Below are 57279 nucleotides of genomic sequence, written 5' to 3'. Positions count from 1 at the left end.
ATCGTCGTCATCATGATCGGGCGGAAACGCAGCAGGGCGGCCTGGCGGATCGACTGCTCCGGCGGCAGATGCTGGTCGCGCTCGGCGGCGATGGCGAAGTCGACCATCATGATGCCGTTCTTCTTCACGATGCCGATCAGCAGGATCACGCCGATGAGGGCGATGAGGCTGAAATCGTAGCCGAACGCCATCAAGATCGCGAGCGCGCCGACGCCGGCCGAAGGCAGGGTCGAGAGAATCGTGATCGGATGGATGTAGCTCTCGTAGAGAATGCCGAGGATCAGGTAGACCACGACGAGCGCCGCGAGGATCAGGAGCGGCACGGTGGACAGCGACTGCTGGAACGCCTGCGCGGTGCCCTGGAAGCTCGAATTCAACGTCGCCGGCGCGCCCATCTCGACCATCGCGCGCTGGACCGCGTCGGTGGCCTGGCCGAGGGCCGTGCCCTGGGCGAGGTTGAAGCTGATCGTGATCGACGGGAACTGGCCCTGGTGACTGATCGACAGCGGCTTGACCGGCGCGGTGGTCCAGTTGGCGAAGGTCGACAGCGGCACCTGGTCGCCGGTGGTCGGCGACTTCACGTAGAGCTTGTTCAGCGTATCGAGATTGCCCTGCAGCTCGGGCAGGATCTCCAGGATGACGCGGTAGGAGTTGAGCTGGGTGAAGTACTGGGCGACCTGGCGCTGGCCGAAGGCGTCGTACAGCGTGTCGTCGATCAGTTGCGGCGAGATGCCGTAGCGCGAGGCGGTGTCGCGGTTGATCGTGAGCTGCACCGTGGTGCCGTCGGCCTGCTGGTCGGTGGCGACGTCGCGCAGCTCGGGCAGCGAGCGCATCTTCTCCAGGATCTTCGGCGCCCATTCGTTGAGCTCCGCGAGATTCGGGTCCTGCAAGGTGAACTCGAACTGGGTGCGCGAGGGCCGGCCGCCGAGCCGGATGTCTTGCGCCGCCTGCATGTAGAGCCGTGCGCCCTCGACCTTTTCGAGCTGCGGCCGGAGGCGGGCGATGATCTGCTGCGCGGTCGCGTCGCGCTCCTCGCGCGGCTTCAAGGTGATGAACATGTTGCCGTTGTTGCCGGCGCGGCCGGAGCCGCCGATGTTCATCGCGACGCTGGCGACGTCGTGATCGGCGAGCACGATCTTGGCCAGCGCTTCCTGGCGCGACTGCATCGCCTTGAACGAGATGTCCTGAGAGGCTTCCGAGGTCGCCGTGATCAGGCCGACGTCCTGCTGCGGAAAGAAGCCCTTGGGGATCAGGATGAACAGGTAGACCGACAACCCGAGCGTGGCGAAGAACACCATCAGGGTGGCGAAGCGCCAGCGCAGGGCAAGGTCGAGGCCCTTCTCATAGGCGCGCAGCATCGCGTCGAAGGCGGCCTCGCTCCACTGGTAGAACTTGCCGTGCTGGGCGGCGTGCTCGTTGCGCAGGAAGCGCGAGGCCATCATCGGCGTCAGGGTCAGCGATACGAACATCGACACGAAGATGGTCATCGCCAGCACGACCGCGAATTCGCGGAACAGGCGGCCGATGATGCCGCCCATCAGCAAGAGCGGGATCAGCACCGCGACCAGCGAGATCGAGATCGAGACGATGGTGAAGCCGATCTCCTTGGCGCCCTTGTAGGCGGCCGCCATCGGCGTCTCGCCTTCCTCGACATAGCGCGAGATGTTCTCGAGCATGACGATGGCGTCGTCGACCACGAAACCGACGGCGATGGTCAGCGCCATCAGCGACAGATTGTCGAGCGTGTAGCCGACGCCCCACATCATGGCGCAGGCCCCGAGCAGCGCCAGCGGCACCGTGATGGTCGGAATGACCGTGGCCCAGAAGCTGCGCAGGAAGATGAAGATCACCATCACGACCAGGAAGATCGTGAGGATCAGCGTGAACTGCACGTCCTCGACGGCGGCGCGGATGGTGGTGGTGCGGTCGGAGATGACGTCGATCTTGATCGCCGGCGGGATCGCCGCGACGAGCCGCGGCAACAGCCCCTTGATGCGGTCGACGGTCTCGATGACGTTGGCGCCCGGCTGCTTGAAGATCACCAGGAATACGCCGCGCTGGCCATTGGCCCAGGCCGCCTGCTTGGCGTCCTCGGCCGCCGACACCGCCCGCCCGATGTCGCGGATCCGCAGCGGGCCGCCATTGCGGTAGGCGATGATGACGTCGTTCCAGTCCTTGGAATCGGTCAGCTGGTCGTTGGCGTAGATGGTGTAGGCGCGGCGCTCGCCGTCGATATTGCCCTTGGGGGCGTCAACGGTGGTGATGGCGATCTGGCTGCGCACGTCCTCCATCGACAGGCCCTTGGCGACGAGCTTGGCCGGATCGATCTGGATGCGGATGGAGGGCTTCTGCTGGCCGCCGATGATGACCTGGGCCACGCCGGAGATCTGGCTGATCTGCTGGGCGAGGCCGGCGTCAACGGCGTCGCTGACGGTGGTCAGCGGCAAGGTCTCGGAGGTGGCCGACAGCAGCAGGATCGGGGAATCCGCCGGGTTGACCTTGCGGTAGGTCGGCGGCGACGGCAGGTTCTTCGGCAATTGGCCGGAGGCGGCGTTGATCGCGCCCTGGACGTCGTTGGCGGCGCCGTCGATGTTGCGGTTGAGATCGAACTGGATAGTGATCGCCGCGGTGCCCAGGTAGCTGGTCGAGGTCATCTGGGCGATGCCGGGGATCTGGGCGAACTGCCGCTCCAGCGGCTGGGCGACCGAGGTCGCCATCGTCTCAGGACTGCCGCCGGGCAGGTTGGCCGTCACCTGGATGGTCGGGAAGTCGACCTGCGGCAGCGGCGCCACCGGCAGCAGCGGATACGCCACCAGACCGATGAAGAGGATGCCCGCCATCAGCAGCGAGGTGCCGATGGGGTATTTGATGAAGGGTGCCGAGATGCCGCCGCCGTTCATTCCTGCCGGACCTTCGCTGGCGCCGGCTCCGAGCTGGCCACCGCGGTGGTCACGACCGAGCCTGGCTGTACCTTGAACTGACCGCCCGTGATCACCTGCTGCCCGGGGGTCAGACCTTCCTCGATAACCGTGCGGCCATCAATCGAGGCACCGACCTTCACCTTGCGCAGCTCGGCCTTGTTGTCGGGGCTCACCGTGTACGCATAGAGCCCGCTGGTGGAGTGCTGGACGGCATCGTCGGGAACCACCGTGGCGTCCTTCAGGGTCCGGACGAGGAGCCGTGTCGAGACGGACTGTCCCGGCCACAGCGCGTGCTCCTTGTTGTCGAACACCGCCTTCAGCCGGATTGTTCCGCTTGTCGTGTCGACCTGGTTGTTCACCACCGTCAGCTTGCCCTCGGCGAGCTGCTTCTTGCCGTCGGTCGTGAACGCGATCACCTTCAGCGCGGCCGTCTTCTGCGCCTCGTTGATGTAGGGCAGCTGCTCCTCCGGCGCGGTGAAGATCACCGCGATCGGCTCGATCTGCGCGATCGAGACGATGCCGGTCTGGCTCGAGGCGTTGACGATGTTGCCGACGTCGACCTGACGCAGACCGGCGACCCCGGAGATCGGGGCCTTGACCTGGGTGTAGCTGAGCTGGGTTTGCGCGTTGGCGATCGCGGCGTCATCGGCGGCGATCTGTGCGGTCAGTTGCGCGACGGTGGAGCGCTGGGTGTCCTGCTGCTGCCGCGTCGCAAAGTCGCCGAGCTTGGTGGTGCGCTGCAGATCGAGATTGGCGTTATTGAGATTGGCCTCGTCCTGCGCCCGCTTGGCCTTGGCCTGGTCGAGCGCGGCCTGGAACGGCCGCGGATCGATCTCCACCAGGAGATCGCCTTCCTTCACCAGCTGGCCTTCGGTGAACGCGATCTTGTCGATCTGGCCGTCGACACGGGTGCGGACCTGGACGGTATTGAAGCCTTGAACCGTGCCGAGACCGGTCAGAAACACCGGGAAATCCGCTTTCTCAACCGACACGGCCGAGACCCGAACAGCGGGCGGGCGGGCCGATTTCTGCGCAGCGGTCTTCTTCGCGGCATCAGCATCCTGATAACGCTGCCAGCCGTAATAGCCGGCGCCGCCGAGAGCCGCGACCAGCAAGATCCAAGTGATGGTTCGTGATGTCTTCATGCTGGCCCACATGCTGAGACGGACAGGATAACCGGTCTTTAAAGGCATTCCCAGCGGGCCAGATATAGTATGCACGCACTTAATGTGTAAACACACGACGGCTTCATCGAACCTAAACAATTCGCAAGCTTTGCCGTGCGGACGACGACTTCATGGGAGGTCACGGTCATGTCGCTGGACGACAGACGTCAGCTGGTCACGCAGCTTGTCGAAAGCTCGCGCATTCTCCGCAACTATATTGATCATCGTGCCAAGCAGTGCGGCACGACGCGCGCGCAATGGGTGGTGCTGTTTCGACTTCGCGCGCAGGAGGGGATGTCACAGGTCGATCTCGCAGATGTGCTGGAACTGCAGCCGATTTCGCTTGTGCGCCTGCTGGACAGGCTGGTTGAGCAGGGACTGCTCGAGCGCCGCCATGACCTCAGGGATCGCCGGGCGAATCGCCTGCATCTGACTCAGGCCGGTCGCAAGCTCGTCGATGATCTCGACGGGTTGCGCAGTGCGATCGCCGGCGACGTGCTGCACGACATCTCCGACGCGGCCGTGACCGCCAGCCTCGAGACGCTGCGCGCGCTGAAGGAGCGCATCAAGGCCTTGTCCGAGACCAAGGCGGGCGAGCCGGCCAAATAGGGCCGCGACCCACCGCGGACGCCGCTCTCCGATCTTGAGTTGAGTGTTTTCAACTCGACACCTTTGGTGCGAAAATTTTCGGAAAGTTGCGAGCTGTCGGTCTCGACGGCCTTGCGCGGTGACGCCGTCGCGCAACGCGGGCGGCGTGCGCGTGACGTGCCCGGGTCCGCGGCGGCTCCCGGCGGTGCTCGCGCGAAAGGCCCTGATCCGACCTAATGTCGCCGTCTTGTCGCGCCCGATGGGAGCTGATTAGAAGCGGGCGAGCCCGGCGGCGGCATCGTCGCGCGCGGCGTCCGGCAGGATCAAACCTCACGGAGCGGCGTCGTCGTCCATGCGACGCGCGATGCGGCGCCGTCGAGACACGACGACAACGATGTGGAGCTGATGATGGAAGAGTTGAACGGAAAGATGCTCGCGTGCCAGATCCTGGTCACCGGCCTGATCGCGCGCGTGGCCAATGAGCAGCGCGACCCGCTGCGCTTCCTGACGGACTTCCGCGATGAGATCAGGGCCGTCGTCAACGGCGTGCGGATTGCCGGGCTCGACAATTCCGATCGCGTGCGGGCGGTCGCGGTGCAGACCGTCGACGAGCTGTTCTCGCTGATGAAGCCGCCGAGCAGCGATCAGCCCGCCGATGCGCCGAATTGAGGCGCGGTGCGATTCGACAACAGCGCGAGTCAAATCGCGCTGTTTAGAACGATTTCAAGTTCCGAGCTTGTTAGTTGATCCTTTTTAGAATTGTTTTGATCTGGAACTATTCAAGGCCAAATTAGGGCTCCTCAAATTGACCCCCTGAAACACGCCCGATACCAACGACACATCGTCGCACTGCGAATGATCCGCGGAAGCGATGTGCAATGAAAAATCTGGGGCGCGTGAAATTCAAATGGGACAGGTGAGAGCACCGCGTTCGCTGCGGGCAGGCGCAGCGATGAAGTTTTTTGACGGACGAGGAGAGGGGCCTCTCGTCACCAAGGTTTCGGCCGTCGCCGGCCTGATGGCCGTGGCAACGATGTCGTCGGCCGAGGCGCAGCCGGCCTCCGATTTGCCGCCGGTCAACGTCGATGCGCCGATCGCGCGCGCCAAGCCGACCGCCTCCAAGCCGACCGCCGAGCAGGTCCGCGCGCGCAATGCCCTGCGCCGCGCCGCCCGGACGCAGGGTGCCCAGCAGGGAGCGGTGGCCTTCCCGAACGCGGGCGGGCTGGCGGCTCCCGATGCGAACCCCTATGCGGACGCCGCCGAGCCCTACAAGGTCAACCGCGTCCAGGCGTCGGGCAAGTTTCCCGAGCCGCTGCTCAACACGCCGAAGACGATCACGGTGATGAGCAAGGAGGTGCTCCAGGACAAGCACGTCACCGCGCTCAAGGAGATCGGCCGCTCCACGGCCGGCGTCACTCTGGGCTCGGGCGAGGGCGGCAACGCGTTCGGCGACCGCTTCTTCATCCGCGGCTTCGATGCCCGCAATGACGTCTTCATCGACGGCATCCGCGATCCCGCGGTCTCGATCCGCGAGAATTTCTTCACCGAGCAGATCGAGATCCTGCGCGGCCCGGCCTCGTCCTATGCGGGCCGCGGCACCGCCGGCGGCGCCATCAACATCGTCACCAAGCAGGCCGGCGACACCAACTTCAAGCGGATGGACACCGAGTTCGGCACCGACCAGCAGAAGCGGGTGACGCTCGACGTCAACCAGGTGATCTCGCCGACGTTCGCGGTGCGCACCGGCGGCGTGTTCCAGGACTCCAACGTCGCCGGGCGCAACTTCGTCACCGACGACCGCTGGGGCGCGTTCCTGTCGACCAAGTGGACGCCGATCGACGATCTCAAGATCACCACCAACTATGTCCACACCGATCTCTCCGGCTATCCGGATTTCGGCGTGCCCTACTACAAGCAGGGCAACGTGCCGGTGACCTCGGCGGGCATTCCCCGCGAGACCTGGTACGGCTTCCTCAACCGCGACTTCCAGGCGGCGCGGCAGGATTTCGGCACGGCGACGGCCGAGTACAAGGTCAATGAGGCGATCACGCTGACCAGTAAGTTCCGTGGCGAGCATTCCGAGCTGAACTACATCGGTACGCTGCCGCAGAACCCGATCACGACCAACGCGAACCCGCTGCTCTGGACCACCACGGCCAGCACGCAGAGCCGCTACCAGACCGTCGACGTCTGGGCCAACCAGAACGACGCCACCTTCAAGCTCGATACCTGGGGCGTGAAGCACACCGCGGTGGTCGGCACGGAGTTCTCCAACGAGAACATCTCGATCGACCGTTACACCGGCCTGGCGGCGGAGCTGTTCGGTGCCGGCTCGACCAGCACCAGCGCGCAGACCGGCGTCAATCTCTATTCGCCGCAGTATACCTACAGGCAGTACACGACGCTGCCGTCGCTGACGGGCAATCCGACGCGCTACGGTGTCAACACCAACAGTGCCTATGTGATGGACACCGCCAACTGGCGGGACATCATCATCCTGAACGGCGGCGTGCGTTACGACGGCTACAACATGAGCTCGTCGACCAACTCGCCGAAATACCTCAAGATGAACGCCGACCTCGTCAACTACAATGTCGGCCTGGTCTACAAGCCGATGCCGATCGGCAGCATCTATGCGGCCTATGCGACCTCGGCCAATCCGTTCGGCTCCGAGCTCGACGCCACCGGCACCGACTACGGCGGCGTGCCCGCCAACACCGCGGTGCTGCTCGGGCCGGAGCGCAACAAGGCCGCCGAGCTCGGCACCAAATGGGAGCTCGTCGATCGCCACCTGCTGGTCTCGGCTGCGCTGTTCCAGACCACCAAGGACAACGCCCGCGAGACGGTCAACAACGTGCTCACCTCGGGCGCGGCCTACCGTATCCAGGGCATCGACATCGAGGCGGAAGGCAAGCTGACGGATCGCTGGAGCATCTTCGGCGGCCTGGTGCTGATGCAGTCCAAGGTCACGCAGAGCGGGATCACCTCGAACGTCGGGTTGCAGCTCGCCAACATCGCCCACCAGTCCTTCAGCATGCTGTCGAAGTACAAGTTCGACAATGGCTGGGAGATCGGCGGGCAGGCGGTCTACCGCTCCAAGGTCTATGGCGGCACCTTCGCGGCCAACACCGGCAACGAGCTGCCGGCGTACTGGCGCTTCGATGCGTTCGTCGAGAAGAAGATCGACAAGAACTGGACGATGAAGCTGTACGCCCAGAACCTGACCAACAAGCTCTACTACGACACGCTGTATCGGAGCGCGGTGCCATTCGTCTCCGTCGCACCGGGCCGCGCCTTCTACATCGTCACCACTGCGAAGTTCTGATCATGCTGATCTGCATCCCGGACGTACTGTCGAAAGACGAGGTCGCCGACTTCCGCCGCATCATGGATGCGGCGGAGTGGGAGGACGGCCGCTCGACGGCCGGGGCGCAGTCGGCCATGGTCAAGCGCAACGAGCAACTGCCGCCGGGCGGCGAGGCGGCCCGGGTGCTGGGCCAGCGCATCATCACCGCGCTGACCAAGAATCCGCGCTTCCTCTCGGCGGCGATCCCGCTGCAGATCTTTCCGCCGCTGTTCAACCGCTACACCGCCTCGCGCGGCGACCATTTCGGCATCCATGTCGACAATGCCGTGCGCGGTGATCCGCTGACAGGCCTGCGCATCCGCACCGACCTGTCGATGACCTTGTTCCTGGCCGAGCCCGAGACCTATGACGGTGGCGAGCTTGTGATCGAGGACACCTATGGCTCGCACGAAGTCAAGTTGCCAGCTGGGCACGCGGTGCTGTACCCGTCTTCCAGCCTTCACATGGTCACGCCGGTCACGCGGGGCGCCCGGGTCGCCTCTTTTTTCTGGATGCAGAGCATGATACGGGATGCTCACGTCCGGAGCATGATCTTCGATCTGGACACTGCGATTCAGAGTTTGACGGAACGCCTCGGGAGGGACGATCCCGATGCGGTCAAGCTGACCGGCATCTATCACAATCTGATCCGGCAATGGGCCGAGGTTTAGTGGGCCGAGATATGATGACATCGTTCCTTGTTAGGTGTGCAATCGTCCTGTCATGTCTGTCGGTGGCTGCGGGTTGTCTTGCACATGCGCAGCAACAGCCGGCCAATCCGGCGCCGGCCGTCTTGACCGACGTGTCCGTTCAGCCCCCGGCCAAAGCTGACGCCACTGGTGCCGTGACTGGCGCCTCGGCTGCAGCGCCGACGGCGGAAGCCGGTGCGAAGGGCGGCAAGGCGGTCGCCACCGGCCTGGACGAGCTGTCGCCGCTCGGCATGTTCCTCAAGGCGGACATTGTCGTCAAAGCTGTGATGATTGCGTTGGCGCTCGCGTCGGTTGCAAGCTGGACGATCCTGATCGCCAAGAGCATCGAATTCTCGGTCCTGCGCCGCGGCCTGTCCGGGGCGCTGCGCAAGCTCACCGCGGCCAAGTCGCTGGCCGAGGCGCAGCTCGCGCTGGGGAAGGGCAAGAATGTCGGGTCCGTGCTGCTGCAGGCAGCGATTGCTGAAGCCCGGCTGTCGGCCGGGCTCGCCAGCGACGAGGGCATCAAGGAGCGGGCGGCCTCGAGCTTCAGCGAGATCGTACGCGCCGAGGCACGGCGGGTGCGGACCGGCATGGGCCTGCTCGCCACCGTCGGCGCCATCTCGCCCTTCGTCGGACTGTTCGGCACCGTCTGGGGCATCATGAACAGCTTCATCGGCATCTCGAAATCGCAGACGACCAATCTGGCGGTGGTCGCGCCGGGCATCGCCGAGGCGCTGCTGGCGACCGCGATCGGCTTGGCCGCCGCCATTCCCGCCGTCATCATCTACAATCACTTCTCGCGCGTCACGAAGGGCTATCTGGAGCTCGTCAACCGCGCGTCGGGCGCCACCGGGCGGCTGCTGTCGCGCGATCTCGATCGCAGCCATGTCAGCGTCCACGCACGCGCGGCGGAGTAACGGGCGATGGCCGTCTCGCTGTCCGAAGGCGATCTCGACGACGATTTCGACGAGACCCACGACATCAACGTGACGCCGTTCATCGACGTCATCCTGGTGCTTCTGATCATCTTCATGGTGGCCGCGCCGCTGTCGACGGTCGATCTGCCGATCGACCTGCCGTCGTCGAGCGCGACGCCGCAGAAGAAGCCGGACAAGCCGACCTACGTCTCGATCAAGCCAGACCTCACGCTCGCGATCGGGGAGAACCTGGTCAAGCGCGTCGATCTGATCCGCGAGCTCGATGCGATGCCTGACGTGCCAAAGGACCGCGCCATCTTCCTGCGCGCCGACAAGCTGGTGCCGTACGGCGAACTGATGGGCGTGCTGGAGCTGCTGCGCGCCGGCGGCTACACCAAGATCAAGCTGGTGGCGCTCGAAGCGCCGCCTGCCGCTGCCGCCGGTCAGCCGGCCGCGCCGCCACCCGCCCAGCCCTGAGGCGCGAGCCAGCATGAGCGATCTCGACACCGGATATGCCAGCTCGAACCGTCTGTGGCTGCTCGCCACGGTGGCGGCGGTCGTGCTGCATGTCGGCGGCGCGGCGCTGGCGCTGACGAGCTTCAAGGACGACGAGGAGCTGGGCGGTCTCGGCGCCGCCGGCGCCGAGGTCATCGACATCGATATGGCCTCGCCGAAGGTCGACAATGACGAGGTGCCGGTCGGGCAGGATTCCGTCGCCCAGGCCGCAGCGCCGCAGATGCAGGAGCAGAAGGCGGAGGTCGAGCAGACCGACCTGCCGAAGGACGTGCCGACCACGACGGAGGAGGCGGATCGCGAGGTCACGACCTCCGATGTGAAGAAGCCGACCGAGGAGCAGAAGGTCGCGACCGTCCAGACCAATGCGTCGGAGGCGCAGGAAGCCTCGGAAGACAGCGCCCGCAAGGCGCTCGACGAGAAGGCGCCCGAGGCTGAGAAGACCAAGGCGCCCAACGTCGGCATCGGCAAGGATCAGGAAAAGCTCACCGCCAATTGGGGCCGCAAGATCAGCGCCTATTTCGAGCTGCACAAGAAGTATCCGCAGGGCAGAAAGGTGGCTGCCCAGGTCAAGCTGGCGATCATGCTCAACCGGCTCGGCCGCGTGATCTCGGTCGATGTGAAGGAATCGTCCGGCGACGCTGAGTTCGACCAGGCCGCCATCGCCATGGTGCGCCGCTCCGATCCGGTGCCGCGACCGCCGGCAGGACTGACCGACGACGAGTTTGCGTTCACGCTGCCGGTCAAGTTCAATCCGCCCAAATGAGCGGATGCGAAGCGCCTAGGGCCAGTACAGCCTGATTCCGACATAGACCACGCACAGTGCGACGAAGATCAGCGCCGCGGGCATCTTGCGCTGGGCGGCCTGGCCGCTGGTCTGTGCCGCCTTCGGCTTCGGCGGCAGCTTGCGGAAGGCCGTGACGTTGTCGGTGACAGGTTCGGCCTTGACCGGCTTGACCTCCGGCGGAGCGCCGCCGCCGCCCATCTCGGCGTAATAGGCCTTGTACATCTCGCGGATGGTGGCCTCGGTCGCCTCACCCTCGGACATCTCGTTGAGGCGGGTCTTGTAGCTCGCCAGGAATTCCTGAGCCGCCGGGGGCAGGCCGGAGGCGCCGTTCAGCTTGGCGATCATCTTCCAGGTCGCGAAATCGGCACGGGCGCGCGTATCGGCGCGGCGTGCGATCATCATGTCAGCGGCTTTGACCAAGAGTGCCCTCGGAGCTCGTTGTTTACCATCCCCAGCGGGTGAATTTAGGCATTACCCGTCAATAACAGAAGCAGCTGCTTCAGAGAATCGGTCGTGGCGCTGAGCAGCCCTGACACAAAATTAAGATTGAGACCGAACTGGGAACCCGCCAGCGGCAGCAGGATCAGGAATCCGATCAGAATCAGCATGCCATAGGGCTCGAGCCGGGCAAACGGCCGCGCCAGGACCGACGGCAGCAGGCCGACCGCGACCCGGCCGCCGTCGAGCGGCGGTATCGGGAGCATATTGAAGACGGCGAGCAGGATGTTAAACGAAAAGGCATTGTACAGATTGTGGGCAACCCACTGTCCGCTGCCAGGAGGGACGAACGGCATCAGGTGGAAGGCCAGTGCGGCTGCCAAGGCGAGGGCGATGTTGGTGGCCGGCCCCGCCAGCGCGACCATCACCATGCCCGCTCGCAGCGGCTTGAGGTTGCGAAAATCAACCGGGACCGGCTTGGCATAGCCGAACAGGAACGGCGATCCCGACAGCAGCAGCATGCCCGGCAGCAGGATGGTGCCGAACGGATCGATGTGCCGGATCGGATTGAAGCTGACGCGGCCGAGTTTCAGCGCGGTGTCATCGCCGAAGCGCAAGGCCGCGAAGGCATGTGCGGCCTCGTGGAAGGTGATGGCGATGACGATCGGCAGGATCCAGACGGAGATGCCGTAGAGCGAGATGTTCAAGGATTCGGGTTCCGGAAGCGTTGAGCCCTTACATAAGCACGCTGGTTCCGCGATGCTACGCGGGATTTTCCGGAAATTGCGGCAGGCCGTCGTTAAGCTTGATCCAACCGAGTTTCTTCGAAACCCAGATGTGCTCGGTCGGCGCGAAAATGTTGGGGTCGTCGAAGCAGGCCAGGGCGACGCCGACCACCGGGCGGGTGTTGCGCCAGGAGAACAGCCGGACGCCGCAGCGCGGGCAGAACATCCGGTCGAGCGCATCGGAGGAGGGGTAGCGCGCGGTGTCGCCGATGATCGTCAGCGCCTCATGCGCAAACAGCGCGCGGGCGAAGAATGGCGCTCCGGTCGCGCGCTGACAGTTGCGGCAATGACAGATGCGCACGTTGATCGGCTCGCCCGCGCATTGGAAACGCACCGCGCCGCAGAGGCATCCGCCGTGGTGGATCGTCATGCGCGGCTCCTTATGAGATCTTGTAGGTTGGCAAAGGCGCGGGGCAGGATGCCTGTTGTTTGCGAGACTTTCGCGCGCCGTGCCCACCATCCTCACGGGCGCCAGCCGATGGTGGGCACGCTGCCGTCCTTCGGACGGCTGCTTTGACCACCGTACGAAAACGCAACTAATAAGTCGCGCGGCCGCCGGAGATATCAAACACCGCGCCGGTCGAGAACGAGCACTCTTCCGAAGCCAGCCACGACACCAGCGCGGCGAGCTCCTCCACCAGCACGAAGCGGCCCTTCGGGATCTTCGACAGCATGAAATTGATGTGGGCTTCGGTCATCTGGTCGAAGATCGCGGTCTTGGCCGCCGCTGGCGTCACCGCGTTCACCGTGATGTTGTGCTGCGCCAGCTCCTTGCCGAGCGACTTGGTCAGCGCGATCAGGCCCGCCTTCGAGGCGGAGTAGTGCGCCGCGTTCGGATTGCCTTCCTTGCCGGCGATCGAGGCGATGTTGACGATGCGGCCATAGCCCTGCTTCAGCATGACCGGCACGATCGCCTTGGCGCAGATGAAGGGACCGTCGAGATTGATGCGCAGCACCTTGCGCCATTCCTCGAGGTCGGTCTCCCACACCGTCTTGTTGATGCCGGCGATGCCGGCATTGTTGACCAGGATGTCGATGGTGCCGAACGCCGCCAGCGTCGTGTCGCGCGCGCCCTCGACGGCGATGGTGTCGGTGACGTCGACCTGCAGCGCCAGCACCTCCGGGCCGATCTCCTTGGCGGTCTTCTCGGCAAGCGCAATGTCGTGATCCCAGATCGCAACCTTGGCTCCCGACGCCTTGAAGCGCTCGGCGATGGCGCGCCCGAAACCTTGGGCACCGCCGGTCACAACGGCGCAGCGATTGGCGAGGTCGATGTGGTTCATGGTGTTTCCCCGATTTGGCCCGGCTGTTTCCGTGCGAGCGGTGCGCTCCCTCTCCCCGTTCTTCACGGGGAGAGGGCTGGGGTGAGGGGCAGACGCGGTGGTGCGCGTTGTTAGACCTGTACCCCCTCACCCGGATCGCATCTTGCGATGCGATCCGACCTCTCCCCGCAAGCGGGGAGAGGTAAGTGTCACAACGTCCAGCCGCCGTCGATCGTATGCGCGACGCCCGTGGTGAACGCGCTCTCGTCGCTGGCGAGATACACCGCGAGATGCGCGATCTCCTCGGCCGTGCCGAGCCGGCCCATCGGCTGGCGCGAGATGAACATCTCGAGCCCGTTCGGACCCGCGGCCGCCGCGCGTCCCAGCAGCGACGGCGTCTCGATCGTTCCGGGGCAGATGCAGTTGCAGCGGATCTTCCTGGCGACGTAGTCCGCGGCGACCGAGCGCGTCAGCGCCGCCACCGCCGCCTTGGTCGCGGCGTAGACGTAGCGGTTCGGGGCCGCCTTGAACACGCCGGCAGCGGAGGCGATGTTGACGATCGCGCCGCCGTTCTCGGCCAGCATCTTCGGCAGGAAGGCGCGGATCGTGCGGTGCATCGACTTGACGTTCAGATCGAAGGAGAAATCGAAGTCGTCGTCCGAGCAGTCGAGGATGGTGCCGTTGTGCACGAAGCCGGCGGCATTGAGCAGGATCTCGACCTTGCCGACCCGCTCGGCCATCGCGTTCACGGCCGCCGTGTTGCGCACGTCGAGCGTGGCGACCTCGGCAATGCCCTCGGCCTTCAGCGACGCGAGACCCTTCTCGTCGATGTCGGTGGCGAACACGGTGGCGCCTTGCCGCGCGAAAGCGATGGCGCAGGCGCGGCCGATGCCGGCTGAGGCGGCGGTGACAAAGGCGCGCTTGCCCTTGAGGCGGTCGGACATGGGGTCTCCCTGTAGTACAGTTTGCTTTGTCGTCATCGCGAGCGCAGCGAAGCGATCCAGGGCTGCGCGTGCGGCTCTGGATTGCTTTGTCGCTTCGCTCCTCGCAATGACGGTGGCTGGCTTTGTGCCTTGTGTCTAGTGATTATGCCTGGCCACGCCGACGGTGCCGGCGATGTTCTGGTACCGCGTGGCCAACTCCATGCAGGCGCCGGTGGCCTGCTGGCCGACGGTGTTGCGATAGAGCTCCTGCCACGGCGTCTGGTTGGCCGGATGCGGGAAGCCGCCCTTGGCCTTGAGCTCGGCATGGCGCTTTTTGACCTCTTCATCCGAGATCAGGATGTTGGCCGAGCCCTTGTTGAGGTCGATGCGGACCTTGTCGCCGGTCTTCAGGATCGCAAGGCCACCGTCGGCGGCCGCCTCCGGCGAGGCGTTGAGGATCGACGGCGAGCCCGAGGTGCCGGACTGCCGGCCGTCGCCGATGCAGGGCAGGGACAGGATGCCGCGTTTGATCAGCGCCGCCGGCGGCTGCATGTTCACCACCTCGGCACCGCCGGGATAGCCGATCGGGCCGGCACCGCGGATGAACAGCACGCAGTGCTCATCGATCGCCAGTGATTCATCGTCGATGCGGTCGTGATAATCCTCCGGTCCCTCGAATACGATGGCTCGGCCTTCGAAGGCGTTCGGGTCCTTCGGATTGACGAGATAGCGGTCGCGGAATTCCTTGGAGATCACGCTGGTCTTCATGATCGCGGAATCGAACAAATTGCCGCGCAGCACCAGGAAGCCGGCGTCCTTCACCAGCGGCTTGTCGTAGGACCAGATCACGTCATTGTCCGGCTTCGGCGCCGCGCGGCAATTGTCGCCCATGCTGCGGCCGTTGACGGTGATGGCGTCCTCGTGGATGCGCTTGTGGCGCATCAACTCGCCGATGACAGCCGGCACGCCGCCGGCGCGGTGGAATTCCTCGCCGAGATAGAAGCCGGCCGGCTGCATGTTGACCAGCAGCGGCACGTCGTGGCCGACGGTCTGCCAGTCATCGATATTGAGCTCGACGCCGACATGGCGCGCCAGCGCGTTGATGTGGATCGGCGCGTTGGTCGAGCCGCCGATCGCGGAGTTGGCGACGATGCAGTTCTCGAACGCCTTGCGAGTGAGAATGTCCGAGGGCTTCAGGTCTTCCCACACCATGTCGACGATGCGCTTGCCGGTCTCGTAGGCGATCTGGCCGCGCTCGCGATAGGGCGCGGGGATCGCGGCGCAGCCGGGCAGGGACATGCCGAGCGCTTCCGCCAGCGCGTTCATCGTCGAGGCCGTCCCCATGGTGTTGCAATGCCCGACCGACGGCGCCGACGACGCGACGATCTGCATGAACTCCTCGTAGTCGATCTCGCCGGCGGCGAGCCGCTCGCGCGATTTCCACACCACGGTGCCGGAGCCGGTGCGCTGGCCCTCGTGCCAACCGTTGAGCATCGGTCCGCCGGACAGCACGATCGCGGGAATGTTCACGGTCGCCGCCGCCATCAGGCAGGCGGGCGTGGTCTTGTCGCAGCCGGTGGTCAGCACGACGCCGTCGAGCGGGTAGCCGAACAGGATTTCCACGAGGCCGAGATAGGCGAGGTTACGGTCCAATGCCGCGGTCGGGCGCTTGCCGGTTTCCTGGATCGGATGGGTCGGAAACTCCATCGCGATGCCGCCGGCCTCGCGGATGCCCTCGCGCACGCGATGCGCCAGCTCGAGGTGGTGGCGGTTGCACGGCGACAGGTCGTTGCCGGTCTGGGCGATGCCGATGATCGGCTTGCCCGATTGCAACTCGGCGCGGGTCAGGCCGAAGTTGAGATAGCGCTCGAGATACAGCGCCGTCATGCCCGGATTGTGCGGATCGTTGAACCACGCCTGCGAGCGTAGCTTGCGGCTCTTGTCAGCGCCGTTGCCGGCATGTCCGTTGGATTTTGTCATTTCATTCCTCCCGCAGTGCAAACGTGGCGAGCCGGTCTGGTCAGGACGTGCGCGAAACAAGGCGCCTGATGGCAATGGGCCGGTGTTGATGTCGCCTACGTCTTTCGTTCAAGTCATCGTCGTCAGCGTGGTTCTAGATCAGCAATTTTGGTTGCGCTACCATTTTGTTCCTGAGGCGCGGTCGGCCTGCACCGGCTGCTTTGCGGTGGCGTGCTGCAGGGTCGAACTCTGCCGCTCCATCACCTCGAAGCCGAGATCGATGACGCGCTCCGTTACGGGGCGCCCTTCGACCTCGTCCATGATCATCGTCGCCGCGCGCAGGCCCATCTCGTAGCGATTGGTGCGGACGCTGGTCAGCGTCGGAACCGCCGACGCCATGAACTCCATGTCGTTGAAGCCGACGATGGCGATCTGCTCGGGCACGGCGATGTGGCGGCGCTGACATTCGAACAGCACACCGAGCGCGAGGTCGTCATTGGCGCAGAACACGGCATCGATGTCCGGCGCCTTCAGCATCAGATCCGAGAACAGGTTGCCGCCCATGGTCGTCGAGGTCGGCACCGCCGTCGTGACGATCAGTCGCGGGTCGAACAGGCCGGCGGCCTTCGTCGCGTTCTGATAGCCCTGCAGGCGCCTTTGCACCCTTGGGTCCATGCGCGCGCCGAGGAAGCCGATCCGCCGGCAGCCCTGCGCGAGAAGGTGCGAAATCGCTGCATAACAGGCGTCAACATGCGAAAAGCCGATCATCATGTCGATCGGATCGGCGCCGAGCTCCATGATCTGCACGACAGGACATTCCGCCGCCTGCACGATCGCGCGCGCTTCCGCGGTCTGGTCGACGCCGGTGACGATCATCCCAGCCGGCTTCTGCATCAGGAACAGCCGCAGCAGCCGTTCCTCCTGCAGCACGCTGTAGCGTGTATTCGCAAGTTGGATGCTGTAACGGCTGCCTTCGAAAGCATCATAGATGCCGCGCAGCACGTCGGAGAACACGTTGTTGGTGAGGGACGGTATCAGCACGCCGATCACTTCGGTGCGCTGCGATGCGAGCGCGCGCGCGGCGAGGTTGGGCACGTAGCCGAGATCCTTGGCGGCGCTTTCGATGCGCAGCCGGCGGCCGGCCGAGACCGTGTCGGGATTGCGGAAGAAGCGTGACACCGTGATCGGGCTGACACCGGCCAAGGCCGCAACCTCGGTCAGCCGCACCTTGCCCGGCGTGATACGTTTCCGTCCCATCCGTCGCTCATAGCATAGGCGGTCTGGTACACAAGCGATATTGACAGCGCTATCACGCGGTTGCTAAGCGAAGCATTGCGAAAGAGAACCAAACTGCCGACAATGCGTGCTGAGCTGGCGCCACTTCAGCGCCGCCTGAACGATCAGAAGACTACATAACGACAAGCGGCCCGATCAAACGGCCGCGCACAATGGGTGAGAATGCCGCCGGTCTGCAGCCAATGCAGCCGGTCTTTGAGGAGGAAGTTGATGTCGTCGGTGCAAATTCGCGACGTGCGCAAATCTTTCGGCGGATTCGAGGTGCTGCACGGCGTGACCATCCCGATCGAGGATGGCGAGTTCGTCGTGCTGGTCGGTCCGTCCGGCTGCGGCAAGTCGACGCTGCTGCGCATGCTCGCAGGTCTCGAGAACATCACCTCCGGAACCATTTCGATCGGCGAGCGCGTCGTCAACAATGTGCAGCCGAAAGAGCGCGACATCGCAATGGTGTTCCAGAACTACGCGCTCTATCCGCACATGACCGTCGCCGACAACATGGGCTTCTCGCTGAAGCTGCGCGGCGCGCGGCCCGAGGACATCAAGAAGGGCGTGGCGCGCGCCGCCGAGATCCTGGCGCTGACGCCGCTGCTCGACCGCTACCCGCGCCAGCTCTCCGGCGGCCAGCGCCAGCGCGTCGCGATGGGCCGCGCCATCGTGCGCGATCCCCAGGTGTTCCTGTTCGACGAGCCGCTGTCGAACCTCGACGCCAAGCTGCGTGTCGCGATGCGCACCGAGATCAAGGAGCTGCACCAGCGGCTCAAGACCACCACGGTCTACGTCACCCACGACCAGATCGAGGCCATGACCATGGCCGACAAGATCGTCGTCATGCATGACGGCATTGTCGAGCAGATGGGCTCGCCGCTCGATCTCTACGACAAGCCGGACAATCAGTTCGTCGCCGGCTTCATCGGCTCGCCCGCGATGAACTTCCTCAACGGCCACCTGAAGTCCAATGGCTCGGTCTATGTCGAGACCGACAACGGCGCCAAGCTGCCGCTGCTGACGGCGCCGGCCGCGTCCGACGGCCGCCCCGTGGTGTACGGCGTGCGGCCGGAGCATCTCGAACTCGCCGATGACGGCATCGAGGCCGAGGTGATCGTGGTCGAGCCGACCGGCTCCGAGACCCAGATCGTCGCCCGCATCGGTACCCAGGACATCATCGCGGTGTTCCGCGATCGCCACGAGGTCAATCCCGGCGAGAAGATCCATCTGCGTCCGCGCGCGTCGGCGGCGCATCTGTTCGACAAGGATACCGGCCGGAGACTTTGATCCGGCCGTGCGGCGCTGGACGACTTGGAACTAAAACGACCGAAAAATCGGCAACAAACAAAACAAGCAATATTCAATGGGAGAGAACTTCAGATGACGAAATTCCTCACGGATCGACGGTCTCTGCTCAAGGGTGGCGCGACCTTGATGGCCGCTGCGGCGACGATGTCGGCCGACGAGCTGCTCGGCTATGCCAAGGCCTGGGCGCAGACCTCGCCCTGGAAGCCGGAGCCCGGCGCCAAGGTCAACATGATGCGCTGGAAGCGCTTCGTCGAGGCCGAGGACGTGGCCTTCATGAAGATCGTCGACGCCTTCCAGAAGGCCAACAACGTCACGATCAACATTTCCAACGAATCCTATGACGACGTCCAGCCCAAGGCCTCGGTCGCGGCCAACACCGGGCAGGGGCTCGACATGGTCTGGGGCCTCTACACGCTGCCCTTCCTGTTCTCCAACAAATGCGTCGACATGACCGACGTTGCCGACTACCTCGGCAAGAAGTGCGGCGGCTGGACCGACTCGGGCAAGGCCTACGGCATGCTCGACGGCAAGTGGATCGGCATTCCCGTGGCGGCCACCGGCGGCCTGATCAACTACCGCGTCTCGGCGGCCGAGAAGGCCGGCTTCAAGGAATTCCCGAAGGACCTGGCCGGCATGTCCGAGTTCTTCAAGGCCATGAACAAGAACGGCACGCCGGGCGGCATGGCGCTCGGCCACGCCTCCGGCGACGCCAATGGCTGGGTGCACTGGGCGCTGTGGGCGCATGGCGGCAACCTGATCGACAAGGACAACAAGGTCGTCATCAACTCGGCGGAGACCGCCAAGGCGCTTGAATACGTCAAGGGCCTGTACGACAATTTCGTCCCGGGCACCGCGTCGTGGAACGACTCGTCGAACAACAAGGCGTTCCTGGCCGGCCAGCTCTACACCACCGTCAACGGCATCTCGATCTACGTCACCGCCAAGAAGGAAGCGCCGCAGATCGCCGAGGACATGAACCACGCGCATCTGCCGCCGGGCCTGGACGGCAAGACCCGCGAGATGCATCTCGGCTTCCCGATCCTGGTGTTCAACTTCTCCAAGTACCCGCAGACCTGCAAGGCGTTCACCGCCTTCATGCTTGAGCCGGAGCAGTTCAATCCGTGGATCGAGGCGGCGCAGGGCTATCTCTCGCACTTCCTCAAGGGTTACGACGCCAATCCGATCTGGACGGCCGATCCGAAGAACACGCCGTATCGCGACGTCGCCGCGACTGCGACCACGCCGGCCGGCCTCGGCAAGCTCGGCGAGGCTGCCGCGGCCGCGATCGCCGACTTCGTCCTGGTCGACATGTTCGCGAACTACTGCACCGGCCGCGAGGATGTGAAGACCGCCATGGCGAGCGCCGAGCGCTCCGCCAAGCGCATCTTCCGCTGAGGCGGGGTTGACAGCGTAGGGTGGGCAAAGGCGCGCCGCGCCATGCCCACCGTCATTGCGAGCGAAGCGAAGCAATCCAGGGCGGCGCGCCTGACTCTGGATTGCTTCGTCACTTCGCTCCTCGCAATGACGGTGCCTTGAACTATCGGTCCCGAACGTGGTGGGCGGGCTGTGCCTTGTCCATCTTTCGTCGCGAAGGGAGCTGCTCGATCAGATGAGTACCATTCAGACCTCGATGCCCCCGGGCGCTGCCATCGGCGAGCCATCGGCCTGGACACGGTTGAAGACCAACCGCAACGTCATCGCGCTGTGGTTCATGCTGCCCGCGGCGGCGTTCCTGATCCTGTTCCTGGCCTATCCGCTCGGGCTCGGCGTCTGGATGAGCTTCACCGACGAGAAGATCGGCCGCAGCGGCGTCTTCGTCGGCATCGAGAACTACGAATGGCTGTGGGACGATTCGATCTTCTGGCTGTCGGTGTTCAACACGCTGCTCTACACGATCGTGGCATCCGCCATCAAATTTGCGATCGGGCTTTATCTCGCACTGCTGCTGAACCGGCACATGCCGTTCAAGGCGATGATCCGCGCCATCGTGCTGATCCCCTTCATCGTGCCGACGGTGCTGTCGGCGATCGCGTTCTGGTGGATCTATGACGCGCAGTTCTCGATCATCTCCTGGTCGCTGATCAAGCTCGGCGTCATCACCCAGAACATCAACTTCCTCGGCGACACCGCCTGGGCGCGCGCCTCCGTGATCATTGCCAATATCTGGCGCGGCGTGCCGTTCGTCGCCATCACCTTGCTGGCCGGCCTGCAGACCGTGTCGCCCTCGCTCTACGAGGCGGCCACGCTCGACGGCGCCACCAGCTGGCAGCGCTTCCGCTACATCACCTATCCACTGCTGACGCCGATCATCGCGGTCGTGATGACCTTTTCGGTGCTGTTCACCTTCACCGACTTCCAGCTGATATGGGCTCTGACCCGCGGCGGCCCGGTCAACGCCACGCATCTGATGGCGACGCTCAGCTATCAGCGCGGCATCATCTCCGGCCGTCTCGGTGAGGGCGCCGCGATCGCCACCGCCATGATCCCGTTCCTGATGGCGGCGATCGCGATCTCCTGGTTCGGCATGCAACGGCGCAAATGGCAGCAAGGATCCGACCAATGACAGACACCACGCTGCCGCCGAAGGCGCAATCCAACGCGACCAAGACCGCCGCGGCGCTCGCCGCCGGCGACGACAGCGAGGGCATGAGCTACCTGGAGTCGCTGCCGCGCCGGCTGATCACGCTGTATCTGCCGCTCGGCATCATTCTCCTGGTGCTGCTGTTCCCGTTCTACTGGATGGGCCTGACGTCGATCAAACCCGACGAGCAGCTCATCGACATGGAGAAGTACAACCCGTTCTGGGTGGTGCATCCGACCTTCAAGCACATCTCGAAATTGCTGTTCGAGACGCAATATCCGCGCTGGCTGTGGAACACGATGTATGTCGCGGTCGGCGCCACCACGCTGTCGATCTTCGCCTCGGTGCTCGCGGCCTATGCGATCGTCCGGCTGCGCTTCAAGGGCGCCGACACCGTCGGCGTTCTGATCTTCTTCGCCTATCTGGTGCCGCCGTCGATCCTGTTCATCCCGCTGGCCTCGGTGATCCAGGCCTACGGCCTGTTCGACTCGCCGCTGTCGCTGATCCTGGTCTATCCGACCTTGCTCATCCCGTTCTCGACCTGGCTCCTGATGGGCTACTTCAAGACCATCCCCTTCGAGCTCGAGGAATGCGCCCTGATCGACGGCGCCAGCCGCTGGCAGATCCTGGTCAAGATCGTGGTGCCGCTCGCCGTGCCCGGGCTGATCTCGGCCTTCATTTTCTCGTTCACGCTATGCTGGAACGAGTTCATCTACGCGCTGACCTTCCTGCAGTCGACGCCGAACAAGACCGTGCCGGTGGCCATCGTCAACGAATTCGTCGACGGCGACATCTACAAATGGGGATCACTGATGGCCGGCGCCCTGGTCGGCTCGCTGCCCCTCGTGATCCTTTACGCTTTCTTCGTCGAGCATTATGTGTCGGCCATGACCGGCGCGGTGAAGGAGTAGGGCGGGTTTGACCGCGGGCCCGAACAACGCGTCGCTTCCCGCTTGCGCGGATCCTAAACACACGTCATTGCGAGGAGCGAAGCGACGAAGCAATCCAGAGTCTCACGCGCGACTCTGGATTGCTTCGCTTCGCTCGCAATGACGGTCGAAAGACCGCGCCTATTTCTGCATTCGAAGGAGCATCCCCTTGCATATTCTCGTTCTCGGCGCCGCCGGCATGGTCGGGCGCAAGCTGGTGGAGCGGCTGGTCCGCGACGGCCGCCTTGGCGAGGCCGCCATCACCCGCCTGACGCTGCAGGACATCGTCGCGCCAGCGAAGCCCGACACGAGCATTCCGGTCGAGACCATCGCCGGCGACTTCGCCGTCCCCGGCTTCGCCGAGAAGCTGGTCGCTCCGCGTCCCGACGTCATCTTCCATCTCGCCGCGATCGTCTCCGGCGAGGCCGAGCTCGATTTCGACAAGGGCTATCGCATCAATCTCGACGGCACGCGGATGCTGTTCGACGCTGTCCGGTTGATCGGCGAAGGCTACAAGCCGCGCCTCGTCTTCACCTCCTCGATCGCGGTGTTCGGCGCGCCGTTCCCCGCGGCCATCGGCGACGAGTTCGTCAATGCGCCGCTGCTCAGCTACGGCACTCAGAAGGCGATCGGCGAGCTCTTGCTGGCCGACTACAGCCGGCGTGGCTTCTTCGACGGCGTCGGCATCCGCCTGCCGACCATCTGCATCCGCCCCGGCGCGCCGAACAAGGCGGCGTCCGGCTTCTTCTCCAACATCCTGCGCGAGCCGCTGGCAGGCAAGGAGGCCGTGCTGCCGGTGTCCGAGGACGTCCAGCATTGGCACGCCACGCCGCGCTCGGCGGTCGGCTTCCTGCTGCATGCCGCGACCATGGATACCGCCAAGATCGGCCCGCGCCGGAACCTGACCATGCCCGGCCTGACGGCCACCGTCGGCGAGCAGATCGCCGCGCTCCGCCGCGTCGCCGGCGACAACGTCGCCAACCGCATCAAGCGGGAGCCCGACCCCTTCATCGTCGGCATCGTCGCCGGCTGGCCGCGGACGTTCGAAGCCAAGCGCGCCCGCGAGCTCGGCTTTACCACCGAGGAAAAGACCTTCGACGACATCATCCGCATCCACATCGAGGATGAGCTGGGCGGCAAGTTCGTGGCCTGAGACCGCCACCAGCCTCTGGACTCGCATGGCGCAAAGCGCCATGTGAGGGCAGGGAGACATTCGGGAGAGACAGCATGACCGCCAGCATCGTCGGATGGGCGCATACGCCGTTCGGAAAGTTCGACGCCGAGACCGTCGAGAGCCTCGTCGTCAAGGTCGCCAATGAGGCGCTGGCGGATGCCGGCATCTCCGCCGGCGACGTTGACGAGATCGTGCTCGGTCATTTCAACGCCGGCTTCTCGCCCCAGGACTTCACCGCCTCGCTGGTGCTGCAGGCCGATCCGGCGCTGCGCTTCAAGCCGGCGACCAGGGTCGAGAACGCCTGCGCGACAGGCTCCGCCGCCGTCCACCAGGGCATCCGCGCCATTGCGGCGGGCGCCGCCAAGATCGTCCTCGTGGTCGGCGTCGAGCAGATGACGCGCACGCCGGGCCCGGAGATCGGCAAGAACCTGCTCAAGGCCTCGTACCTGCCGGAAGACGGCGACACCGTCGGCGGCTTCGCCGGCGTGTTCGGCAAGATCGCGCAGGGCTATTTCCAGAAATATGGCGACCAGTCGGATGCGCTGGCGCTGATCGCGGCCAAGAACCACAAGAACGGCGTCGCCAATCCGTTCGCGCAGATGCGCAAGGATTTCGGCTTCGAGTTCTGTCGCTCGGAGAGCGAGAAGAACCCGTATGTCGCCGGCCCTCTGAAGCGCACCGACTGCTCGCTCGTCTCCGACGGCGCCGCGGCCCTGGTGCTGACCGACAGCGAGACGGCCAAGTCGTTCGCCAAGGCCGTCAACGTTCGCGCCACTGCGCATGCGCAGGACTTCCTGCCGATGTCCAAGCGCGACATCCTCGCCTTCGAGGGCTGCACGGTGGCCTGGCAGCGCGCGCTGGAGAAGGCCGGCGTCACCCTGTCCGATCTCTCCTTCGTCGAGACCCATGACTGCTTCACCGTCGCCGAGCTGATCGAGTACGAAGCGATGGGCCTGACTCCCAGGGGGCAGGGCGCTCGTGCTATCAAGGAAGGCTGGACGCTCAAGGACGGCAAGCTGCCGGTCAACCCGTCCGGCGGACTCAAGGCCAAGGGCCACCCGATCGGCGCCACCGGCGTCTCCATGCACGTGATGACCGCCATGCAGCTCACCGGCTCCGCGCCGGAGGGCATGCAGCTTCCCAACGCCAAGCTCGGCGGCATCTTCAACATGGGCGGCGCCGCGGTGGCGAACTACGTGTCGATTTTGGAGCCGGTGAAGTAGGCCCGGCTCCATCCTCCGTCATTGCGAGCGAAGCGACGCAATCCAGGGCCACATGTGCCGCCCTGGATTGCTTCGTCGCTTCGCTCCTCGCAATGACGGTGCCCCAAGCGAACTCTCCAAGGCGGGGGCAATCTAGTCATCAGCCGCCCCATTGACCGCTCATGATCATTCAAACCGAACGCCTCACTCTGCGGGAATGGCGTGACGACGACCGCGCGCCGTTCGCGGCGATGTCGGCCGATCCGGCGGTGATGCGGTATCTGCGCGCGCTGCCGACGCGGCAAGCCTGCGATCAGTGGATCGATTTCCAGATCAAGCACCATGCCGAGCACGGCTTTGGCTTTTGGGTGGTCGAAGAACGAGCCAGCGGCGCCTTCCTCGGCGCGACCGGCTTGTTCCGCGTGTTCTTCGACGCCCCGTTCACGCCGGCGGTCGAGATCGGCTGGCGACTCTCGCGGGCGGCCTGGGGGCAGGGAATTGCGACGGAAGCCGCGCGCGCGGCGCTGGCCTTCGGCTTCGACAAGCTCGGCCTCGATGAAGTCATCGCTTATGCCGCGCCGGCCAACGAGGCCTCACAGAACGTGATGCGCAAGCTCGGCATGGTCAGGGACGAAGCGTCTGACTTCGATCATCCGCGCGTCGAGGCCGACAGCCCGCTGCGCCGGCAGGTGATGTACCGGCTCCCACGCGAGGTGTGGGCCATCGCTTCGCGCTGATTTCTCCTTCTTGTCATTCCGGGCTCGCGCTTCGCGCGCCCCGGAATGACGAGGAAAGACGTTCTTACCTCAGCTCCGCCACACCTTCTCCTCGCTGAACCCCAGCTCGCCAAAATCCTTTGCCCGCAAGCCGGCATCGTCGGCCGGAAAGAACTCGTCCAGCTGCGGCGGCTTCACGGCCGTCGCTGACAGCATCGCATGCGCCTGGCCGCGGTGGTGAATGTCGTGCTGGAAAAGATGCAGCAGCAGGCGGTCGCAGCGTTCGTTCTGGACGCGGGTCTCGCGGTTGATGCGGACGTTCTCGTCGAGCCGTGGCGGTGTCAGCGCCTCGCAGAAGCCGATCAGCCGGCGGTCCATCGCGCTCTGCGCTTTCACCAGATCGGCGAGGCGCGGGAACGGCACCTCGTTCTGCCACGCCATCGGGCCGAGCCAGCCGCCCTCCAGGGCATCAATGTAGAACAGATCGATGATGTAGATGTGGTTGAGCGTCTTCTGCAGGCTCGGGAAGAAGCCGGTGCGCTCGGCGGCAAAATCGTCGGCGCTGAGCTGGCCGCAGGCGGTCAGCAGCCGGTGATTGGCCCACGCATTGTTGTAGGCGAAGGCACGAAAGGTCTGGACGAGATCGGCGGGCATTGCGTCTGATCACCCCGTGATGGCTCGTCGCCGATCATACGGAACGGATCGCGCGCTTCACCACCGATTTCCGCGCGCGTCCGCGCATCATCCCCACCCGCGTGACGGAACTCTGCCACAATTGGTCGCGGTGCATCATTTGGCCTCCTGTGCAATAAGTTCAGATGCCGCACGACACACCCCTCATTGCGACCATTGTCGCCGGCCTTGGATTGGCCTTCGTCTTCGGAGCTCTCGCGCAGCGCTTCCGGTTCCCGCCGCTGGTCGGCTATCTCCTCGCAGGCGTTGCCGTCGGCCCGTTCACGCCGGGCTTCGTCGCCGACCAGGCGCTGGCGACCGAGCTCGCCGAGCTCGGCATCATCCTCCTGATGTTCGGCGTCGGCCTGCATTTCTCGCTCAAGGACCTGATGTCGGTGCGCGCCATCGCCGTGCCGGGCGCTGTGGTGCAGATCACCGTCGCGACCCTGATGGGCATGGCGCTGAGCTGGGCGATGGGCTGGTCGATCGGCGGCGGGCTCGTGTTCGGCCTCGCGCTCTCCGTTGCCAGCACCGTGGTGCTGCTGCGCGCGCTGCAGGAGCGGCGGCTGATGGACACCGAGCGCGGCCGCATCGCGGTCGGCTGGCTGATCGTCGAGGACCTCGCGATGGTGCTGGCGCTGGTGCTGATCCCGGCCTTCGCCAGCCTGCAGAGCGGCAATGGCGACGTCGCCGCCGCCGATCCGCTCGCCGCCCGCTTCGGCCTGGGTCTGACCGGCGTGCTGCTGCTGACCTTCGCCAAGATCGGCGTGTTCATGGCGGTGATGCTGCTGGTCGGCCGCCGCCTGATCCCGTGGATCCTGCACTATGTCGCCCACACCGGCTCGCGCGAGCTGTTCCGCCTCGCGGTGCTGGCGATCGCGCTCGGCGTCGCCTTCGGCTCGACGAAACTGTTCGGCGTGTCGCTGGCGCTCGGCGCGTTCTTCGCCGGCATGATGCTCGGCGAGTCGCCGCTGAGCCAGCGCGCCGCGCAGGAATCGCTGCCCCTGCGCGATGCCTTCGCGGTGCTGTTCTTCGTCTCCGCCGGCATGCTGTTCGATCCGGCCAGCATCATCCGCGAACCCTGGCCGCTGCTCGCGACCTTGTTCATCATCCTGTTCGGCAAGTCGATCGCGGCGTTTCTGATCGTGGTCGCGTTCCGCCATCCGGCCTCTACCGCGCTGACCATTTCCGCAAGCCTCGCGCAGATCGGCGAGTTCTCCTTCATCCTGGCCGAGATCGGCGGTGCCACCAATCTGCTGCCGAAAGCCGGCCGCGATCTGATCCTGGCCGGCGCGATCATCTCGATCATGCTCAATCCGCTGATGTTCGCCGCGCTCGACTGGCTGCTGCCGCGGCTGGAGCGCCGCCGCGCGGACGTCGCCGCGACGCCGGCACCGAAGCCTGCCGAGATCCCGGTCACGCAATTGACGGAGCACACCATCGTCGTCGGCTATGGCCGCGTCGGCCGGCTCGTCGGCGAGGCGCTGCAGCAGCGCGGCCATGCCTTCCTTGCCGTGGAGACATCGGAAGACACTCTCAAGCAGCTCAACGACGCCGGCATCGAAACCATCACCGGCAACGCCGCCCGCAGCAACGTGCTGCGCGCGACCAATCCGGCGGCTGCGCATGCGCTCGTCATCGCCATCCCCGAGGCGTTCGAGGCCGGCCAGATCGTCGAGCAGGCCCGTGCCGCCAATCCGGCGCTGCACATCGTGGCGCGCGCGCATTCCGACGCCGAGGTCGAGCATCTGAAATCGCTCGGCGCGGACATGGTCATCATGGGCGAACGCGAGATCGCGCGCGGCATGATCGAAGAGCTGGATACAAGGCCGCCGGATCCAGCGCCGGAGCTGGCCCCGCAGCGCGAGGCGGAGAATGTGCAGGTCCAGGCCTAGCCGGCTGCGGGCTCGTCATTCCGGGGCAATCGTCAATGCGCTCGCGCGTTGACGATTGAACCCGGAATCTCGAGATTGTTCGGGTGAGATGCAAGCCAAGCTCGAGATTCCGGGTTCAAGGCCTGCGGCCTTGCCCCGGAATGACGGCGGGTGGGGCTACATCATACTCACTCCGGCATCATCTCGCCGGAGCCGCCGAACTCGGCCGGAAAGTCCTTCAGCTTCGGCAGGCCGTCCTTGATCGGCAACACGCTCTCCGCGTAGTTGACGTGGACGCCGGGCGTGAACTTCAGCGTCGGAATCGTCGCGGCATAGACGTCGATCATGCCGAGCGGCGGATGGTCGGTCATCAGGTGACCGCCGCATTTGGTGCAGTATTTGCGGTGGCTCATATCGGTCTTGTGATAGGTGCCGATCGCCTCCGCGCCCTTGGTGACGCGCACATTGGTCGGCTTCCACAAGGTGAAGGCGTTGACCGGACCCGCCGACCACGACCGGCAGGACGAGCAGTGGCAATAGCCCATCGCCTCCGGCTCGCCATCGGCTTCCAGCTCGACCGTGCCGCAGAAGCATTTGCCCTGATACAGCGTCATGACAGCGTTCTCCCTGACTGTTTTTTGGATGTTGGAAGGACATGCTGACACAGCTGTAGGGCCGAAGGGAATCGCAGAATGCTGGTGTCGGCGTGGAACATCTGGTGCGATGCAACGGCGCGCATCGTGATCCGCGGGGCGGAATGTTACGGCGGCGCAGTCTCGCGCATGGCCCCATACGCGCGTGACCGCTTGCCCCGGAACCGGCTGTGCCTTTAGCTCTGTCGACAACAACGAACGAGGGAGCCAACGCCGCGATGGGACCGCTTGCGGGCATCAAGGTCATCGATATGACCACCGTGCTGATGGGGCCGTATGCCGCCCAGACGCTCGGCGACTACGGCGCCGACGTCATCAAGGTGGAATCGCCGGAGGGCGACGTCACCCGCAAGATCGGCCCGTGGCGCCATCCCGGCATGGGACCGGTCACCCTCAACACCAACCGCAGCAAGCGGGTGATCTGCCTCGACCTGAAGAAGCCGGCCGGCCGCGAAGCCGTGCTGCGCATGGTCAAGACTGCCGATGTCCTGCTCTACAACATCCGCCCCCAGGCGATGGCCCGGCTGAACCTCGGCTATGAATTGATCTCCGCGCTCAATCCGCGGCTGGTCTATGCTGGCGTGTTCGGCTTCGGCCAGGATGGCCCCTATGCGGCGAAGCCCGCTTATGACGATTTGATCCAGGGCGGGGCGGCGCTGGCGCATCTGATGGCGGTCGCTGGTGATGGCACGCCGCGCTATGTGCCGAATGCGCTGGTCGACCGCATCGTCGGCCTAACCGCCGTCGGCGCGATCTGCGCCAGCCTAGTGCATCGCGACCGTACCGGCCGCGGCCAGCGCCTGGACGTGCCGATGTTCGAGACCATGTCGGCGTTCATCATGGGCGATCACATGGGCGGGCTCACCTACGAGCCGCCGCTCGACAAAGGCGGCTATGCGCGGCACCTGTCGCAGGACCGCCGGCCCTACAAGACCGCCGACGGCCACATCTGCGTCATCGTCTACAACGACAAGCAATGGGACGCGTTCTTCGAGGCGTCCGGCCGTACCGACCTGCGCGCCGACGACCGCTTCAACACGTTCGCTCGGCGTGCTGCCAACATCGATGTCGTCTATGCCGAGCTGGCGCGCATCTTCCAGACCCGCACGACGGCCGAATGGACCGCGCTGCTGGACAAGGCCGACATCCCGGTCATGCCGATGCACGATCTCGAAAGCCTTCTGCATGATCCGCATCTCGTCGCGACCGATTTCTTTCCCGTTGTCGAGCACCCGACCGAAGGCCCCATCCGCAGTACGCGCGTGTCGGCAAATTGGTCCGAAACCAGGGCCGAGCCGCAGCATCTGGCGGGGCGACCGAACGAGCATGGTCACGAGATCCTGCGCGAGCTTGGCTTCTCGAACGACGACATCACTGCGATGATCCGCGACGGCGCGACGATGCCGTCACCCGCCAAGGAGTGAGCGCATGGATTTCGCACTCTCGGCAAATCAGGAATCGATCCGCGACGCGGTCGCGAAGATCTGCGCCCAGTTCGATGACGCCTATTGGCTGAAGAAGGACAAGGAGGGCGGTTTCCCGGCCGACTTCCACAAGGCGCTGGCCGAGGCCGGCTGGCTCGGCATCTGCATCCCCGAGGAATACGGCGGCTCCGGCCTCGGCATTCTCGATGCCGCGATCATGATGCGCACGATCGCGGAGTCCGGCGCGGGCATGAGCGGCGCGTCCGCAATCCACATGAACGTGTTCGGGCTCAATCCGGTCGTTGTTTTCGGAACCAAGGAGCAGTGCGCGCGGATGCTGCCGGGCATCGTCGACGGCAGCGAGAAGGCGTGCTTCGCCGTGACCGAGCCGAACACCGGACTCAACACGACGCAACTCAAGACCCGTGCGGTACGCAAGGGCGACCGCTACGTCGTCAACGGCCAGAAGGTGTGGATCTCGACCGCGCAGGTCGCGGAAAAAATCCTGCTGCTGGCGCGCACCACGCCGCTGGAGGAGGTGAAGCGGCCGACCCACGGGTTGAGCCTGTTCTACACGGATTTCGATCGCAGCCGCATTAAGGTGCACGAGATCGACAAGATGGGCCGCAAGCCGGTCGACTCCAACGAGCTGTTCTTCGAGGACTTCGAGATCCCGGTCGAGGATCGCCTCGGCGAGGAGGGGCGGGGCTTCGACTACATCCTGCACGGCATGAACCCCGAGCGCATCCTGATCGCGGCGGAAGCCGTCGGGCTCGGCCATCTCGCGCTGTCGCGTGCGTCAGCCTATGCGCGGACGCGCAACGTGTTCAATCGTCCGATCGGTCAAAATCAGGGCATCCAGCATCCGCTGGCCAAGAACTGGATGGAGCTGGAGGCCGCGTGGCTGATGGTGTTGCAGGCCGGCTGGCAATACGACCAGGGCATGGCCTGCGGCCCGGCGGCGAACGCCGCGAAATATCTCGCGGCCGAGGCGGGCTTCCACGCCTGCGAGCAGGCGGTGATGACGCATGGCGGCTTCGGCTATGCGCGCGAGTATCACGTCGAGCGTTACCTCCGCGAATCCCTGATCCCCCGCATCGCGCCGATCAGCCCGCAACTGATTCTGTCCTTCATCGCCGAGAAGGTGCTCGGCATGCCGAAGTCGTATTGAAACGTTGTACAGAGACGATCCCGTATTGAGATGATCAACTATTCAGCCATCAGGGACGCACGCTGCCAGCATTCCCTCCCGCCTTGTGGGGGAGGGGCAGGGAGGGGGGTACTCCGCGAAGATTCGTCGTGTGGCCACCCCCACCCCCGACCCCTCCCCGCAAGGGGGAGGGGAGCGCAGCGGGGCTCGCGGTCTCGTCACCGCTCCACACGAGCGCGTTTAGATTCTGCCTTGTCATTCCGGGGCGCGACGCAGGCGCGAAGCCGGACTCTCGAGATTGTCTGGCACTGTCGCTCCACACTTCGAGATTTCGGGTTCATCGCTGCGCGATGCCCCGGAATGACGGCGGAGTTGGCTCCATGACCTACATCACCGGCACCGGCCTGACCTCGTTCGGCCGCCACGACGGCCGCTCGTCGCTCGATCTGATGAGCATGGCGGCGCAGCTCGCGCTCGATGATGCCGAACTGACCCGCCGTGACATCGACGGCATCCTGTGCGGCTACTCCACCGTGTCGCCGCACATCATGCTGGCCACCGTGTTCGCCGAGCATTTCGGCATCACGCCATCCTACGCCCACGCGGTGCAGGTCGGCGGCGCCACCGGGCTCGCGATGGTCATGCTCGCGCATCACCTCGTCGATGCGGGAGTGGTCAGAAACATGCTCGTCGTCGCCGGCGAAAACCGTCTCACGGGCCAGAGCCGCGACGCCTCGATCCAGGCGCTGGCGCAGGTCGGCCATCCCGACTACGAGCTGCCGCTGGGGCCGACGATTCCTGCCTATTACGGCCTCGTCGCCTCGCGCTACATGCACGAGTACGGCGTCACCGAGGAAGATCTCGCCGAATTCGCCGTGCTGATGCGCAGGCACGCCGTCGATCATCCCGGCGCGCAATTTCGCGAGGCGATCACGGTCGCCGATGTCATGGCCTCGAAGCCCGTGGCGAAGCCGCTGAAGCTTTTGGACTGCTGCCCCGTGTCGGACGGCGGTGCCGCCGTCATCGTCAGCCGCGAGCCGACCTGCACCACCGCTGTGCGCGTCCGCGGTTGCGCCCAGGCGCACACCCATCAGCATGTCACCGCAGCGCCTGCGTTGAGCGAACTCGGGGCGGAGATCGCGATCAAGCAGGCCAAGGCAGCGGCGGGTGTCGAGATCGCCGATGTCGACTATGCCGCCGTCTATGACAGCTTCACGATCACGCTGTGCATGCTGCTGGAGGATCTCGGCCTGGCGGGCCGCGGCGAGGCGGCGGCGCGAATCAGGTCAGGACATTTCAGTCGCGACGGCGCCGTGCCGCTCAATACCCATGGCGGCCTGCTGAGCTACGGTCATTGCGGGGTCGGCGGTGCCATGGCGCATCTCAACGAGGCGCATCTGCAGATGACGGGAAGGGCCGGCGGCCGCCAGGTGCGCAATGCCGCGCTCACATTGCTGCACGGCGATGGCGGCGTGCTGTCGTCGCATGTCAGCATGTTCTGGGAGCGTGAGCGATGATGAAAGGCGATGATTGGACCATGGGGGCGGCTGCGATTCGCTATCAGCGCTGCGCGTGCTGTGCCCATGTGCAATATTTTCGCCGTGACTTCTGCGCGGCTTGCGGCTCGCCGGCGCTCACCGACCATGCGGCTGATGGCGAGGGCACCGTCTACGCCACCTCATTGGTCTGCCGCGCCGCGACTCCGGAGACGCGCGCGCATGTGCCGTACAACATCGTGCTGGTGGATATGCGCGAGGGCTTTCGCATGATGGCCCATGGCGACCACGATCTCGCGATCGGGGACGCAGTCAGCGCGCGATTCGTCGGCTTTGCCGGCGGGATGGTGCCTCACTTCGGAAAGTCTAAATGATGAGGAGCAACCGAGCCACGGCACAATAGGCCGACCGCGGGCGGCCGAGGCGGGACGATACGCTTGAACACATTCGTCCCGACCCGGATCGCCGCGCGATTGACGCAATACTCTACGCTACGCTTACTAACTCAAACGCAACTCAACTCGGTCTTTCGCGTGAGCAATCGAGCCCACATTCCCACCTACGGGCGATGAAGCAACTGCGACGCAGAACCTCCAGACAGCCCTTCATCGCCCGTAGAACAGGACGCTGGCGATGACGATCATGGATGTGACCGCCAGCATGTGTGCGAGTGCTTCCGATGTTGCCCTCTTAGTGGCTTCCTTCATGCCGTTTCCTCCCTGGACTGGACACGACTCTCCGTTGCGCGAATACGCACGCGACGGACGGCTGGAATTTCACTCGGAACACCCCACGTCGATGTCTGCTCCGCAAAGTCCCCACTCGGCGTTCATCGACGGTTCAGAAGATCGTCGGGTAATGCGGCGCGAATTGGGCTCGCTTATGGTTGTCCTGCGACCGACTCTCGGTAACGTTTGGGCGATCCCGTACAATTACGAGTGATGAGAAGCCTCGGACGCGTGCCATTCGCAGCCACGGTTTTCGGGCCGCAGCTGCGGCCGAGCGGCTTGGCTGTGAAGGTTCGATGACTGACTCAGTTTTCCAGGGTCAGTCCGCCGCGAGCAGATTGAGCCGCGCATTGGCGATCGTCAGGCGCTCGGCGAGCAGAAGGGCGAGGTTGCGCATGATGCGTTCGCCGGCCTTCGGATGCCGCACACGGAAGCGCTCGAAATCGGCCAGCGTGATCTCGAACGCGGTGGCCGAGAAGTCGGCAGTCACGTCCGCCGAACGCGTCGGTTCGAGCAATGCCATCTCGCCAAAACACTGCCCGGCCGTGAGCGTTGCCAGGCGGATGCCGTCGGGCAGGGTGACGTGAACGACGCCGGAGCGCAGGAAAAACAGCGAGGTCGCGGCCTCGCCGGCGGCGATGATGCGCTCGCTCTGCTGATAGTGCCTGATCGTAGCGAGCGCGGCGAGCTCGTGACGTTCCTCGTCGCTGAGGCCGGCGAGCAGCGGCTGCTCGGCAAGCTCGGTGGTCTCGAGGAAATCGATCGCGCCGCCATAGCGGTAGACGATCTGGTCCTCGGCCCATTCGATCGCGGTGTCCAGCAGGTAGAAGTCGCGCACGTTGCGGATGTCGCCGGTGCGCGCGCTGATCTCCTGCCACTCCGGCGACGTCCGGCGGATGCCGGAGAGCACGACGGTGACGTGGAAATCGGCCAGCTCGTGAAACAGCTCGGCGAGCAGGCGCAGGCCCGCCGGCGTCATCGCGGTGACGCGGTGCAGATCGAAGATCACGAATTGCGGCCGCTCGCCGGCCGCAAGCTGGCGGGAGACGTAGTCGACATTCGACAGCGACAGCGTGCCGACGAGTTCGAGCACGCGCACCGCATCAGGATGGGCCGCGAGGATATCGCGTTCCTGGGCTCTTCGGCTGCGGCGCGACGGATTGGCGCCGATGTCGTAGTCGGCGATGATCGTGGTGCGGGCATCATCGGAACGGTTCAGCATGTGCAGGCCGTAATGAGCCGACAGCGCCTCGCACACCTTGATGCCGCGCACGCTGTTGCCGTGACCGTCGAGCCGCGGCGAGTAGCTGCCGAGCCCGAGCCGCGCCGGCAGGCTCGCCAGGATGCCGCCGCCGACACCGCTCTTGGCGGGAATGCCGACGCGGTAGATCCATTCGCCGGCGAAATCATACATGCCCGAGGAGGTCATCACCGACAGCGTGCGCGACACCGCATAGGGCGTCACCACCTGCTCGCCGGTGACCGGATTGACGCCGCGATTGGCCAGCGTCGCCGCCATGATCGCGCAGTCGCGCGCGGTGACGAGCACGGCGCATTGCCGGAAGTACACCGCGAGCACGTCGTCGACGGGCTCGCTGATGACGTTCGATGTCCGCAGGAGATAGGCGATGGCGCGGTTGCGGTCGCCGGTCGCAGCCTCCGAGGCGAACACGGCGTCATCGACGTCGAGCTTTCGGCCGGCGAAGCGGCCGAGCGCGTCGCGGATGGTCTCGAAGGCGTCGGCGTGCCGGGCCTTGCGCACCAGGCCGCTGCAGGCGATCGCGCCGGCATTGACCATCGCATTGAAGGGATGGTTCTCGGCATTGAGGCGGATCGAGTTGAAGGGATCGCCGGACGGCTCGACGCCGATGACCCGTTCCACCTCGTCGGAGCCGAGAATATCGAGCGCGAGCGCGAACACGAACGGCTTCGACATCGACTGGATCGTGAACGGCACGCGGCTGTCGCCGACCTCGTAGACATGCCCGTCGAGCGTGGCGAGGCTGATGCCGAAATGCGCAGGATCCGCCTTGCCGAGCTCGGGGATGTAGTTCGCGACCGCGCCGTCATGATCGGGCCAGAAATCGGCATGGCAGGCCGAGAGGAAGCGCTGCAACGGCGGCATCGCGGCGGACGCCCAATGCTGCGGATTGCGGGCAGGCCGCGGATGTTCGGTGGTCATGACGAGCTCGGCGGGGACACGGGTGGCGCGCCGGTTATGTCGCAGCCGTGCCGGAGCGGCCAGCCCACAGTTGGGGCAGCGCTGGTCAAATGTTGCCGTTGCCCAGGGATTGAGCGGCGTGGAGCGACGCCGCGCCCGGCTCTCCGGGATGGCTGTCACCCGCCGCCGCGGCTTCATGCGGTGCTGCAACACCGTCCCCGAGCACGGCGTCTGGCATGCCATTCCGAATTGCGCTGACAGGTCGAGTCTTGTGCCAACACGCTGAAGAACGGTCGGTTTTAGAAACGCTCTTGTGTTGTGGGGGCAAAACGCCTGCGCTAGCTTGTTCTGTAAGCGGAATTTAATTCCGCATCATGGAATTGAGTGGAACGCGCATGGGACGACGGTCTGAGCGATTGAGCAGGGTGGGCATGCTGCCCGGGGATCTCGCGGGCGAGGGCGAGGTCATTCAGGTGGTGTCGCGAGCGTTCGACGTGCTTCGTTGTTTCGAGGGGCACGATTCGCGGCTCGGCAATCTCGAAATTTCCAACCGCTGCGGCCTGCCGCGGTCGACGGTATCGCGACTGACGCACACGCTGACGCGGATGGGCCAGCTGGTCTATCTGCCGCGCGATCAGAAGTATCGGATCGGCCCGAGTGCGGTCGCGATGAGCACCTCGATGACCCGCGGCTTGCAGCTGCGCAACCTGATCCGTCAGCGCCTGCAGGATGTCGCCGAGCAATTGCCGGGCACGGTCGGTTTCGTCATCCCCGATCAGTTTCATCTGGTCTATCTGGAGTTCGGCCGCGCGGCGAATGCGCTCGGCCTGCACGAGACCACCGGCAGCCGCATCTCGATGGCCTCGACGGCCGCGGGGCACGCCTATGTCGCCGCGCTCGAGCCGGAGGTCGGAGACGCGCTGCTCGCCGAGATGGAGCGCGAGATGCCGGATGCGGCGAATCTCTTGCGGCCGCGCCTCGAGCACAACAGGCAGTTCCTGAAGGAGCATGGCTACGTCGTCGCTTGCGGGCTGTGGAGTCCTCATATCAACGGCCTTGCGCTGCCGGTGTGGTCGCCGCAGTACCAGACCAATGTCGTGCTCACCATCGGGCTGCTGTCGGCGATGTATGACGAGCAGCGCCTGCACGACGAGGTGGCGCAGCCGATGCGCGAGCTCGGCCGCAACATCGCGGCCCTGCTGCAGGGTGCCGAAGCCGACGTCTTCAACAGCCGGATGGAGAGGAAGCCGCTGCAGGTGACGACGAAGACCAATCATAAGAAGACCATCACCGGGGCAGGGGGAACGAATGAGTTGGCAGCCGGAGCTCGAGGAATTGGCCCGGCGCGAAGCCTTCGCGCGGGAGATGGGCGGGCCTGACAAGGTCAAGCGTCAGCACGACCAGGGCCGTCTCACCGTTCGCGAGCGCATCGACGGCGTCGTCGATCCCGGCAGCTTCCACGAGATCGGCGCCGTCGCCGGTCTCGGCGAATATGACGAGCAGGGCGAGCTCACCCATGTGACGCCCGCGAACTGCGTGTTCGGCCGCGCGCGTGTCGACGGCCGCACTGTCGTCGTGGTCGGCGATGATTTCACCGTGCGCGGCGGCTCGGCCGATGCCTCGATCGCGGCCAAGCCGCTGATGGCGGAGGAGATGGCGCACGACTTCCGTCTGCCGATCATCCGCATCATCGAAGGCTCCGGCGGCGGCGGCTCGGTCAAGACGATCGAAACCAAGGGCGCGGCCAATCTGCCGGGCGGTATCGGCGGCAATCGCTGGTACCGCTACACGACAGAGAACATGTCACTGGTGCCGGTGGTCGGGCTGGGGCTCGGCTCGGTGGCAGGCCTCGGCGCCGCGCGGCTGGCGGCGAGCCACTATTCGGTGATGACCCGGCAGTCGGCGATGTTTGTCGCCGGCCCACCTGTGGTGAAGCGGCTCGGGCAGGACCTCGGCAAGATGGAGCTCGGCGGCGCCGACATCCAGACCAAGGCCGGTGGCGTCGATCATGCCGTCGACACCGAGGCGGAAGCCTTCGCCTGCGCGCGGCGCTTCCTGTCCTATCTGCCGTCCTCGGTCTACGAGCTGCCGCCGACCTTGCCCTGCACCGACGATCCGCAGCGCAGCGATGAGCAACTCATCAGCGCCGTGCCGCGGGATCGCCGCCGCGTCTACAAGATGCGGCCGATCATCGAGTCCGTCGTCGACAGCGGCTCGTTCTTCGAGGTCGCGCAGAACTACGGCCGTCCGCTGATCGTCGGGCTCGCGCGCCTCGAAGGCCGCGCGGTGATGGTGCTGGCGAGCGATCCCTATCACTTCGGTGGCTCGTGGACCGCCGATGCCTGCCAGAAGGTGATCCGCTGGGTCGACTTCGCCGAGACCTTCCACCTGCCGATCGTCTACCTGATGGACTGTCCCGGCTTCATGGTCGGCCTCGATGCCGAGAAGGCGGCGACCATTCGCCATGGCGTGCGCGCGATGGCGGCAGTCAACCAGTCGACGGTGCCGTGGTGCACGGTGATCGTGCGCAACTCGTTCGGTGTCGCCGGCGTCGTGCATCAGCCGGCCGACCGATTCTCGATCCGCTATGCCTGGCCGTCGGCCTATTGGGGCTCGCTGCCGCTCGAAGGCGGCATCGAGGCGGCGTACCGCGCCGAGATCGACGCCGCGCCCGATCCGAAGGCCAAGCTGAAGGAGATCGAGGAACGGCTCAACAAGCTGCGCTCGCCGTTCCGCTCGGCCGAGAAGTTCTGGGTCGAGGAGATCATCGATCCCCGCAAGACGCGCGCGCTGCTGTGCGAGTTCGCGCGCCTTGCCGAGCCGCTGCGGACGCCGGGCCCGCCGACGGCGATGACGACGAGGCCGTGAGCCTCACGCCGCGGCAGGTTTGGCCTGCCGCGCGATGGCGAGCGCGAGCAGCGCGGCGATGATGCAGAGCGCGCCGGCTATGAAGAACGCCGGCAGATAGCTCTGCAGCAGGGTGCGCGACAGGCCGGCTCCGAACGCCGCAGTCCCGGCGCCGAGCTGATGGCCGGCGAACACCCAGCCGAACACCAGATTGGCGCGCTCCGGCCCGAAGCGCTGTGCCGTCAGCCGCACCGTCGGCGGCACGGTGGCGATCCAGTCGAGGCCGTAGAACATCGCGAACAGCGATAGCCCATAGAACGAGAAGTCGGTGAAGGGGAGAAACAGCAGCGAGAGGCCGCGCAGGCCGTAGTACCAGAACAGCAGCCAGCGATTGTCGTAGCGGTCTGATAGCCAGCCCGACACGATCGTGCCGACGAAGTCGAACATGCCCATCGCTGCGAGCAGGCTCGCGGCCTGGACCTGCGGGATGCCGAAGTCGAGGCACATCGGGATCAGGTGCACCTGCACGAGCCCGTTGGTCGAGGCGCCGCAGATGAAGAAGGTCGCGAACAGCATCCAGAACACCGGCACTCGCACAGCGTCGCGCAAGGTGCCGAGCGCGGCAGTGAGGATCGATGTGGTCACGGGGGCGGGCGCGGCGATCGGCTCGGTGCCGGTATCGCCGAACGGGCGCAGTCCGAGATCGCTCGGGCGATCGCGCATCAGGAGCAGCACGGCGGTGGCCGAGACGGCGAGGGCGCAGCAAACCAGCGCGAGCGCCGTGCGCCAGCCGAGCCGCTCGGTGAGGCTCGCCAGCAGCGGCAGGAACACCAGCTGTCCGGTGGCGACGCTGGCGGTGAGGATGCCGACGACGAGGCCGCGCCGCGCCACGAACCAGCGGGTGGCGATGGTCGCGCCGAGCACCAGCGCGGTCATGCCGGTGCCGAGGCCGATCACCACGCCCCACAGCAACACGAGGTGCCAGACCTGAGTCATCGCGAGCGAGGCGAGCAGCGCCGACACCACGATCAACTGCGCCAGCAGGGTGATATTGCGCAGGCCGTAGCGGTTCAAAAGGGCAGCCGCGAACGGCGCCATCAGCCCGAACAGCACGAAGCGGATCGACAGCGCCGAGGAGATCTCGGCGGTGCTCCAGCCGAACTCCTGCTGTAACGGCACGATGAACACGCCGGGCGCGCCCACCGTGCCGGCGGACACGAGCGCCGTGAAGAAGGTCACGGCAACCATGACCCAGCCGTAGTGGATATTGCGCCGTCCGAGGGCTGCGGCGAGCTGATTGGAGATCATGCGGGTCTCGTGAGGCTGGGAAACGGCGCCAGTCTGGCAGACGGCGCGGGTGACATAAACGGCAAAGTTCCCTCGTTTCAGGACATCACGGCCGCTCGACCGCAATCGCGGTCGCCTCACCACCGCCGATGCACAGCGCGGCTACGCCGCGCTTCAAACCGCGCGCCTGCATCGCATGCAGCAAGGTCACGATCAGCCGCGCGCCCGTCGCGCCGATGGGATGGCCGAGCGCACAGGCGCCGCCCTTGACGTTCAGCCGGTCACGGGGAATGCCGAGGTCGCGCTGCGCGGCCATGGCGACCACCGCGAAGGCCTCGTTGATCTCGAACAAATCGACGTCTTCGACGCGCCAGCCGACCTTGTCGAGCAGCTTGCGGATCGCCGGAATTGGCGCCGTCGTGAACCACTGCGGCTCCTGGCTATGGGTCGCGTGGCCCTTGATCTCGGCAAGCACGGGAAGGCCGTCGCGCTCGGCGCGTGATCGCTGGGCGAGGACGAGCGCTGCCGCGCCGTCGGCATTGGCGGAGGAGGCCGCTGGCGTGATGGTGCCGTCCTTGCGGAACGCAGGCTTCAGCGCCGGGATCTTCGCCGGATCGACCTTGAGCGGATGCTCGTCATTGCCGACCAGCCGTGGCCCGGACTTCTCGGTCAGCGTGATCGGCGCGATTTCGGCCGCGAACGCGCCGCTCTCGACCGCCTTGCGGGCGCGCGTCAGCGTTTCCACCGCGTAGGCGTCCTGGTCGGCACGGGTGAACTGATAGGCTTCCGCCGTGGCCTCGCCAAAGTCGCCCATCGAGCGGCCGGTGTCGTAGGCGTCTTCCAGGCCGTCCAGCATCATGTGATCGAGAATGCGGTCGTGGCCGGCGCGATAGCCGCCGCGTGCCTTGGCCAGCAGATAGGGCGCATTGCTCATGCTCTCCATTCCGCCGGAGACGACGATCTCGGCAGAGCCGGCGCGGATGATGTCGTGCGCCAGCATCGTCGCCTTCATTCCGGAGCCGCAGACCTTGTTGATGGTGGTGGCGCCGGTCGCATCGGGCAGGCCAGCGCCCCGCGCGGCTTGGCGAGCCGGGGCCTGGCCCTGACCGGCCGGCAGCACATTGCCCATGAACACTTCGCCCTCCGCATCCGCGGGGACACCCGCGCGTTCGATCGCCGATTTTATCACGTGAGCCCCGAGCTCGTGCGCGCGCAGCGGCGACAATTCGCCCATGAAACGGCCGAGCGGCGTGCGCGCGGCGGACAGGATCACGACGGGATCGGACGAGGCCATGACAAGGCTCCCTGAATAAAGATGATGATCATCATATAATGGGGGCCAGGAAAAGCAAACCATCGTTCTCGCGCACTTTGTGGTGAGGGTGCGAGCGAGACTGGGGGAAGCTGAGGTCGAAAACTTGGAGAAACTTGCGGCTCTACCGCTTGCGATCGATGAAATGCTGCATCAACCGCGTGGGCTCGTCGGTCAGGAAGGAGCGCCCGAAGGCGCCGATCGACACCTCGACCGATTCCTTCAGCGGCAGATCTTCCCATTGCCGCAACAAGGCCTTCTGCAGCCGGAGCGCTTCCGGGCCGCAGGCGAGGAGGGAATCGATGGCGCGCTCCACCGCGGCATCGAGTTCGCCTTCCGTGGCCACCGAATCGACCAGGCCCCAGGCGAGCGCGGTCGGCGCGTCGATCGTCTCGGCCGTCATCAGGAGCCAGCGCGTGCGGCCCCAGCCGATCAGCCGCGGCAACAGCGCGGCATGAATGACCGAGGGGATGCCGACGCGCACCTCGGGCATGCCGAACTTGGCGTCATGCGCTGCAATGCGGAGATCGCAGGCCGCCGCGACTTCCAGGCCGCCGCCGAGACACCAGCCCGGCATCCGCGCGATCACCGGGGCGGGAAAATTCCGCACGGCTTCGCACAGTCCGGCAAGCCGCGAGATGAACGCTTCCGCGGACGCCTGGTCGAGCGTCGCCATTTCCTTGATATCGGCCCCGCCGATCATGCTGCGCTCGCTCTCGCCGGCAAGCACCACGGCGCGAATACCGGTGTCTGATGCGAGCGAGTGCAGGCCGTTCTGAACGTCCAGGATGGCGGCAGAACCGAGAATATTGAGCTTGCCGGCGTTGCAGATCGTCAGCCGCACGACGCCGCGAGAATCGCGTTCGATGCCGCAGTGGGCATTGAGCATATCCATGGTCGCTTCCTCCTCGTGAGCACGGCTGAGTTCCGGCTTTCGGGAATGGTGTCACGGTCTTGATTTAGATCAACTCGAATTCATCAAATAGCTGCAGCGAGCAGGGCGCAGAGCTGCTATTGTATGACCTCGGACATTCAATGGGACGGCAATGCGCTACTCTCCGGAACACAAGGCGGAAACCCACGCGCGAATCGTGCGCAAGGCGTCGGTGCGGCTGCGGGAAAAGGGCGCTCACGGGGTCGGCGTGGCCGACCTCATGAAGGAGGCCGGCCTCACCCATGGCGGCTTCTATGCGCATTTCGAATCGCGCGAGGCGCTGGTCGTCGAAGCCTTCGGCTATGCGATCGATCGGTCCATGGAGCGTTGGCGCAAGCTCCTGGATGAGATGCCGCCGCAGAAGCGGCTCGCTGCGATCGTCGACGGATATCTGTCTTCGGAGCATCGCGACGATGCCGGCCACGGTTGCGCCGTCCCTGCGCTGGGGGCCGAGATCGCGCGGGAGAGTGCGAAGACCCGCAAGGCCTTTGCCGCCAAGCTGGCGGAGCTGATCGATCTCTTCGCCGACTATATCGTCGACGTGCCGCGCAAGACTGCGCGCAAGCGTGCCTCGGCCATGCTGGCGACCCTGATGGGGACGATCGTCATGGCGCGCATTACCGGCAGCGGGGAATTGTCGGACGAGATTTTGAGCTCAGGACGGGAGGTGGCCCTGGCGGTCGCCCATGGTGGCGGGCCTGCGGGGAAGACCCCGGCGCGGGCGCCCGCAAAACGTCCGGCGAATAAGGTGGCCGCCGCCAAGCGCTGAGCTTCGGACGAGAGGCGCGACGCACGGCGTGCCGCGAGCGCGAAGGGGCGGCAATTTCGCAGCGCGGCTCAGCGCTTAAACTCTTCCCAAACGCCGCAAAGACTGCAAGATGCCGGCCAATTCGGCACTGCTTACCCCCTGCGGAGGATACCCATGCGTTCGATCGGTCATTTCATTGGCGGCAAAGAGGTCAAAGGTACGTCCGGACGGACCGCCGACGTCTTCGAGCCGATGACCGGTGACGTGCAGGCCAAGGTCGCTCTCGCCTCCCGCGCCGAGCTGCGGGCCGCCGTCGAGAACGCCAAGGCCGCGCAGCCGGCCTGGGCCGCGACCAACCCGCAGCGCCGCGCGCGCGTGATGATGAAGTTTCTGGAACTCGCGCAGCGCGACTACGATCAGCTCGCCGAGCTGCTGGCGCGCGAGCACGGCAAGACCATTCCGGACGCCAAGGGCGACATCCAGCGCGGCCTCGAGGTCGTCGAATTCGCCTGCGGCATTCCGCATCTGATGAAGGGCGAGTACACCGAAGGTGCCGGCCCCGGCATCGACATCTACTCGATGCGCCAGCCTCTCGGCGTCGTTGCCGGCATCACGCCGTTCAATTTCCCGGCGATGATTCCGATGTGGAAGTTCGCGCCCGCCATCGCCTGCGGCAACGCCTTCATCCTCAAGCCCTCAGAGCGCGATCCGGGCGTGCCGATGAAGCTCGCCGAGCTGATGATCGAGGCCGGCCTGCCGGCGGGCATCCTCAACGTCGTCAACGGCGACAAGGAAGCGGTCGACGCCATCCTCGAGGATCCGGACATCATGGCGGTGGGCTTTGTCGGCTCGTCGCCGATCGCGCAGTACATCTATGAGCGCGCCGCCGCGCACGGCAAGCGTTGCCAATGCTTCGGCGGCGCCAAGAACCACGCCATCATCATGCCCGACGCCGATCTCGACCAGGCCGTCGACGCGCTGATCGGCGCGGGCTATGGCTCGGCCGGCGAGCGCTGCATGGCGGTCTCCGTCGCGGTGCCCGTCGGCAAGACCACCGCGGACCGGCTGATGGACAAGCTGATCCCGCGCGTCGAGAGCCTGAAGATCGGCACCTCGGTCGATCCGTCGGCTGATTTCGGTCCGCTGGTGACCCGCGAGGCGGTCGAGCGCGTCAAGAACTACGTCGATATCGGCGTCAAGGAAGGCGCGACGCTTGCCGTCGACGGCCGCGGCTTCAAGATGCAGGGCTACGAGAACGGCTTCTACATGGGCGGCTGTCTGTTCGACAACGTCACCAAGGACATGCGGATCTACAAGGAAGAGATTTTTGGTCCGGTGCTGTCGGTCGTCCGCGCCAAGGATTACGCCGAGGCGCTGGCGCTGCCGTCGGATCATGACTACGGCAACGGCGTCGCGATCTTCACCCGCGACGGCGACGCCGCGCGCGACTTCGCGGCCAAGGTGAATGTCGGCATGGTCGGCATCAACGTGCCGATCCCGGTGCCGATCGCGTACTACACCTTTGGCGGCTGGAAGAAGTCTGGCTTCGGCGACCTGAACCAGCACGGTCCGGATTCGATCCGCTTCTACACCAAGACCAAGACGGTCACCTCGCGCTGGCCGTCCGGCGTCAAGGAAGGTGCGGAATTCTCGATTCCGCTGATGAAGTGACGACAAGTGGGAGCCCACAAGGGCTCCCACTTGCGTCATTGCGAGGAGCAAAGCGACGAAGCAATCCAGACTGCCTCCGCGGAAAGATTCTGGATTGCTTCGCTTCGCTCGCAATGACGGAGTATGAAACAGCGGCACGGCCTACAAAACAAGTTCAGGGAAACGCGGAGAACGAATGCAGTTCGCTCTCGATGAGGATCAGGTCGCGGTGCGCGAGATGGCGCGCGCGTTTGCGGCCGAGAAGATCGCCCCGCATGCGTTGCGCTGGGACGAGGAAAAGCATTTTCCTGTCGACGTGATGCGCGAAGCCGCAAGCCTCGGCATGGGCGGCATCTACATCCGCGACGATGTCGGCGGCTCCGGCCTGTCCCGTCTCGATGCCGCGCTGATCTTCGAGGCGCTGGCGACGGGCTGCCCGACGGTGTCCGCCTTCATCTCCATCCACAACATGGCGTCGTGGATGATCGACACCTTCGGCACCGAAGCGCAGCGCCAGGAATATCTGCCGAAGCTCTGCCCGATGGACCTCATCGCGAGCTACTGCCTGACCGAGCCCGGCGCCGGCTCCGATGCCGCCGCGCTGCGGACCCGCGCGGTGCGCGATGGCGACCACTACGTGCTCAACGGCCAGAAGCAGTTCATCTCCGGCGCCGGCGCGACGGACATCCTCGTCGCGATGGTTCGCACGGGCGCCGACGGTTCCGGCGGCATCTCGACGCTCGTGATCGACGCCAAGACCCCCGGCGTGTCGTTCGGCGCCAATGAGCGCAAGATGGGCTGGAATGCGCAGCCGACCCGCGCCGTTGTTTTCGAGAACGCGCGCGTGCCGGTGGCCAACCGCCTGGGCGAGGAGGGCATCGGCTTCAAGATCGCGATGGCCGGGCTCGACGGCGGCCGTCTCAACATCGCGGCGTGTTCGCTCGGCGGCGCGCAGGCCGCGCTCGACAAGACGTTGGCCTATACCAAGGAGCGCAAAGCGTTCGGCAAGCGGCTCGACGAATTCCAGGCGCTGCAATTCCGGATCGCCGACATGGCGATCGAGCTGGAGGCCGCGCGCACCTTCGTGTGGCGCGCCGCCGCGGCGCTCGACCGCAAGGATGCGGATGCGACGATGCTGTGCGCGATGGCCAAGCGTTTTGGCACCGATGTCGGCTTTGAGGTTGCCAACCAGGCGCTGCAGCTGCACGGCGGCTACGGCTACCTCAGCGAATACGGCATCGAGAAGATCGTGCGCGACCTGCGCGTGCACCAGATCCTCGAAGGCACCAACGAGATCATGCGCCTGATCGTGTCGCGCAAGCTGATCGAGGGCGCGCGATGAGCGACGTCATCGAAGGCGATCTGATCGTCCGGCGAGAAGGCTCGGCGGGCATCATCCGGCTCAACCGGCCCAAGGCGATCAATGCGATGACCCTGGAGATGTCGATGGGCATCGACGCGGCGCTCGATCAGTTCGAGGCTGATTCCGCCGTCGCCGTTGTGCTGCTCGAAGGCGCGGGCGAGCGCGGGCTGTGCGCCGGTGGCGACATTCGCGGGCTCTATGAAAGCTCGAAGGTGAATGGCGATCTTGGCAAGGTGTTCTGGCGCCAGGAATACATCATGAACGCGCGCATCGCCGCGTTCGGCAAGCCCTATGTCGCCTACATGGACGGGCTTGTGATGGGGGGCGGCGTCGGCCTGTCGGGGCATGGCCGCCACCGTATCGTGACCGAGAAGACCAAGCTCGCGATGCCCGAAGTCGGCCTCGGCTTCTTTCCCGACGTCGGCGGCACCTGGCTGCTGTCGCGCGCGCCGGGACAGCTTGGCGCCTATTTTGGCTTGACTGGGCAGACCATGAACGGGCCCGACGCGATCCATGCCCGGTTTGCGGATGCGGTCGTGCCAACCGAGAAGTGGCCGGCGTTGCGCGAGGTCCTGACCAGGGTCCGGCCAGGGACATTGTCGGCCGAGATCGACCGGCTGATCGCAGGTTTTGCCACCGGCGAGACCGCCGGGCCGGTCGCGGCGCAACAGGCCAAGATCGATGGGTGGTTCGCCCATGACAGCATGCACGACATCTTTGCGGCCCTGGAAGCCGATGACTCCGAGCTCGCGCGCGCGACCTTGAAGACGCTGAAAGAGAAGTCGCCGCGCGGCATGGTCGTGACGCTGAAGCTGCTGCGGCTGGCGCGCGGAGCGACATCGTTGCAGGAGTGCCTCGTGCGCGAATATCGTGCGGCGTTGGAAGTCTTCCGTAGCGACGATTTCCGCGAGGGCGTGCGGGCCGCAATCATCGACAAAGACCGCAGTCCGAAGTGGTCGCCGCCCGACGTCGATCAGGTGACGCCGGAAATGCTGGCGCCGTATCTCGCCGAGATCGGTGCCGATGAGCTGACATTTCCGCAAACGAGATAACAATCAGGTCGAGGGAGAGAACGAACCATGGCAACGATCGCATTCATCGGTCTCGGCAACATGGGCGGCCCGATGGCCGCCAACCTCGTCAAGGCTGGCCACAAGGTGGTGGCGTTCGACCTGGTCGAGGCTTCGCGAGCGCAGGCCAAGGCGGATGGCGCCGCGATTGCGGACAGCGCCGTGGCGGCGGTGAAGGGCGCTGACGCCGTCGTCACCATGCTGCCGGCCGGCAAGCATGTGCTGGCCGTCTGGAACGAGGTCGTGCCCGCGATGAGCAAGGGCGCGCTCATCATCGACTCCTCCACCATCGACGTCGAGAGCGCGCGAGCTGCGCATGCACTGGCCGCCAAGCATGGCATCGCGTCCGTCGATGCTCCCGTGTCCGGCGGCACCGGCGGCGCCAAGGCGGCGACGCTGACCTTCATGTGCGGCGGCGAGGAGGGGGCGTTCGCCGCGGCCAAGCCGATCCTGGAAAAGATGGGCAAGAAGATCGTCCATTGCGGTGGTGCCGGCGCGGGGCAGGCGGCCAAGATCTGCAACAACATGATCCTCGGTATCTCGATGATCGCGGTCGGCGAGGCGTTTGCACTGGGCGAAAAGCTCGGCCTGTCACACCAGGCGCTGTTCGACGTCGCCTCGACCTCGTCGGGGCAGTGCTGGTCGCTGACGTCCTATTGCCCGGTGCCGGGCCCGGTGCCGGCCTCGCCCGCCAACAACGACTACAAGCCGGGCTTTGCCACCGCGCTGATGCTCAAGGATCTCACGCTGTCGCAGGACGCGGCCAAGGCGGCCGGTGCTGCGACGCCGCTCGGTCAGCACGCGCAGGAGATCTACAAGGCGTTCGAGGCCGCCGGCCATGGCGGCGTCGATTTCTCAGGCATCATTCAGCACGTCCGCAAGCTCGCCGGGACCACCTGATGACGACATTCAAGGACGCACGCGCGTTTCTGCTGGCGCATCGCACCGACTACGATGCCGCCGTGAAACGCTTTCGCTGGCCCGATCCCGTCCCGTTCAACTGGGCGCTCGACTGGTTCGATGCCGAACTCGCATCCGATCCGGAGAGCCGCGAGCGCACCGCGTTGTGGATCTTCGACGCCGCGCAGGATCGCCAGACGAAACTGTCCTTTGCGGCACTGTCGCGGCGCTCCAACCAGGTCGCCAATTTCCTGCGCGCGCAGGGGCTGAAGCGCGGCGATCATCTGCTGCTGCTGCTCGGCAACGTCGTGCCGCTATGGGAGACGATGCTGGCGGCGATGAAGCTCGGCGTCGTCGTGATTCCCGCGACGACCTTGCTGACCACCGATGAGTTGCGCGATCGCCTGGAGCGCGGCCGCGCGAAGGCTGTCGTCGCCGCGCAGGACCAGGTCGCGAAGTTCGCCGATCTCGGCGCGGATGATTTGGTTCGGATCGTCGTGGGGACGACGACATCGGCCGGCTGGCTGCCGTTCGCGCAGGCCGCCGACGCCGCCGAGGCGTTCACGCCGGATGGTCCAACGCAGCCTGATGATCCGATGCTGCTGTATTTCACGTCCGGCACCACGGCCAAGCCGAAGCTGGTGCGGCACAGCCATCGCAGCTATCCGGTCGGCCATCTCTCGACGATGTACTGGCTCGGGCTGCAGCCCGGCGACGTGCATCTCAACATCTCCTCGCCGGGCTGGGCCAAGCATGCTTGGAGCTGCTTCTTCTCGCCGTGGAATGCCGGCGCCACCGTGTTCGTCGTCAACCAGCCGCGCTTCGATGCCAAGGGGTTGCTCGCGATCATCAAACGCTGCGGCGTCACCACTCTGTGCGCGCCGCCGACGGTGTGGCGGCTGTTCATCCAGGAGCATCTCGCCGACTTCAAGGTGTCCTTGCGCGAAGCCTGCGGCGCCGGCGAGCCGCTCAACCCGGAAGTGATCGACCAGGTCCGCGCTGCTTGGGGTCTCACGATTCGAGACGGCTACGGCCAGACCGAGACCGCCGCGATCTGCGGCAATTCGCCGGGTCAGAAGCTGAAGATCGGCTCGATGGGCCGGCCGCTGCCGGGCTATCGCGTCGAGGTCGCCGATATCGACGGCAATCTGGCGAGCGAGGGCGAGATCACCTTGGCGCTCACGGGCGAGCGTCCGGCCGGCCTGATGCAAGGCTATCAGGGCGACGACGGCAAGCTCACAGGCGCGGACGGCACGCGCTATCGCACCGGCGACGTCGTGTTTCAGGACGAGGAGGGTTATCTCACCTTCGTCGGCCGCTCCGACGACGTGTTCAAATCTTCCGACTACCGCATTTCGCCGTTCGAGCTGGAGAGCGTGCTGCTGGAGCACGAGGCGGTCGCCGAGGCGGCCGTCGTGCCGAGCCCGGATCCGATCCGGCTGGCGATCCCCAAGGCCTATGTGCTGCTGACATCAGGCGCGGAGCGCTCGCGCGCGACCGCGCTGTCGATCTTCGAGCATCTGCAGGCGCGGCTGGCGCCGTTCAAGCGCATCCGCCGGCTCGAGCTGGTCAGCGAGCTGCCGAAGACGATCTCCGGAAAGATCCGCCGCGTGCAGCTGCGCCGGCTGGAGCATGAGGACAACCGCACCGATCAGTTGCGTGGCATGGAATTCAAGGAAGAGGATTTCCCGGAGCTGAAGACGCGACCGTCCGGGCACGAGGTGTAAGAAACGCATGAACAAGATCTGGAAGAAGCCGCCGATATCGCTTGAAGCCTATCAGGCCATGGTCGGCCAGGAGATCGGCGTGTCGTCGTGGCACGTGCTCGATCAGCAGCGCATCGATACCTATGCCGATGTGATCGAGGATCACCAGTTCATCCATGTCGATCCGGAAGCGGCGAAGGCGACGCCGTTTGGCACCACCATCGCACACGGCTTCCTGACGATGTCGCTGCTGTCGGTGATGTCCTACGAGGTCATGCCGGCGATCGAGGGCACGGCCATGGGCGTGAACTACGGCTTCGACAAGCTGCGCTTCATTTCGCCGGTGAAATCCGGAAAACGCGTGCGCGGCCGTTTCGTGCTGTCTGAAGCCACTCTGCGCAAACCGAAAGAATTGCAGTCGCGCACCAACGTCACGGTCGAGATCGAAGGTGAGGACAAGCCCGCGCTTGTCGCCGACTGGATCGGTCTCATTTATCTGAGCTAACTCTCGTCGTCATAACCAATTCTCGTCATCGCCGGGCTTGACCCGGCGATCCATCTACTTCCGAAGAAGGGATGGATGCCCGGGTCAAGCCCGGGCATGACGAACTGAAAAACCGTAGGACACAGCATCATGGCAATCAGATTCGACGGACGTGTCGCCATCGTCACCGGCGCAGGCAATGGGCTCGGGCGCGCGCATGCGCTGGGGCTGGCGAGCCGCGGCGCCAAGGTCGTGGTGAATGATTTCGGCGGCGCACGCGACGGCACCGGTGGCTCCATGACCGCGGCCGAGACCGTGGTCGAGGAGATCCGCAAGGCCGGCGGCACCGCGATGGCGGACGGCGCCGACGTCTCGAATTTCGAGCAGGTCACCGCGATGGTCGAGCGCGCCACCAAGGAATGGGGCAGCGTCGACATCATGTGCGCCAACGCCGGCATTTTGCGCGACAAGTCGTTCGGCAAGATGGAGGTGGCGGATTTCGCGAAGGTTCTCGACGTGCATCTCGTCGGCAGCTTCTACTGCTGCAAGGCGGTCTGGAACGGGATGCGCGAGCGTAACTACGGCCGCATCGTCCTGACGACGTCGTCCTCCGGCCTGTTCGGCAATTTCGGCCAGGCCAATTACGGCGCGGCCAAAACCGGGATGGTCGGCCTGATGAACGTGCTGGCGGAGGAGGGCCGCAAGACCAACATCCGCGTCAACATCATCTCGCCGACGGCGGCCACCCGCATGACCGAGGAGCTGCTGCCGCCGCAGGCGCTGCAGCTGATGAAGCCGGAATCGATCACGCCGGCGGTGGAGTATCTGCTGAGCGAGGACGCGCCGACCCGCACCATCATGGGCGCCGGCGCCGGCTCGTTCGCGGTGATCAAGATCCTGGAGAGCGAGGGCATCAATCTGCCGCCGGAAGAATGGACGCCGGACGCGGTGGCCGCGCATTTTGCCGAAATCAGCGACATGTCGAAGGCGCGCGCGCTGCAGGGCGCGTTCGAGCAGACGCAGAAGTACGTCGGTCAGGCCGCGGCCCGGCTGGGGATCAAGTTGTAGTTCTCACTGTCATTCCGGGGCGCGCGTCAGCGCGAGCCCGGAATCCATAACCACGATCGGGAGTATGGATTCCGGGCCTGCGCCAAGAGGCGCATCCCGGAATGACGACCTCTGTTGCGGACCCTCCGTCCAACCCAACCCGTTTGCGCGATGTTCCCGACAAGACCAAACATCGCTATCATCGGAGCCGGCCCGGCCGGGCTGATGGCCGCCGAGGTGCTGGCTGAGGGCGGAGTCAGCGTCACCGTCTACGATGCGATGCCATCGGTGGCGCGCAAGTTCCTGATGGCGGGGCGAGGCGGACTCAACCTCACGCATAGCGAAGAGCTGTCGGCATTCTTGCAGCGCTATCGCGACGCCGCGCCGTGGCTTGCGCCGGCCATTCAAGCGTTTTCGCCGCAACAACTACGCGACTGGTGCGAGGCTTTGGGCCAGCCGACCTTCGTCGGGTCCTCGGGCCGTGTATTTCCGGTCGCGATGAAAGCCTCGCCGCTGCTCCGCGCCTGGCTGCGCCGGCTCGATGCCCAGGGCGTGCGCATCGAGCTGCGCTATCGCTGGACCGGCTGGGACGATCAGGGACGTCTCATCTTCGACACGCCAAACGGCCCGCGCGCCATCGCAGCCGATGCCACCGTGCTCGCGCTCGGCGGCGCGAGCTGGCCGCGGCTCGGCTCCGATGGCGGCTGGGTGCCGATCCTCGCCGCGAAGGGAATCGCGATCACGCCGCTGCGGCCTGCAAATTGCGGCTTCACCGTCTGCTGGTCGGACCTGTTCCGCGACCGCTTCGAGGGCCAGCCGCTGAAGGGCATCGCGCTGTCGTTCGGCGGGCGCAGCGTACGCGGTGAAGCGGTCGTCACGCGGGACGGCATCGAGGGCGGCGCGGTCTATGCGCTGTCGGCCGAATTGCGCGAGGCCATCGCGCTGAATGGCGAGGCGGTCCTGCATGTCGCGTTGCGGCCTGACCTCGAGACGCCCGATCTGATCAGGCGGTTATCGGCACCGCGCGGAAAACAGTCGTTCTCGAACGTCCTGCGCAAGGCGCTACAACTCTCTCCGGTTGCGATCGGGCTCTTGCAGGAGGTCGCAAAGACGCTGGGGCAGTCGTTGTCTTCGCTGCCGCCCGATCGTCTCGCGGCGCTCATCAACGCCGTCCCGATCAAGTCAACGGGCACGGCCGGCCTCGCCCGCGCCATCTCCAGCGCTGGCGGCATCGCGCGCGACGAGCTCGATGCCGACTACATGCTGCGGCGACTGCCGGGCGTGTTCGCCGCCGGCGAGATGCTGGACTGGGAAGCGCCGACCGGCGGCTATCTGCTGCAGGCGTCGTTCGCGACCGGCGTGGCGGCAGGGAAGGGGGCGCTGAGTTGGCTACGAGGAGATAGACAGTTATGATCATACCCCTCCCTGAGCCCTGGTTTGTGCTCACCGAAGATCATGTGCGGACGGCACTGGAGACCGAGCTCGCGCGTGAAATTGCTCCCGACCATGCATTGGCAAATCTGCCCCTCAACATCATCGCAAAGCGTGACGATTGCGATGATGTCCTCGTCACATTGCGTGACGGCCGGGTAGCCGTGGTTCACCTCACGTGGTCTGGCGGTCGTGAAGCCGACCCTCGGCGGCCGACAACCGTGCTCTACGACTCGCTCGACGATTGGCGTGTCTCTCTCGACTGATCGTGATTTTGTAAGGAGCGAACTTTCGATGCAGCCGTCATTGCGAGCGAAGCGAAGCAATCCAGGGCGGCTCGTGCGGCTCTGGATTGCTTCGTCGCTTCGCTCCTCGCAATGACGGGCTGAGAGAGTTGCGCGCCTACCGCAGCTTCCCCCGCGCCGCGACCGGCAGCGTGCCTAAAATCTCCTCGCCGCGCACCATCACGACCTCGTCCATCATGTTGACGACGACGCAGACGTGGTTGGGGACGATGCGGACGACGTCGCCGACATTGGGGCGGGTGTTGCTGCGGGAGAGATCGAGGAAGCCGTGCTCCTCGGCGAAGCGGGCGATCTTGGCTTCCGGGTGCTCCAGGATCAGGCCGTGGCCGTCGAGGCCGCCGGTGTCGGTCGTGAGCGTCTTTGAGCCGGCATCGAGGATGCCACGCTCGGGCGCGGCGCGGCTGACGACGGTGGAGTAGATGTGCAGCGCGCAGTCGTCCCAGGTCGCGACGCCGGCGGCGACCTGCATGCGGTCGTTGTAGATGTAGGTCCCGGGACGATGCTCGGTGGCGCCCTTGAGCTTGCCGAGATTCTTGAGGTTGGGCGAGCCGCCGGTCGAGACGATGCTGGCTTCCAGCCCTTCGGCACGGACACCCGCCAGCGCCTCGTCGTAGAAGCGCTGCGCGTCGTCCCAGCCGCTCTCGGTCGGATACAGCATGAAGCCGGCGAAGCGCAGGCCTTCGCTCGCCTTGATCTGGCGCGCGAGCTGGATCGCCTCGGCCGGCGTCTCGACGCCGGCGCGCTTGCGACCCGTGTCGCATTCGACGACGACCGAGAGCGTGCGGCCGGATTGCTTCGCGGCCTGCGGCAGGCCGGCGATCACGGTCGCGTTGTCGGCGGCCACCGTCATGTCGGCCTTGGCCTGCAACGCGGCGAGACGCGCCATCTTCTCCTCGCCGATCAGATTGTAGCTGATCAGGATGTTGCTGATGCCGGCGTCAGCCATGATCTCGGCCTCGCCGATCTTCTGGCAGGTGATGCCTTGCGCGCCGGCCTCGATCTGCAGCTTCGCCAGCGCCGGGCTCTTGTGCGTCTTGATGTGCGGCCGGTTGGCGACACCAGCCGCGTCGCATTGAGCCTGGATGCGCGCGATGTTGCGCTCGACCTTGTCCATGTCGATGACGGCGCAGGGCGTGCCGTACTCTCGGGCGATCTTGGCGGCGAGCGGGGTGGTCATGTCATTTTGCTCCATGTTGCCGTCATTGCGAGGAGCGAAGCGACGAAGCAATCCAGAGTCCCGACTGCAGCCCTGGATTGCTTCGCTTCGCTCGCAATGACGGAGATCATTTGATGAACCTTACGCGCCCTCGATCTCCTCGCGCAGGACTTCGAGCTCCAGCCAGCGGTCTTCGGCGGCGGTGAGCTCGGCTTGCGCGGTGGCGATGGCGAGGGAGGCGGCGTCGAACTTCTTGCGGTCTTTCGAGTACAGCGCGGGATCGGCGAGCACGGCCTGCTGCTTGGCAATTTCGGCCTGCAACTTGGCGATTGTTTTCGGCAAGGTCTCCAGCGCGTGCTTCTCATTGAATGAGAGCTTGCGCTTTGGCGCGCTCGTGGGTGCGGCGGAGGCCGGCTTCGTCTCTTTCTTCTCCTCAACCGCCTTCGCATGCTCGCGCTTCAGGTCCGCGCCGCGCTGGACCAGCATGTCGCTATAGCCGCCGGCATATTCCTGCCACTTGCCGTTGCCCTCGGGCACGATCACCGAGGTGACGACGCGATCGAGGAAGTCGCGGTCGTGGCTGATCAGGATGACGGTGCCCTCGTAGTCGCCGAGCATGTCCTCGAGCACGTCCAGCGTCTCCAGATCGAGATCGTTGGTTGGCTCGTCCAGCACCAAGAGGTTCGACGGTTTTGCCAGCGCGCGTGCCAGCATCAAACGACCGCGCTCGCCGCCGGAGAGCACCTCGAGCGGCGTGCGCATCTGCTCGCGCGAAAACAGGAAGTCCTCCATGTAGCCGACGACGTGCTTCGGCTTGCCGGCCACCATGACGTGGTCGCCGCGGCCACCGGTCAGCGCTTCGGCGAGCGTCGTGCGCGGATCTAGGCTTTCGCGGTGCTGGTCGAGCGTCGCCATCTCCAGATTGACGCCGAGCCGGACGCTGCCGCTGTCCGGCTCGCTGCCGCCGGTGAGCAGATTGACCAGCGTGGTCTTGCCGGCGCCGTTGGGGCCGACGATGCCGATGCGATCGCCGCGCTGGATGCGGATCGAGAAATTGTCGACGATCTTGCGATCGCCATAGCTCTTCGTCGCGCCCTTCGCCTCGATCACCAGCTTGCCGGATTTGTCGGCCTCGGCGGCGGCGAGGTTGGCACTGCCCGCCGTGCCGCGATAGTCGCGGCGCTGCTGGCGCAGCGCGTGGAGGTTGGCGAGCCGCTTGACGTTGCGCTTGCGCCGGCCGGAGACGCCGTAGCGCAGCCAGTGCTCCTCGTTGACGATCTTGCGGTCGAGCTTGTGCTGCTCGCGCTCTTCCTCCGCCAGCACCTCGTCGCGCCACGCCTCGAAGGCGGCAAAGCCGCGATCGATCTGCTTGATCTGGCCGCGATCGAGCCAGGCGGTGGCGCGCGACAGATTGGTGAGGAAGCGGCGGTCGTGGCTGATCAGCACCAGCGCGCAGCGGCGGCCGTCGAGCTCGTTCTCCAGCCACTCGATGGTGGTGAGATCGAGATGGTTGGTCGGCTCGTCCAAGAGCAGGATGTCGGGATTTGGCGCGAGCACGCGCGCCAGCGCCGCGCGGCGGGCCTCGCCGCCGGAGACATGCGCGGGATCCTCTTCGCCGGTCAGTCCGAGCTGCTCGACGAGGTAGCGCGCCTGATAGTGATCGTCACCCGGCCCGAGCCCGGCTTCGACATAGGACAGCGTCGTCGCATGGCCCGAGAAATCCGGTTCCTGCGGCAGATAGCGCACGGTGGCGCCGGGCTGCACGAAGCGCGTGCCGCTGTCGCAATCGACCAGACCCGCGGCGATCTTCAGCAGCGTCGACTTTCCTGAGCCGTTGCGGCCGATCAGGCAGACGCGCTCGCCGGGCGAAACCGACAGTTCAACGCCCTGCAGCAGGGCGGTGCCGCCGAAGGTCAGGCGGATGTCTTTGAGTTGAATGAGTGGCGGCGCCATGTCGCTTAGCTCTGTTGCTGGACCCGCGCGGCGCGTTGGCGCTGCACGCGGCGGATCGTGGTGTCGAGGGTGGAGAGGAAGGTCGAGCGGTCGCGCGGCGTGAACGCGCGCGGGCCGCCGGTGACCTCGCCGGACGAGCGCAGATCGGTCATCAGATTGCGCACCGCCAAGGTCATGCCGATCGACTCCTCGGTGAACGGCTTGCCGTTCGGTGCGATCACGGCGCTGCCCGCCTTGACGCAGCGGCTCGCCAGCGGAATGTCCGCGGTGATGACGATGTCGTCGGCGGTGGTGCGCTCGGCGATCCAGTCGTCGGCGGCATCCATGCCGCTGCCGGCGGCGATGCGCGTGATCAGGGGATCGTCGGGCACGCGGATGAAGCCGCCGGCGACGACGATCACCGGCAGGCCGTGCCGGATCGCGACGCGATAGATCTCGTCCTTCACCGGGCAGGCGTCGGCATCGACATAGATGGTGATCGGGGCGGTTCGGAGCGTCATCGGGCCTTCATTCGGGATGGCCGGTTGGTACTCCATCGCGCCGGGAATTGCGAGCCAAAGGCTGAGCTTGCCAGGGGCTTTCGGGCCGTTACCATCGCCCAAAAGGGTCAAAGGGAGGCAAGCATGTCCGGCGAAATCGCGCCATACGCGGTCGAGGCGTTCAACACGGCCAAGCAGTCCGAAAACAAGATGCACGACGACAGCGTGGCCCGCCGCTTCGGCTTCGCCGGCGGTCTCGTGCCGGGTGTCGAGGTGCTGGCCTATATGCTGCACCAGCCGGTTGCGCGCTGGGGGCGGGAATTCCTGGAACGGGGGCTGATCGAGGCGCGGTTCGTCAAGCCGGTCTATGATGGCGAGATGGCCGAAGTCACGGCGAGCGGGGTGGCCGATGGCCTCGCGCTCGAGGTGACGAGCCAGGGCCAGCTCTGCGCCACCGGTTCCGCGTCGCTGCCCGCGTCAGCGCCGCAGGTCGTCTTGGCTGAGTATCGCGACGTTCCGCCAGCGGCCGTGCGGCCTCCCGTCAGTGCGGAGTCCTTCGCGGTCGGCAGCTGGCTGGGAACAGCGCCGCGCGCCTGGCCGGGACCGGCGGCCACGATGTATCTCGACGAAATCCGCGAGCGCGATCCGATCTATGCCAGCGAGCGGCTCGGCCATCCCGGCATGCTGCAGCGGGTGATGAACCGGCTGCTGGTCGACAATGTCGTGCTCGGCCCGTGGATTCACGTCGGCAGCCGGATGCAGCTGTTGTCGGTGATCGCCGAAACTGACGAGATCACGGCGCGGGGAAGGGTGGTTGCCAACTACGAGAAGAAGGGCCACCGCTTCGTCGAGATCGACGCGCTGGTGGTCGCGAACGGCACGCGGCCGCTGGCGCATTGCCACCATGTCGCGATCTATCAGCCGCGGGCGGAGGCGGCGGCGTAGCGGATGGAGAGAATGGGCA

49 protein-coding genes and 1 pseudogene (1 of these 50 only partly in view) are annotated in these 57279 nt (G+C 65.5%); 32 read left to right on the top strand and 18 right to left on the bottom strand.

The features are described from left to right. Both ACQR0Z_RS31430 and ACQR0Z_RS31425 read right to left on the bottom strand, forming a co-directional pair. Window positions 1–2900: the 5' portion of an efflux RND transporter permease subunit gene (locus ACQR0Z_RS31430; protein WP_434921220.1), read on the bottom strand. Its footprint begins 247 nt before the window's first position; the window shows 2900 of its 3147 coding nt (coding positions 1–2900); its start codon is at window positions 2898–2900; its stop codon lies beyond the left edge, outside the window. Then, the gene (locus ACQR0Z_RS31425; protein ID WP_434857543.1) at window positions 2897–4066 is read right to left on the bottom strand and encodes an efflux RND transporter periplasmic adaptor subunit; all 1170 of its coding nucleotides are present in this window, start codon (window positions 4064–4066) and stop codon (window positions 2897–2899) included. The genes ACQR0Z_RS31430 and ACQR0Z_RS31425 overlap by 4 nt, the downstream gene beginning before the upstream one ends. Before the next feature lie 168 nt (window positions 4067–4234). On the opposite strand from ACQR0Z_RS31425, the gene ACQR0Z_RS31420 reads away from it, so the two are divergent. From ACQR0Z_RS31420 to ACQR0Z_RS31390, 7 genes are all read left to right on the top strand, one after another. Continuing rightward, entirely contained in the window at window positions 4235–4696 is a 462-nt protein-coding gene (locus ACQR0Z_RS31420; protein WP_434921219.1) for a MarR family winged helix-turn-helix transcriptional regulator, read from the top strand. A 387-nt stretch (window positions 4697–5083) separates the two neighbouring features. After that, a complete protein-coding gene (locus ACQR0Z_RS31415) occupies window positions 5084–5344 on the top strand; it encodes a hypothetical protein (RefSeq protein ID WP_434857541.1) in 261 nt (86 codons plus the stop codon). A 238-nt stretch (window positions 5345–5582) separates the two neighbouring features. Next, the gene (locus ACQR0Z_RS31410; RefSeq protein WP_434921218.1) at window positions 5583–8000 is read left to right on the top strand and encodes a TonB-dependent receptor; all 2418 of its coding nucleotides are present in this window, start codon (window positions 5583–5585) and stop codon (window positions 7998–8000) included. A 2-nt stretch (window positions 8001–8002) separates the two neighbouring features. Next, the gene (locus tag ACQR0Z_RS31405; RefSeq protein ID WP_434876808.1) at window positions 8003–8692 is read left to right on the top strand and encodes a Fe2+-dependent dioxygenase; all 690 of its coding nucleotides are present in this window, start codon (window positions 8003–8005) and stop codon (window positions 8690–8692) included. Window positions 8693–8703: 11 nt separating this feature from the next. Beyond that, window positions 8704–9627, top strand: coding sequence for a tonB-system energizer ExbB (gene exbB / locus ACQR0Z_RS31400; RefSeq protein ID WP_434921217.1), 924 nt, complete (start codon window positions 8704–8706; stop codon window positions 9625–9627). A gap of 6 nt (window positions 9628–9633) precedes the next feature. Beyond that, entirely contained in the window at window positions 9634–10104 is a 471-nt protein-coding gene (exbD, locus tag ACQR0Z_RS31395) for a TonB system transport protein ExbD (RefSeq protein WP_434921216.1), read from the top strand. Window positions 10105–10117: 13 nt separating this feature from the next. After that, entirely contained in the window at window positions 10118–10906 is a 789-nt protein-coding gene (locus ACQR0Z_RS31390) for a TonB family protein (protein ID WP_434857536.1), read from the top strand. A 15-nt stretch (window positions 10907–10921) separates the two neighbouring features. On the opposite strand, the gene ACQR0Z_RS31385 is transcribed toward ACQR0Z_RS31390, so the two are convergent. The 7 genes from ACQR0Z_RS31385 to ACQR0Z_RS31355 form a co-directional block, all read right to left on the bottom strand. Beyond that, window positions 10922–11329, bottom strand: coding sequence for a hypothetical protein (locus ACQR0Z_RS31385; protein ID WP_434921243.1), 408 nt, complete (start codon window positions 11327–11329; stop codon window positions 10922–10924). A gap of 62 nt (window positions 11330–11391) precedes the next feature. Continuing rightward, a complete protein-coding gene (locus ACQR0Z_RS31380; protein ID WP_434921215.1) occupies window positions 11392–12072 on the bottom strand; it encodes a site-2 protease family protein in 681 nt (226 codons plus the stop codon). Between the two features lie 55 nt (window positions 12073–12127). Continuing rightward, a complete protein-coding gene (locus tag ACQR0Z_RS31375) occupies window positions 12128–12520 on the bottom strand; it encodes a GFA family protein (RefSeq protein ID WP_434921214.1) in 393 nt (130 codons plus the stop codon). A gap of 166 nt (window positions 12521–12686) precedes the next feature. Next, entirely contained in the window at window positions 12687–13433 is a 747-nt protein-coding gene (locus ACQR0Z_RS31370) for an SDR family NAD(P)-dependent oxidoreductase (protein WP_434921213.1), read from the bottom strand. Between the two features lie 188 nt (window positions 13434–13621). After that, window positions 13622–14356 (bottom strand): SDR family oxidoreductase, encoded by a 735-nt coding sequence (locus ACQR0Z_RS31365; protein WP_434857532.1) that lies wholly within the window; start codon window positions 14354–14356, stop codon window positions 13622–13624. Window positions 14357–14491: 135 nt separating this feature from the next. Next, complete coding sequence (locus tag ACQR0Z_RS31360) at window positions 14492–16315, bottom strand: IlvD/Edd family dehydratase (protein ID WP_434921212.1); 1824 nt, start codon at window positions 16313–16315, stop codon at window positions 14492–14494. Window positions 16316–16471: 156 nt separating this feature from the next. Beyond that, window positions 16472–17551: a LacI family DNA-binding transcriptional regulator gene (locus ACQR0Z_RS31355; protein WP_434921211.1), complete on the bottom strand. Its 1080-nt coding sequence runs from the start codon at window positions 17549–17551 to the stop codon at window positions 16472–16474. Between the two features lie 249 nt (window positions 17552–17800). Between ACQR0Z_RS31355 and ACQR0Z_RS31350 the strand changes: the two genes are divergently transcribed. The 7 genes from ACQR0Z_RS31350 (at window position 17801) to ACQR0Z_RS31320 (ending at window position 25506) form a co-directional block, all read left to right on the top strand. Beyond that, on the top strand, window positions 17801–18862 hold the full coding sequence (locus ACQR0Z_RS31350; RefSeq protein WP_035645530.1) for an ABC transporter ATP-binding protein: 1062 nt from the start codon (window positions 17801–17803) through the stop codon (window positions 18860–18862). A gap of 93 nt (window positions 18863–18955) precedes the next feature. Beyond that, window positions 18956–20278 (top strand): ABC transporter substrate-binding protein, encoded by a 1323-nt coding sequence (locus tag ACQR0Z_RS31345; RefSeq protein WP_434921210.1) that lies wholly within the window; start codon window positions 18956–18958, stop codon window positions 20276–20278. 214 nt (window positions 20279–20492) lie between these two features. Further along, complete coding sequence (locus ACQR0Z_RS31340) at window positions 20493–21446, top strand: carbohydrate ABC transporter permease (RefSeq protein WP_434921209.1); 954 nt, start codon at window positions 20493–20495, stop codon at window positions 21444–21446. Continuing rightward, window positions 21443–22375 carry a carbohydrate ABC transporter permease gene (locus tag ACQR0Z_RS31335; RefSeq protein ID WP_434857527.1) on the top strand — a complete coding sequence of 311 codons (933 nt, stop codon included), beginning with the start codon at window positions 21443–21445 and terminating at the stop codon, window positions 22373–22375. Before ACQR0Z_RS31340 ends, ACQR0Z_RS31335 begins: the two co-directional genes overlap by 4 nt. Window positions 22376–22562: 187 nt before the next feature. Then, window positions 22563–23546: a D-erythronate dehydrogenase gene (denD, locus tag ACQR0Z_RS31330; protein WP_434921208.1), complete on the top strand. Its 984-nt coding sequence runs from the start codon at window positions 22563–22565 to the stop codon at window positions 23544–23546. Between the two features lie 74 nt (window positions 23547–23620). Continuing rightward, window positions 23621–24790 carry an acetyl-CoA acetyltransferase gene (locus ACQR0Z_RS31325; protein ID WP_315785019.1) on the top strand — a complete coding sequence of 390 codons (1170 nt, stop codon included), beginning with the start codon at window positions 23621–23623 and terminating at the stop codon, window positions 24788–24790. 161 nt (window positions 24791–24951) lie between these two features. Further along, window positions 24952–25506, top strand: coding sequence for a GNAT family N-acetyltransferase (locus ACQR0Z_RS31320; protein ID WP_434921207.1), 555 nt, complete (start codon window positions 24952–24954; stop codon window positions 25504–25506). Between the two features lie 69 nt (window positions 25507–25575). On the opposite strand, the gene ACQR0Z_RS31315 is transcribed toward ACQR0Z_RS31320, so the two are convergent. Beyond that, window positions 25576–26139: a DinB family protein gene (locus ACQR0Z_RS31315; protein ID WP_434921206.1), complete on the bottom strand. Its 564-nt coding sequence runs from the start codon at window positions 26137–26139 to the stop codon at window positions 25576–25578. Between the two features lie 164 nt (window positions 26140–26303). Here ACQR0Z_RS31315 and ybaL point away from each other — a divergent pair, with 164 nt between their 5' ends. Continuing rightward, window positions 26304–28052 carry a YbaL family putative K(+) efflux transporter gene (ybaL, locus tag ACQR0Z_RS31310; protein WP_434921205.1) on the top strand — a complete coding sequence of 583 codons (1749 nt, stop codon included), beginning with the start codon at window positions 26304–26306 and terminating at the stop codon, window positions 28050–28052. 167 nt (window positions 28053–28219) lie between these two features. Here ybaL and ACQR0Z_RS31305 read toward each other — a convergent pair whose 3' ends face one another. Continuing rightward, complete coding sequence (locus ACQR0Z_RS31305; RefSeq protein ID WP_006610848.1) at window positions 28220–28645, bottom strand: GFA family protein; 426 nt, start codon at window positions 28643–28645, stop codon at window positions 28220–28222. A gap of 257 nt (window positions 28646–28902) precedes the next feature. On the opposite strand from ACQR0Z_RS31305, the gene ACQR0Z_RS31300 reads away from it, so the two are divergent. The 4 genes from ACQR0Z_RS31300 (at window position 28903) to ACQR0Z_RS31285 (ending at window position 33128) form a co-directional block, all read left to right on the top strand. Continuing rightward, complete coding sequence (locus tag ACQR0Z_RS31300) at window positions 28903–30108, top strand: CaiB/BaiF CoA transferase family protein (RefSeq protein WP_434921204.1); 1206 nt, start codon at window positions 28903–28905, stop codon at window positions 30106–30108. Between the two features lie 4 nt (window positions 30109–30112). Beyond that, on the top strand, window positions 30113–31279 hold the full coding sequence (locus ACQR0Z_RS31295; RefSeq protein ID WP_434921203.1) for an acyl-CoA dehydrogenase family protein: 1167 nt from the start codon (window positions 30113–30115) through the stop codon (window positions 31277–31279). Between the two features lie 359 nt (window positions 31280–31638). Continuing rightward, the gene (locus tag ACQR0Z_RS31290) at window positions 31639–32775 is read left to right on the top strand and encodes a thiolase family protein (protein ID WP_434921202.1); all 1137 of its coding nucleotides are present in this window, start codon (window positions 31639–31641) and stop codon (window positions 32773–32775) included. Continuing rightward, window positions 32772–33128 (top strand): Zn-ribbon domain-containing OB-fold protein, encoded by a 357-nt coding sequence (locus ACQR0Z_RS31285; RefSeq protein WP_434921201.1) that lies wholly within the window; start codon window positions 32772–32774, stop codon window positions 33126–33128. The genes ACQR0Z_RS31290 and ACQR0Z_RS31285 overlap by 4 nt, the downstream gene beginning before the upstream one ends. A 673-nt stretch (window positions 33129–33801) precedes the next feature. On the opposite strand, the gene glsA is transcribed toward ACQR0Z_RS31285, so the two are convergent. Continuing rightward, window positions 33802–35664 carry a glutaminase A gene (glsA, locus tag ACQR0Z_RS31280; RefSeq protein WP_434921200.1) on the bottom strand — a complete coding sequence of 621 codons (1863 nt, stop codon included), beginning with the start codon at window positions 35662–35664 and terminating at the stop codon, window positions 33802–33804. Window positions 35665–36038: 374 nt separating this feature from the next. Here glsA and ACQR0Z_RS31275 point away from each other — a divergent pair, with 374 nt between their 5' ends. After that, window positions 36039–37022, top strand: a complete 984-nt coding sequence (locus ACQR0Z_RS31275; RefSeq protein WP_006610855.1) for an IclR family transcriptional regulator — start codon at window positions 36039–36041, stop codon at window positions 37020–37022. Next, a complete protein-coding gene (locus ACQR0Z_RS31270; protein ID WP_434857515.1) occupies window positions 36952–38511 on the top strand; it encodes an acyl-CoA carboxylase subunit beta in 1560 nt (519 codons plus the stop codon). The genes ACQR0Z_RS31275 and ACQR0Z_RS31270 overlap by 71 nt, the downstream gene beginning before the upstream one ends. Before the next feature lie 3 nt (window positions 38512–38514). Here ACQR0Z_RS31270 and ACQR0Z_RS31265 read toward each other — a convergent pair whose 3' ends face one another. The 3 genes from ACQR0Z_RS31265 to ACQR0Z_RS31255 form a co-directional block, all read right to left on the bottom strand. Further along, window positions 38515–39798 carry an MFS transporter gene (locus ACQR0Z_RS31265; RefSeq protein WP_434857514.1) on the bottom strand — a complete coding sequence of 428 codons (1284 nt, stop codon included), beginning with the start codon at window positions 39796–39798 and terminating at the stop codon, window positions 38515–38517. An 85-nt stretch (window positions 39799–39883) separates the two neighbouring features. Then, window positions 39884–41071 carry a thiolase family protein gene (locus tag ACQR0Z_RS31260; RefSeq protein WP_434921199.1) on the bottom strand — a complete coding sequence of 396 codons (1188 nt, stop codon included), beginning with the start codon at window positions 41069–41071 and terminating at the stop codon, window positions 39884–39886. 142 nt (window positions 41072–41213) lie between these two features. After that, window positions 41214–41984, bottom strand: a complete 771-nt coding sequence (locus ACQR0Z_RS31255; RefSeq protein WP_434921198.1) for an enoyl-CoA hydratase — start codon at window positions 41982–41984, stop codon at window positions 41214–41216. Window positions 41985–42135: 151 nt separating this feature from the next. On the opposite strand from ACQR0Z_RS31255, the gene ACQR0Z_RS31250 reads away from it, so the two are divergent. From ACQR0Z_RS31250 to ACQR0Z_RS31205, 10 genes and pseudogenes are all read left to right on the top strand, one after another. Next, window positions 42136–42792, top strand: a complete 657-nt coding sequence (locus tag ACQR0Z_RS31250; protein WP_434921197.1) for a TetR/AcrR family transcriptional regulator — start codon at window positions 42136–42138, stop codon at window positions 42790–42792. Between the two features lie 153 nt (window positions 42793–42945). Continuing rightward, a complete protein-coding gene (locus tag ACQR0Z_RS31245; protein ID WP_434857510.1) occupies window positions 42946–44442 on the top strand; it encodes a CoA-acylating methylmalonate-semialdehyde dehydrogenase in 1497 nt (498 codons plus the stop codon). Between the two features lie 175 nt (window positions 44443–44617). Beyond that, complete coding sequence (locus tag ACQR0Z_RS31240; protein ID WP_434921196.1) at window positions 44618–45763, top strand: isobutyryl-CoA dehydrogenase; 1146 nt, start codon at window positions 44618–44620, stop codon at window positions 45761–45763. Then, window positions 45760–46836 (top strand): enoyl-CoA hydratase/isomerase family protein, encoded by a 1077-nt coding sequence (locus tag ACQR0Z_RS31235; RefSeq protein ID WP_434921195.1) that lies wholly within the window; start codon window positions 45760–45762, stop codon window positions 46834–46836. Before ACQR0Z_RS31240 ends, ACQR0Z_RS31235 begins: the two co-directional genes overlap by 4 nt. A 21-nt stretch (window positions 46837–46857) precedes the next feature. Then, window positions 46858–47754: pseudogene (gene mmsB, locus ACQR0Z_RS31230) on the top strand (3-hydroxyisobutyrate dehydrogenase); the annotation flags it as partial. Beyond that, on the top strand, window positions 47754–49481 hold the full coding sequence (locus ACQR0Z_RS31225; RefSeq protein WP_434921194.1) for an AMP-binding protein: 1728 nt from the start codon (window positions 47754–47756) through the stop codon (window positions 49479–49481). The pseudogene mmsB and the gene ACQR0Z_RS31225, both read left to right, overlap by 1 nt. A gap of 7 nt (window positions 49482–49488) precedes the next feature. Further along, window positions 49489–49965, top strand: coding sequence for a MaoC family dehydratase (locus tag ACQR0Z_RS31220; RefSeq protein ID WP_434921193.1), 477 nt, complete (start codon window positions 49489–49491; stop codon window positions 49963–49965). Between the two features lie 129 nt (window positions 49966–50094). Continuing rightward, complete coding sequence (locus tag ACQR0Z_RS31215; RefSeq protein ID WP_434921192.1) at window positions 50095–51012, top strand: SDR family NAD(P)-dependent oxidoreductase; 918 nt, start codon at window positions 50095–50097, stop codon at window positions 51010–51012. A 150-nt stretch (window positions 51013–51162) separates the two neighbouring features. Then, complete coding sequence (locus tag ACQR0Z_RS31210; RefSeq protein WP_434921191.1) at window positions 51163–52404, top strand: NAD(P)/FAD-dependent oxidoreductase; 1242 nt, start codon at window positions 51163–51165, stop codon at window positions 52402–52404. Then, complete coding sequence (locus ACQR0Z_RS31205; protein ID WP_434921190.1) at window positions 52401–52688, top strand: hypothetical protein; 288 nt, start codon at window positions 52401–52403, stop codon at window positions 52686–52688. The genes ACQR0Z_RS31210 and ACQR0Z_RS31205 overlap by 4 nt, the downstream gene beginning before the upstream one ends. 136 nt (window positions 52689–52824) lie before the next feature. Here ACQR0Z_RS31205 and ACQR0Z_RS31200 read toward each other — a convergent pair whose 3' ends face one another. From ACQR0Z_RS31200 to ACQR0Z_RS31190, 3 genes are all read right to left on the bottom strand, one after another. After that, on the bottom strand, window positions 52825–53904 hold the full coding sequence (locus tag ACQR0Z_RS31200) for a D-TA family PLP-dependent enzyme (protein ID WP_434921189.1): 1080 nt from the start codon (window positions 53902–53904) through the stop codon (window positions 52825–52827). 120 nt (window positions 53905–54024) lie between these two features. Continuing rightward, window positions 54025–55836 (bottom strand): ABC-F family ATP-binding cassette domain-containing protein, encoded by a 1812-nt coding sequence (locus ACQR0Z_RS31195; RefSeq protein WP_434921188.1) that lies wholly within the window; start codon window positions 55834–55836, stop codon window positions 54025–54027. Between the two features lie 5 nt (window positions 55837–55841). After that, window positions 55842–56336: a YaiI/YqxD family protein gene (locus tag ACQR0Z_RS31190; protein WP_434921187.1), complete on the bottom strand. Its 495-nt coding sequence runs from the start codon at window positions 56334–56336 to the stop codon at window positions 55842–55844. 123 nt (window positions 56337–56459) lie between these two features. Here ACQR0Z_RS31190 and ACQR0Z_RS31185 point away from each other — a divergent pair, with 123 nt between their 5' ends. Then, entirely contained in the window at window positions 56460–57260 is an 801-nt protein-coding gene (locus ACQR0Z_RS31185; protein ID WP_434857499.1) for a hypothetical protein, read from the top strand. Window positions 57261–57279: the final 19 nt, after the last annotated feature.

This window comes from Bradyrhizobium sp. HKCCYLS3077, from assembly GCF_051167555.1.
GTDB lineage: Bacteria > Pseudomonadota > Alphaproteobacteria > Rhizobiales > Xanthobacteraceae > Bradyrhizobium.
This window is presented reverse-complemented; position numbering and strand designations above follow the sequence as displayed.

Coding starts and splice junctions, on each gene's coding strand:
- ACQR0Z_RS31220 (WP_434921193.1), top strand. CDS start 49,489: ATGAACAAGATCTGGAAGAAGCCGCCGATATCGCTTGAAGCCTATCAG.
- ACQR0Z_RS31225 (WP_434921194.1), top strand. CDS start 47,754: ATGACGACATTCAAGGACGCACGCGCGTTTCTGCTGGCGCATCGCACC.
- glsA (WP_434921200.1), bottom strand. CDS start 35,664: ATGACCACCGAACATCCGCGGCCTGCCCGCAATCCGCAGCATTGGGCG.
- ACQR0Z_RS31410 (WP_434921218.1), top strand. CDS start 5,583: ATGGGACAGGTGAGAGCACCGCGTTCGCTGCGGGCAGGCGCAGCGATG.
- ACQR0Z_RS31360 (WP_434921212.1), bottom strand. CDS start 16,315: ATGACAAAATCCAACGGACATGCCGGCAACGGCGCTGACAAGAGCCGC.
- ACQR0Z_RS31240 (WP_434921196.1), top strand. CDS start 44,618: ATGCAGTTCGCTCTCGATGAGGATCAGGTCGCGGTGCGCGAGATGGCG.
- ACQR0Z_RS31370 (WP_434921213.1), bottom strand. CDS start 13,433: ATGAACCACATCGACCTCGCCAATCGCTGCGCCGTTGTGACCGGCGGT.
- ACQR0Z_RS31265 (WP_434857514.1), bottom strand. CDS start 39,798: ATGATCTCCAATCAGCTCGCCGCAGCCCTCGGACGGCGCAATATCCAC.
- ACQR0Z_RS31295 (WP_434921203.1), top strand. CDS start 30,113: ATGGATTTCGCACTCTCGGCAAATCAGGAATCGATCCGCGACGCGGTC.
- ACQR0Z_RS31335 (WP_434857527.1), top strand. CDS start 21,443: ATGACAGACACCACGCTGCCGCCGAAGGCGCAATCCAACGCGACCAAG.
- ACQR0Z_RS31200 (WP_434921189.1), bottom strand. CDS start 53,904: ATGACCACCCCGCTCGCCGCCAAGATCGCCCGAGAGTACGGCACGCCC.
- ACQR0Z_RS31290 (WP_434921202.1), top strand. CDS start 31,639: ATGACCTACATCACCGGCACCGGCCTGACCTCGTTCGGCCGCCACGAC.
- ACQR0Z_RS31195 (WP_434921188.1), bottom strand. CDS start 55,836: ATGGCGCCGCCACTCATTCAACTCAAAGACATCCGCCTGACCTTCGGC.
- ACQR0Z_RS31320 (WP_434921207.1), top strand. CDS start 24,952: ATGATCATTCAAACCGAACGCCTCACTCTGCGGGAATGGCGTGACGAC.
- ybaL (WP_434921205.1), top strand. CDS start 26,304: ATGCCGCACGACACACCCCTCATTGCGACCATTGTCGCCGGCCTTGGA.
- ACQR0Z_RS31235 (WP_434921195.1), top strand. CDS start 45,760: ATGAGCGACGTCATCGAAGGCGATCTGATCGTCCGGCGAGAAGGCTCG.
- ACQR0Z_RS31345 (WP_434921210.1), top strand. CDS start 18,956: ATGACGAAATTCCTCACGGATCGACGGTCTCTGCTCAAGGGTGGCGCG.
- ACQR0Z_RS31250 (WP_434921197.1), top strand. CDS start 42,136: ATGCGCTACTCTCCGGAACACAAGGCGGAAACCCACGCGCGAATCGTG.
- ACQR0Z_RS31340 (WP_434921209.1), top strand. CDS start 20,493: ATGAGTACCATTCAGACCTCGATGCCCCCGGGCGCTGCCATCGGCGAG.
- ACQR0Z_RS31255 (WP_434921198.1), bottom strand. CDS start 41,984: ATGGATATGCTCAATGCCCACTGCGGCATCGAACGCGATTCTCGCGGC.
- ACQR0Z_RS31420 (WP_434921219.1), top strand. CDS start 4,235: ATGTCGCTGGACGACAGACGTCAGCTGGTCACGCAGCTTGTCGAAAGC.
- ACQR0Z_RS31260 (WP_434921199.1), bottom strand. CDS start 41,071: ATGGCCTCGTCCGATCCCGTCGTGATCCTGTCCGCCGCGCGCACGCCG.
- ACQR0Z_RS31385 (WP_434921243.1), bottom strand. CDS start 11,329: ATGATGATCGCACGCCGCGCCGATACGCGCGCCCGTGCCGATTTCGCG.
- ACQR0Z_RS31300 (WP_434921204.1), top strand. CDS start 28,903: ATGGGACCGCTTGCGGGCATCAAGGTCATCGATATGACCACCGTGCTG.
- ACQR0Z_RS31365 (WP_434857532.1), bottom strand. CDS start 14,356: ATGTCCGACCGCCTCAAGGGCAAGCGCGCCTTTGTCACCGCCGCCTCA.
- ACQR0Z_RS31285 (WP_434921201.1), top strand. CDS start 32,772: ATGATGAAAGGCGATGATTGGACCATGGGGGCGGCTGCGATTCGCTAT.
- exbB (WP_434921217.1), top strand. CDS start 8,704: ATGATGACATCGTTCCTTGTTAGGTGTGCAATCGTCCTGTCATGTCTG.
- ACQR0Z_RS31205 (WP_434921190.1), top strand. CDS start 52,401: ATGATCATACCCCTCCCTGAGCCCTGGTTTGTGCTCACCGAAGATCAT.
- ACQR0Z_RS31415 (WP_434857541.1), top strand. CDS start 5,084: ATGGAAGAGTTGAACGGAAAGATGCTCGCGTGCCAGATCCTGGTCACC.
- ACQR0Z_RS31425 (WP_434857543.1), bottom strand. CDS start 4,066: ATGAAGACATCACGAACCATCACTTGGATCTTGCTGGTCGCGGCTCTC.
- ACQR0Z_RS31405 (WP_434876808.1), top strand. CDS start 8,003: ATGCTGATCTGCATCCCGGACGTACTGTCGAAAGACGAGGTCGCCGAC.
- ACQR0Z_RS31245 (WP_434857510.1), top strand. CDS start 42,946: ATGCGTTCGATCGGTCATTTCATTGGCGGCAAAGAGGTCAAAGGTACG.
- ACQR0Z_RS31375 (WP_434921214.1), bottom strand. CDS start 12,520: ATGACGATCCACCACGGCGGATGCCTCTGCGGCGCGGTGCGTTTCCAA.
- ACQR0Z_RS31325 (WP_315785019.1), top strand. CDS start 23,621: ATGACCGCCAGCATCGTCGGATGGGCGCATACGCCGTTCGGAAAGTTC.
- ACQR0Z_RS31355 (WP_434921211.1), bottom strand. CDS start 17,551: ATGGGACGGAAACGTATCACGCCGGGCAAGGTGCGGCTGACCGAGGTT.
- ACQR0Z_RS31185 (WP_434857499.1), top strand. CDS start 56,460: ATGTCCGGCGAAATCGCGCCATACGCGGTCGAGGCGTTCAACACGGCC.
- ACQR0Z_RS31390 (WP_434857536.1), top strand. CDS start 10,118: ATGAGCGATCTCGACACCGGATATGCCAGCTCGAACCGTCTGTGGCTG.
- ACQR0Z_RS31350 (WP_035645530.1), top strand. CDS start 17,801: ATGTCGTCGGTGCAAATTCGCGACGTGCGCAAATCTTTCGGCGGATTC.
- ACQR0Z_RS31270 (WP_434857515.1), top strand. CDS start 36,952: ATGAGTTGGCAGCCGGAGCTCGAGGAATTGGCCCGGCGCGAAGCCTTC.
- ACQR0Z_RS31315 (WP_434921206.1), bottom strand. CDS start 26,139: ATGCCCGCCGATCTCGTCCAGACCTTTCGTGCCTTCGCCTACAACAAT.
- ACQR0Z_RS31210 (WP_434921191.1), top strand. CDS start 51,163: ATGTTCCCGACAAGACCAAACATCGCTATCATCGGAGCCGGCCCGGCC.
- exbD (WP_434921216.1), top strand. CDS start 9,634: ATGGCCGTCTCGCTGTCCGAAGGCGATCTCGACGACGATTTCGACGAG.
- ACQR0Z_RS31305 (WP_006610848.1), bottom strand. CDS start 28,645: ATGACGCTGTATCAGGGCAAATGCTTCTGCGGCACGGTCGAGCTGGAA.
- ACQR0Z_RS31275 (WP_006610855.1), top strand. CDS start 36,039: ATGGGACGACGGTCTGAGCGATTGAGCAGGGTGGGCATGCTGCCCGGG.
- ACQR0Z_RS31190 (WP_434921187.1), bottom strand. CDS start 56,336: ATGACGCTCCGAACCGCCCCGATCACCATCTATGTCGATGCCGACGCC.
- ACQR0Z_RS31215 (WP_434921192.1), top strand. CDS start 50,095: ATGGCAATCAGATTCGACGGACGTGTCGCCATCGTCACCGGCGCAGGC.